Here is a 57,671-nt window from a genome sequence, read left to right as displayed (position 1 = left end):
CGGTGGGGGCCATCGAGCATCGCCGGGCGGCCAGCGGCAGCCCGGTCGCGTTGATGTCGGTGGGTGGCGTAACGGTTGATCAGCGGGTGATCGACGGTGCGAGCCCGGCGGTTTCGTGCTTGCCACACCGGCGGCCGTGCATGCCTTGGCCCAGCCGTCCGCCCCCCGTTGTTTACGGCTGAACCCCCGACCGAGTCTGGGCCACTTCGGCGGCGCTACTGGCGGGGGTTGGCGTGGTCATCGGCGGGCAGGCTCGGGCCAGCTCCCGCCGCATCCCTGACCGGTCAAATCCAGGTGTTCAGACCTGATCGCGGTACCGGTGAACCAACTGGCGTGTATCGCACCCGATGCGATTCAGGCCGCAGCGCGGATGTGACCGTGGTGCGGAAATCGGGCCCGCACCACGGTCGGTCGTCACCGCGGTAGGTCGTCGCCCTTGTAGGTGGACCGCCTTGAAGGCCACCTTCAGCGGGGACCAGCCGTTCTCGGTGGTGTAGGGGCCGCCGTCCGCCCCGTGGTGCCAGTAGCGGAGGCAGTAACCGCCCGCACCGGTCAGCCGCCGGAGGTTGCCGTGGCTGACGTTCGGGTCCGAGCAGTCCGCAACCCCGTTGTCGTTCAGATCTTCGTCGTAACCGTACTTCTGGTGCGCGAAGTAGCCCTTGTCGATGCCGGAGTAGTACGACACGGTTTCGTCTTCCAGCGAGCTGACTAGGCTCCAGTCGATCCCGGCGGCCCACGGATCGTCCAAGCCGCGGTCGTTGCGGCCGGGCGCGGACTCGTGCAGCTTGTCGATGAAACCCGACCCGCCTTCGTCCGCCGGGGTCATCTGGTTCCACTGCCGGGTGCACTTGTCGTCGGGATCCGCATCGGGATTGCGGCACCCGTTGATCAGCCCCTGGTGCGGGGTACCGAGCGTGACGATGTCGTCCACCGCCACTCTGGGTGGGAAGCCGCTCCAGCCCTCGCGGGTGCCGAGCACTGCGACGCGGGTGATCAGGCCGCCCATCGAGTGCGCGACGATGTCGACCTCTTCGCCCTTGCTGGTGTACTCCTTGTAGATGTAGTTGGCGAAGTCCTTGGCGATTTCCTGGATGGGCCGCTCGCGGTCGGCCTGACCGTCGCCAATCACGTCATCGCAGAATGCCCGGTCGCCCTCGTAGTAGCCGATCGTCCGCATCGAGGAACGATCCCGGCCGCCCGCTTCCTGGTAGTACTTGAGGGCTTCGTCCCAGGTCGACCCGTTGCAGTTGGTGGGGGGATCCGGGTTGTAGCCGTGCACCAGCAGCATCGTCTTCTGCTCCGCGGCCGGCTCGATCTCACGACCGTCCAGTTCGGACGCCTGCACCGTCGCCGGTGCGCTGAGGGCGAGCCCCGCGGCAGCGATCGTGGCGACCGCCCCGCGCCATCGTCGGTTGATCATCAAGAAAACTCCCGTCGGTCGGGTTTCGACGCGGGCCCCCTTGCAGCACCCCGCCTCCGGCCGACATCGCGAGCCGCTCGCACCGCGCAGCGCCAGAAGGCTGGTCGCCCTCGGCATCGACACCCCCGGCCAGCGGACGCCTGATGTCGGTCCCGCCGACACTAGGCAAACCGCCTCGACATTCGTGGGAGAACGCGACGGGTTCGTTCCTCTGGAGCAGCCGGTTGGTCCGCTCGGCGGACATGACGCTGGAGGAGTGGGAAGCCATTTCAGGCGCCGTGATCCGTCAGCCATGCGGCTTCTCGCGTGTGGCACAAGAGCTACTCGCTAGATGCCGGCGGCGGAAGCGGCGAGGCACTCCCGTTACGAGGTGACGAAACCGCTTGGCAGCGACGGCCTGTTTCATGGAGCCGCGAAGCGAAAAAGTAGACCCAGATCGGTGGGATGCCGGTTGTGCGGGGAACGCTGGGCTCGTTCGGTGAGAGCCGAATTCGCCTGGCGCGGGCTGACCAAGTACGGGCTGTTTAGCCGCGACGAAGTAGGCCTCGCGGCTGTTCTCGTCGAGGGCATCCGACAGGCGGTCTGCCCGCCCGCGCCATTGGCGGATCGCAGGCGGGCAGATCACCCGGTTTTCAGCGTTGCTTGGCGCGACGCTTCCGGCTTACGAACACGAATGCCGCGCCCGCACCGAGGAGCACTACGCCGAGGAAGATCAACTCTGGCAGGCCGGAAATACCGGTGTCGGCCAGCGAGTCCGTCGGCGTGTTGGATGGGGGTGGTGTGGGAGGCATCGGGGTCGTCGGAGGCGTAGAGGCAGGCGGCGTGGACGGTGGCGGTGTGGACGTCGGCGGCGGGGACGTCGGCGGTGCCTGTGGGATGTACACGCCGGCGTCGATCGTGTGATCGACTCCTCCTGGGTTGGCGGGCGCCGTGACAGGTGCGTATCCGTTGCACAGCTGCCCGGTGGTCGGCGGGATCACGTTGGAGTCATGTGCCCGGTCTCGGTTGCCGGCGGCTGGTCTGGCACCTCGCTGGTGTTCGCGGTACACACGTCGAACTGCACGGTGTACTTCGCACCCGGTGTGAGCTCGTAGGCGGCGCCGACCCCACCGAAGTAGTACTCGCCGGCGGCGTCGGTCTTGGTCGTGGCGACTTGCTTGCCGCTGGCGTCCAACAGGTTGATCGTCGCACCCGGCAGCGGCACGTCGAACCACACCACGTTGCCGATCTGGACCGGCGCATTCGCCGCCGCATAGGCGATATCGCCGAGCCCGCCACCCTTACCGAATCCATTCTGGCCCGAAGCGACGAACTGGTACCCGTTGGCGGGCGGGTTGTTACCGGGCCCCTTACCGGTCTCGACGTTGTAGTAACCGGTCCCGTCAGTGCTGTAGTTGCCGGCCGGGTCCATCTCCGTGCTGATGACCCATTGCTGCTGCGGAATGTAGGCAACCGCCCCTTGTGCGGCTTCCTGGTGCGCCCCGGGGGTCTGGCTCGGGGCACCCTTGACCGGAACGTAGTCGCCCGGGAAGTATTCGACGACGCCGCTGTTCTGGCCGCCGCCGGTGGCAAGGTCCGCGTGGTTGGGGCAGTTTCCGGTGCCTTCCCACAAGTATCCACCGGTGGGCTTGGCGCAGGCCATGTTGATGTCACCACCGGACATGCCGGTTTCCGGGGTGGTGTTGCCCGGCCGGGGGTCGATCCCACCCGAACTGATCACGTCCATGAACCGGTCGCGGAAACCCAGGATCATCGAGCCGTCACGTGTGAAGGCGAGGCTGGCCAACTCAGGCTGCGGATTGATGGAGACGTTGTCCAAGCGCAATTCGTCCCAGGTCGACAGGTTGGTGTTCCACGGGTTCCAGTGGTTGTTCTGGGCCTTGCCAGGCCTACCGTGGTAGACGTAACCGCGCTCACCAGTAAGCGGCTGGGTCAGCACCGTGGTGAATTGCCTGCCGTCGTAGGCGTAGACAACAGCATTCAGGTCTGTGCGCTTCTGCGTGCTCTCCGCATTACACACGCCACCGACGTAGAGCGTGTTGTTGTGCGTTTCAAGCCCGAACGGCCGCCAGTCGGTGGGCGCCGCGCAACCCGGGTCCGGAATCGGCACCACCGCTTTGGGTTCTGATGCGGTGGCCCCGGTCGCATTGAAGCTCACCAAGGTCCGGGTCAGCAGGTTCACCGCGTACAGGGTCGAGCCGTCCTCCGACAGGGCCAGGCTACCGATGCTCTCTTTACCCGGCGCGTTGGTGAACCCAGCGTCCTTGTTCATGTCGGCCGTGTTGTGCGGCGTCACCACGGCGCCCGGCACCTTCGCGAACAGGGTTGGCACGCCGCCACCGTCGGCCGGCACGGTGTAGATGGCGTCACCGCCATCCGGCCCGTACAGGGCGTACCGCCGGGCTCTGGAACAGTCGGTTCCGGTACTTGTCGTAGGCCAGCCCGAAAGTCGTGCCCACCTGGGATTGCGTGGTGAGTGTGGTCGGACACGCTACCTCGCTGGGACACGTACCCCGGCGGTTCGCCCCGAACGCCACCAATGACCGGGTGTCTGTCCCACCAGCGGCATTCTGGATCGGCACGAAATACCGGGAAGAAGCCGGCGCCGCCCGCAAATAATTGCTGTAGGGAGCCGGAACAGTGACATCGACGCGGTACTGGCCGCCGGTCAGCACGGTCGACGGCGACACCACGAACTTTCCGGTGGCATCCGTGATGCCGGTGACGTGATGGCCAGCCGGGTCGGTAACGTCAACCTTCATACCCTGCTGCGGCACGTCCATTGTCGTGTTGATCACGCCTGTGCCGAAGAAATCTCGCAGCACCTGAACCGTCAGTGTGCCGTCAATTGCCGAAGCGGCAGCCGCCCAAGCCGTCCCCATAATCGGGCCTGTGGCGCTGCCTACCAGTAACAGAACGCTCAAGCCCAACCGCACCAGCCGCTTCGATCCTCTACTGGCTCGGGTCATAGCTCGCTGCCCCCTTGTCATGATGAACAAGCCCTCTTCAGGCTGAACAGCCGCTTCGTAGCTCAGGTGACACGCCAACCCCGAAAGATCATCCCGAACCGCTACATATAACCAGAACGCCTTGCGGCTGCCAAGATCCCTGATTTAGGGGCACATCGCCGGACCTGTTAGCGTCGCGCCGCGTGCGGAGCATGAGAGTCCGGCAAGGTTTCCTGCGGTGCGGTGCTGGCCTGCGTCGATGGCTGCGGCCACGCTGGGTGGCGGCGGTTATTGGCATTGCGGGTGCGGCGGTGGTCGCGTTTCTGGTCATTGGTAACGGTTCAGGTCCTACCGGTCCACGTGTTGTGTCCTCGGATGAGGCGAACCGGTTGGCGGTTACGCGGTTTCGCAATTACCAGGCGGGGGGTCGCGCGGTGACGATCACTGTGCCGAGTGCCGCTGGTGGGTTGGTCGTCACAGGGTCCATCGATTACCGCGCCCGACTCGGTTATGGCGTGGTGCACGGCACCGGGCGCGATACGTCCAGCGGCGGGTTGATCGAGTGGACGGGTGCCACGGTGTTTGTCCACCCGATGGCAAACATCCCGGCGGCAGCACCGGCATCGCCGCCCGGGTCGGGTTGGTATAGCCGTTCGCTGCAAACGACCGGTAGTGCGCTGGACACGTCGTTGGCCATTGCGCTCAGTCTCGGCAGTGACCGGCCTGACAACGCCGCGCTACTGCCGCAGAACGGTGCTACCTGGACTGGGCAGGATCGGTTGGACGGCCATCAGGTGGACGTCATGACCGGGCCGGACGCTGGTGCCAAGCCTGGTACGGCGGGCAGCGTGCGCTACTGGATCGGCTCGGATGGGACCATGTATCGGGTTCAGGTCGATGTGGCGTCCGAGCCGCAGCCGGTGGTCATCGATTTCGGCACCGGGGAATATGTTCCGGTTCGGCCGGTACCCGGCGTCAGCCCGCCGCCGTAGCCCGCTGCTCAGGATGTGTGCACCAGTGCACTGCCGGCGAGCAGTGATGGTGACGGCAGAGGGATGGTTGCGGTGTCCGGTAGCGCCGGTACGGCCGGTACGGTCGTGGCGCCGGTGGTGGTGGCGTTCGGGAACTGTGGTTGCGCGTCGGGCACAGCCACATCGGTGAACGGGATACCGCCGGGTGCCTTCGGCATCGCCCACGTGCCGGACGGCGTGGGCGACTGGGCAGGAACCGGGCAGGACGCGGTCGTTGTGAGCTGAGCGGGCACTGTCGTGCGCAGATCATTGGCGTGCAGGCAGTTACCCCGTCCCTGCGTGGCGGTGGTAAACGTCCAGCCGACGTCAATGCCGTTGGCGGCGAAAGTGTTTTCCGTGATCTGGTTTCCGTCCGGTGGTAGGTCGGCGGTTGCGGTAAGAACCATCCCGGCGTTGATATTGCCGGCGATTCGGTTTCGGCTGAACTGATTCTCGCTGCCGCCGTCGATGCCGATGCCGATGCCCCACCCACCGTCGGCCTGCTCGGGGGTCGATGTCTGCTGGTTGCCCGCGACCAGGTTGCCGGCGACGACGGAACCCCGCTGCGGGAGCAGCTTCTCCTGATGGTCGGAGTTGATGGTGAGTCCCACCCGGTTGCCGACAAAACGGTTACCGACCACGTACATCTCGCCGCTGGCGTTGGTGCTTTCGTAACCGACCGCGTTGAGTTCGGCAATGTTGTACCGCACCACGATATTGCACGGCTTACACTGCCCGACATAGATCCCCGAGTCAGCCGCACCTGACGTGTACGAGTGCTCAATGACACCGTCCTGCGCGGAGAACACGTAGATGCCGTACAGCCCGTTGCGGGTCGCGGTCACATGGGAAACCAGGAACGATTTCAGGAAAGTGACGGGCTCGTTGCCGGTGTCGTAGCCGCCGCTTGTCCCCGGTAATCCGGCAACCGCTTTCGCCGAACCGGTGACCAGTACCCCGTTCTGCGTGTTGTTCTCCACGGTCAGGTTCTCCACGGCCACCCCGGGTGCGGCGACGACGATGCCGTTCGGCTGCTGCAACCGCCCGTCGATAATGACCTTGTCCCGGAACTCGCCACGAAGAGTAATTTGAGCCGTGGCGATCTTCACGGACTCATGGTATCGGCCCGGCGCGACCAACACGAGGTCACCGGGCTGAGCGAGAGACACCGCAGCCGAGATCGTCGGGGCGTCAGCCGGCACTCGGATCGTCACGTGCGCACCGGCCGGTCGTCGGCCCTGGCCCGATCCGTCATCGCCGGCGCCGCAGCCGGCCAAAAGGAGTATCAGTGTACCCAGCACCGCGACTGTCACGCGAAGACCGAAACGAGGCATGATCGCAGTTTGGCATGGACGCCGGATTCGCCTGTGGGAGGGCGGATATGGCACTCTCCTTACCGTGAGCCGAGCCGATTATCGCCCGTCACGCCGCGCGTTCCTCGGTGTCACCGGTACCGTGATGACCGCCGGCCTCGCCGCCGGGTGCGAATCGGGCTCCCCTCAGCCGGGCCAACTTGATGCCCCCGCGTCAACCACGCCGGTGTCACCGACGGGCCAGTATCAGGCGGGCATCACGCTCCCGCAGCCAGCCCAGCCCAATCTGCTGGTTGTGGTGGCCGACCTCGGCGAATCCGTGGCTGTCGGCCCATTATTGGCCGACCTCGGCCAGGCCATCCGCACGCTCACCGCGGGTACGGATGCACGACTGCTGGGCCTACCGCCGGGCGATCTCACCGTGACGATCGGAGTAGGCCCCCGACTGGTGCGCATGGTCGATCCTTCCCTGCCCGGCGCCGTGGATCTCCCACAGTTCTCCCGCGAGCAGATCGCCCCGCAGGCACGCGGCGGTGACCTGTTGATACAGATCTGCGCCAGCGACGCCTTGGTATTACCGATCCTCGCCGCCGCGCTCTTGGACCAGGCTGGTGACCGGATACACGAACGCTGGCGGCAGTCCGGGCGTCGCGGTTCGAACATTCCCGTAGATCAGGGCCTTACCGCGCCACGAAACCTGTTCGGTTTCATCGACGGCATCGTGGGTCCGCACACCACCGCCCAAGAACAACGAGACCTGTGGCTGGCCGGGCCGGCTCCAGTCGCCGGCGGCACCATTGCCGTACTGCGACGCATGGAACTCGATCTGCCACGGTTCGCCACGCTGTCCGTTGCCGACCAGGAAGCGGTCTTCGGTCGGTACCGAGCCACCGGCGTGCCTCTCTCCGGTGGCACCATCACCTCGGACCCGGACCTCGGCGCCAAAACGCCGGACGGACGCTACCTAATCCCGGCGGACGCCCACGTCCGCAGAGCGCACTCCAACGTCGTTGGCGTCGGCCTCATGCTCCGTCGTTCCTACAGCACCGATGAACCCGCCCCCGGCCTGCTTTTCATCAGCTTCCAGAACGACATACGAACATTCACCAACACCCTGACCCGGATGGATAATTCCGACGCACTGCTGGAATTTACCACCACTACCGCCAGCGCGACCTTCCTGATCCTCCCCGGTTTCGACGAGCAACACCCGCTTGGCGCCACGCTGTTCCACTGAACTGGTCGACCACAGTGGACCGTTGTGAATCAGGATCCATAGTGGACGTCAGAGCCCACCAAGCTCGTAAGCCTGCATCAGCGTGTCCTCGTGGCTGGACGCCTCTAGCTTGCGGTAGACGCTTTTCACCTGCGTGCACACGGTGTGGACGATATGACGAGTGTGCGCGTGACCTCCGCGATGGTTCTGCCGGAGTTCAGTTCGGTGGGTACCGCATGCTCGCGGTTGGTCAGCTCGACCAGGTGGACGCGTTCCGGGAACATCGGCCGGGCCAGCTCCAGGAGCCGCGCTGCCTTATCGGTCTGATGTTGCTCCACAAGGTGGTCGCCGCGCCGCGTACGAGTGACAAAGATGAGACCCCGCCAGTCAATTGAGCTGACCAGCCGTGTGCACACTCCCGATGAAGTGCTCTCGCTCGCCGCCGCCATCCCGCTCGACGCCCCGACCCGCCGCCATCGAGTCCTCGGCGGCGCGATCAACGAATACCTGCCTGAAGCAAACCACAAAACACCAGCCCACAGGCAGAGTCGTGAAAATTGGCCCGGTACAAGGCGCAGCCTGCTAGAGGGGTCACACTCGACGACCCGTCTTCGGTCGGGAGAATGCGGGCCATGCGACGAACCATGCTTGCCCTCGGGATCACCGCCGCCCTCACAACGGCCTGCTCGCAGACAAGCCAGTCCGCGCCCACCGGCACGCCGCCCACCAGCACTACGCCGACAAGCACGGCCACACCGGTCCAACTCCCGCCCGATCCGCAACCCACCGGCGCCGGGCCGTGCCCCTACCTGACCAATACCTTCGTGGCCGACGCGAACGGGCAGCGCGTGTCGAAGGTCCAGATCTCGGCGGACAAGCCACACCCGGCGTGCTTCTTCTATGCGCTCACCGGGGAGCTCCAACTCGCCGTTCGGGTGTATTCCGGCGACCCGGCCGTGGCGAAGGCACTCGTCGACAAGGCGGCGCCGGTGGACACGAGCAACCCCGCGACCGAGCAGGCAGGCTGGCAGGGCGGCTACCAGTCGACGGAAAGCGGCGCGGTATATGCCGTGGTCAAAGGCGGCGCGGCGATCATCGTGACGACCAACCAGAAGCTGACCGTGAAGGCGAGAACCGTTGCCAAGCAAGCGATTGCCGCTCTCGCACTCTAGATGATTGATTCCGTGAAGATCATGTGAAGTGGGGCCGGGATGTGGACATGGGAGGAGGGCGTCCAAGATCAATGTGTGAGCAATGACCTAGACACCCTCCTGACAGCACTGTACGTGCTGGTCGACGACCATGTGGCGCCAGCCCGTACCGGCCGTGGTCGCCGACCCGAACTGACCGACAGCGAACTCGTGTGCCTGGCGGTGGCCCAGGTACTGCTGGGTTACCACAGCGAACGCCGCTGGATTCGGCATATCCACAGCACTCCGCAGTGGCGGGCGATGTTCCGCTTCCTGCCGAAACAGTCCGGCTATCACAAACGGCTCAAATCTGCGGAACCGTTGCTGTGCAAAACCATTCTCATACTGGCCTCGTGCTGCCCGTCCTGGTTCGACGATCTGTGGATCACCGATGCCACCCCCGTGCCCTGCGGCATGTCCCGGGAAACCGTCAAACGGTCCGATCTGGCCGGGCACGCCGGCTACGGCTACTGCGCCTCCCACTCCCGGTTCTACTGGGGCCTCAAGCTCTACCTCGTCTGCACCGGCGACGGCATGCCGATCATGTGGTGCCTGGCCCACCCCAAAATCGGCGAACGCCAGGTCCTCGCCGCGCTGCTCGACCACAACCACCCACTCATCCGAGACGGCCAAGTCCTCTTGGCAGACAAGGGATTCTCCGGCAAATCCTTCAAGGAACTCACCGAGGAAAAGGCTGTGCGTCTGCTGCGCCCGGACCGCAAGGACGAGACCTATCGCAACGGCAACCTCGGTGGCGTACGCCAGTGGATCGAGTCAGTCAACCAGACCCTCAAAGGCCAACTCGGCCTCGAACATCACGGAGGCCGCACCCCAGCCGGCGTATTCACCCGCGTCGCCCAACGCCTGCTCGACATGGCAGCCGGCATCTGGCACATCGCGTGTCCTGACGGACCATCATCGCCAGCCCTGCAAGGGGTTTTCCCGAATCACATGTCAGGCATCCCCGGCTGATTGGGGAAATCCCGACACACTCGGGTGGCCATCGGTCAGGCTGCAACGAGCGAGGCACTGACCCCAGGGCGTGTGCAAGGTTGACCTATCCGGTTTAGGTAGTTTCGGGCGGGAAGGTGGGTGGCAGGTTGCCCAGGTGGGTGGCAGGTTGGCCAGGTGGTGGACCGTTTCGATACCGGCGGCTGTGCCGTTCGGTCGGCGCCAGCGCCATATCCGGTTCGCAAGTTTCCGTCCAGAACAAAGACCTTCCAGGCTGCGGGTCCTGGCACGTCCGTACCCGCCCACGATTTCCATTGAAATTGCGGAGGTTGTCCACAGGCATCGGCGTGTCGGGATGCGACACGCCGACGGTCCGCAAGTTCCATTGAAATCGAAGGTTCGATTTCAATGGAACTTGCGGCTTCTCTCCGCCGAGGCGGACTCGATGAACGTCTTCGCACCGGGAGTCACACGACCCCGCAAGGACTCGACTGTGAGGGTGGGCCGGTCAAGCACAACCCGAACCAGGGAAGCCAAGAACACAAGAGCGCGGCTCCTGGACAGACCGTCACGGCTTGAACAACCCGATTGATCTCCCACCGGAAACCGCGCCCTCGTCTCGCGTCCCACCTGGACAAAACCCGCCGCAACCCTCAGATCAACCTTGCACACGCCCTGGCTGACACCCCAAGGAAATCTACTCGACTCCAGCAGGCGCCCGGCCGTCGTGGCCGACCAGGAGAAGGTGGTTGATGAAGAGGTGGCGGACAAGGACAGCGTGTCGGGTGCCGTGATCAAGACCGGGTTCACGGCAGTCATGGGCGTCACCGACCCGCGCGCGGTGGCGAAGAGCAGCCGGAAGAGCATCAAGAAGGTGCATGAGAAGCCGCGCCTGAACGGGAAAAGAACGTCTCGGATGCGTCGGCCCGGCAGCGGGCACCTTGGCTGGCGACTCCGCGTACACCCCCTGCACCCGACACGCTAACGTAAGCGAGTTTCAGAAAGGAGCACGCGTGACGATTCTGGAAGCGCAGAAGTCATCGGGGGGACTCGGCGTGAAGATCGTGCGAAGCTTCGGCGAGTTGCTGATCACCGCTGGGCTGATCGTCCTGCTGTTCATCGTTTATGAGCTGTACGTGACCGACCTCTTCTCGGCGAAGAAACAGGCCGGCGCGACGACGACGCTCAACGGGGACTGGGCACAGGGCCGACAGCCGCATCCCGAACTGATCGACGGCAAAGCGTTCGCCAAGCTGTACATCCCGAGCTTCGGCGCCGACTACCGCTTCACCATCCAGGAAGGCACCGGAGCGGCGGCACTGGAGGTCGGGCCGGGGCACTACAAGGGCACCGCGCTGCCCGGCGAACCAGGCAACTTCGCGGTCGCCGGGCACCGGGTCGGCAAGGGTGCGCCCTTCAACGACCTGGACCTGCTGGGCTCCTGCGACGCGATCCTGGTGGAGACGCAGACCGACTTCTTCGTCTACCGCGTACTGCCGCACTCCGACGAGATCGCGAACTGGTCGACCGGGAAGGGCGCGCAACCGCAGTGCGCGCATGTCGGCACGCTGCGGACGAAGGGGGCCGACGGCGGCCCATACGGCGAGACCTATGGCCGCGAGATCGTCAGCCCGAAGGAGGGCGATGTCGTGGCACCGGTGCCACACAAACCGCCCGACATCCTGCCGCCCCCACAGCAGGCCGCACTGCTCACGCTGACCACGTGCCACCCGCAGTTCTCCAACCGGCAACGGCTGATCCTGCACGCGGTGCTGACCAATCAGTTCCCGAAGACGGCCGATGCCACGTATGCCCAGTTGTTGCAGGCGATCGGGGAGGCATAGATGTACGGCTGGATCTGGCGTCACCTCCCCGGGCCGCTGGGCGCGAAGTTGGTGCTCGCGCTGCTACTGGCCCTGGGCGTGATCGCGCTGCTGCTGTTCGTGGTCTTTCCTTGGCTGGAACCGATGCTCCCGTTCAACCAGGTCTCGGTCCCGAACTAACTTCCCGTCCCGATCCCTGATCATGTACCTGGCCCGGCCGCTAACGTCTTCGAGGTTCATGACCAAGTTCTTGGCGGCCTGCACCACCCATGAGGCGGACGGGTGTGGGGTCGCGCCGAGGATGCGAATGCGGCGGCGTGAGTGCTCAATCATCGCCAGTAAGCCCACGCCTTGTCCGGCTTCTCGACCACCCAGGCGGTCCGGGTCATCGACTCCACCCCACCCGCGATGACCAGGTCGACCTCGCCCGAGGCGATGAGCCGACGGGCGGTAGCGACCGCCGTAAGGCCAGAGGCGCACAGAAGGTTGACTGTGCGGGGCGATGCCGGCGCGCCTGACGGCCTCACGGAGAACGAGCGACAGGTACCGCACACGCCGCCCTCGCACGAATGCGAGGTCGAGCGCGCGGTCTGAGCACGACGAGGCCCCGGAATCGATCGATGTCAGGGCCTCGTCAAATCGTCAGTGGCCGGTGAAGACCGGCTTCTGCTTGTTCAGGAAAGAGCGGACGGCGTCTTGATGGTCCTGGGTCAGACAGAGCGCGGCCTGGGCCCGCGCCTCGGCCGACAGTGCTTGGTCGAACGTCAGGGTCGAGACCTCCTCCAGGGCAAGCTTGGACGCCGCGTACGCCGCCGTTGGTCCGGCGGCGAGCCGAGCGGCGAGCCGGTGCGCGGTCTCGTCGACCTCGCCGTCCGGCACGATCGTCGCGGCGATGCCCCAGCTGACCGCGTCCTGGGCGGAGAAGGGCTTGGCCAGCAGCACGAGCTCCTTGGCCCTGGCCAGACCGACGGACCTGACGAGCGTGGCTGACAGCCCTGTGTCGCAGGTGAGGCCGATGGCGCTGAAGGCCGTGCCCAGCGACGCGTCCTCGGAGAAGACGCGGAGGTCGCAGGCCAGCGCTAGGCCCAGCCCGGCGCCGACGCACGCACCGCAAACGGCAGCGATCACGGGCTTCGGCATCGATACGATCTGCTGGACGATCGGGTTGTAGTCTCGGGCCACGGTGTCACACGCTGCGCCGGCGTCGGCCTCCAGCGCCGCGGCGTGCTCGCCCAAGTCCTGGCCCGCGCAGAACGCGGGCCCCACGCCGGTGAGCACCACCGCGCGGACGGAGGGGGCATCACCGACCGCCTCCAGCGCCAGGCGCAGGGCGCCCTTCGTGGCATGGTCGAGGGCGTTGCGCTGTTTCGGGCGGTCGAGGATGACGGTGGCCACCGCACCCGCCCACTCGATGCGGACTGGCGACGCACTCACCGCTGCGCACCGCTCTTGTGGTCGTAGTGGTCCCTGATCGCGGCGGAATCCGCCCCCAGGAGCACCGCCGGCCCGGCGGGCGCCGGCGGTGTACGACCGAAGGTCACCGGCATTCCGGGCTGTCGGAGCAGTCCGAGCACCGGGTGGTCGACGGACTCGAAGACACCGCTGGCGATCGATTGCGGCGTCTTGACGACCTCATCGATGCTCATGACGGGTGCGGCCGGGATGTCCAACGAGTCGAGGATGTGCAACCAGTCCTCGGTCGTGCGGGTGGGAAGCACCTCGGCCACAAGGGCATAGAGCTCGTCGATGTTCTCGGTCCGACCGCCGATCGTCAGCAGCCGATCATCGGCCAGCAGGTCAGGTCGCTCGATCAGGGTGAAGAAGCTCGCCCACTGGCGGTCGGTGTAGACCATAACTGCGATGTAGCCGTCTGCCGTCTGGTACGGCCGCCGGTGCGGTGATTCCATGCGCGCGTACCCCTTCGGCCCCAACGGGGGATCGAACACGGTGCCGCCCTGCTGGTCCATTGCAGTGAACGCGACCATCGTCTCGTACATCGGCACCGACACCTCTTGCCCGAGACCAGAGCTGGCTCGTTCGTAAAGGGCCGTCAGGACGCCGATGACCGCAAAGACACCCACTGTCTTGTCGGCGATCGGGCTCTTGACGTACATCGGAGGAGCACCGGTCGTGCCACCCTGCATCGCGGCGATCCCTGCTGCGGCTTGGATCGTGTCGTCGTAGGCGGGCTTGTCGCGCCACGGCCCGCGCTGATCGAATCCGTGCATCGAGCAGTAGACCAGGCCTGGATTCGACGATGCGAGAGAGTCGTACGACAGGCCCAGCTTCCGCGCCGAGGCGGGGCGCAGGTTGTGGCTGAACACGTCGGCGTCGGCGATCATCTCCCTGAGGATCGCGGCGTCAGCGTCGTTGCTCACATCGAGGACGACGCTGCGCTTGCCGCGGTTGAAATTCAGGTAGAAGTCTCCGAGGCCGTGTCCGGATCGATCACTGATGTCCCTGACGATGTCGCCACCCGGACGCTCCACCTTGATGACGTCTGCACCGAGCTGGGCGAGCAGCAGGCCACAGTACGGGCCCATTAGCGTCGTGCTCATGTCGACGACGCGCAACCCGCTGAGCGGTCCACGATCGGCGGCACTCATAGCGGCTCGGGGGACTGACCGGCGATCAGCGGCCAGGTCGCGTCCGCGCCGGCCGCTAGCACGTTTTCGCCCAACCAGCGTGACCAGAAGGCCTCAGAGCCGTATTCGTCCCGCCAGCTCCAGAGCCGCAGGGTGAGGTGCCCGAGCTCGTACTCCTTGGTCATCCCGATGGCTCCGGTGGCCTGGTGGGTCGCCGCCGCGATCAGTCCCGCCGCGTGTGACGACACGATCTTGGCTGCTGCGGCCTCGGTGGAGCTGCCGTCCGGTGAGAAGGTCATCGCGAGCGCGGCACTCCTAGTCGCGACCTGTGCGGCTCGGACGTATTGCGCCGCCTGGACCAGATGTGCCTGAACGGGCTGGAACCGGATGATCGGTCGACCGAACTGCACACGATCCTTCGTGTACTGAAAGGTGAGCTCAACGGCTCGCGCCGCTGCGCCGGTCATCAGTGCCGCACGGGTGAGCGCTGCACGGGCGTGCAGTTCCTCGGCGGCGGCCGGGCGTGGCAGCTCGTGAATGAGGGCGGCGGCACCGTCGAGCACGACGGTGTCGCGTCGTTCGCCGGCAAGGTTGCGGCCTGCCACGATCGTCGCCTCATGCGGGTCGAGCGACGCCACGACGGGGCCATCGGGCAACTCGAGAAGCAGGACAATGCGGTCCACGTCCTGGGCCCAGGGCACCTTGTAGACCGTCCCCGTGAGACGGCCGCGGTCCACGCGCACCAGGGGGGCCGGAGCGTAGGTCAGTGGCTCGACAGGGACGGGAAGGTTGCTCTGGTCGAGCAGCCACCCGGCAAGAATTCCGTTCTCGGCGACCGGCCCTCGGACAGCATGCCGTCCGGCCTCCTCCACCACGGCCAGCGCTTCGACGAGGGTCCCGCCGTCGTGGCCGTCAGAGGGCACGAAAAGATACCCACCCTCGAAGAGCGCGTCCCACTCGGGGCCGAAGCCCGTGTCGGACACTTCGCCGTCGCGAGAGCCAACGTTGGCCAGGAGCGATGAGACGGTCTCGCGAACCGTGTCTGCATCGCGCTGGCACTCACTCCATGAGGTCACCACCGAACGCCCTCCAATCCCTTTGCAGCGACACTTCTCATCACTTCGGTGGTGCCCCCGCGTATCGTGAACGACGGTCCGGTCGCGACCGCCTCGGCCAACAGGTTCTCGAAGAGGTCGTCCGAGGTCGGATCCAGCTCGACGCCCGCGACTTCCCGCAGGGTCTCGACGATCTCCTGCTCCAGCGCTGTTCCGAGGTCCTTCACCAGGGCGGCCTCCGCAGACGGCATCGCACCCTCGTCGATCGACCTCGCGACCGCGAGCCCGAGCTGTCGGACGCCCCAGAGCTTCGCGGCGATTCCTCCGATGGCCTCTGCCTGGCGTGCGTTTCCTCCGCGGTCGACGGTCCTGCGGACGAATTCGATCAGCGGGGCCATCACGGTCAGGTACCGATCGGGACCCGAGCGCTCGTACGCCAGCTCCGACGTCGCCTGTTGCCACCCTGCGCCGACGTCACCCAGGACGTTCGTGTCTGCCACATGGACGTCCTCGAGGACAACCTCGTTGAAGTCGTCACTCCCATCGATGAACTCGATCGGACGCACGGTGACTCCCGGAGCCTTAAGGTCCACGATCATCTGGGAGAGACCGTGGTGCCTATCCTCGTGTGCGGAGGTCCGGCACAGGGTCAGCATGAAGTGGTTGAGGTGCGCGTGGGTCGTCCACACCTTCGTCCCGTTGACGATCCATCCCCCGGCGTCATCGCGACGGGCCGTGGTCCGCACCGAGGCGAGATCGGAGCCGGAGTCCGGTTCGCTCATCCCCACCGAGAAGTACCACTCACCCGAGGCGATCTTCGGCAGGTAGGTCCTCCGTTGGTCCTCCGTTCCGTACTTCAGGATCATCGACGCCGTCTGCCGGTCGGCTGCCCAGTGGGCACCGATCGGCGCGCCAGCGGCGAGAAGTTCCTCGGCGACGATGTAACGATCCATGTACGGGGCACCGGCGCCCCCGTATTTTTTCGGGATCGTCATGCCCACCCAGCCGCGTGCCGCTAGGGCCCGGGTGAAGTCAGGGTCATGTGCCGAGGCGAAGGCCAGTCTCGGCCGGTAGCCCGGTGGGAGGGCGGTTCTCAGGAATTCCCGAACGGCCGACCGAAGCAGGCGTTCATGGTCGGTCGGCTGGATAGGGCGAAAGGTCATCAGTGACGTCCTCGGGGGAGCGGTAGCGGGTTGTTGCGCACGACGGTGGGCTATCGGACTGGGCAAAGCCGGGACGGCGTTCGCTGAGAGACCCGCTCAGGTCCACCGCGATGACGGCGACGTGACCAGGCATCCAGTGACGGCGTTCGTCCGTGGCCCCTCCTACCGACGAAGGTTGACCCGGGCCGGTCGTGCGGGCCCCGACGCAGGTTCGGCGAGCGTAGGCGACAATCATCGTCTTACGCAATAGCGTAACGAAATCCTTGTCTACGTAGAGTGCTGGCCGCCCACCGAGCCGGCCGGCCGAGGCAAGGTACGGATATAGGCAATCGGCTCCGCTATTGCGGATTCGCCGTGCCGGTGAGTATGGTCCGTGCCACACCAGAGCGCCGTGGGATCCGCGTCGATCGAGGAGTTCGAACTCACTTCCCCTCCGGGCGCCCAGCGCCTCCTGGAGAATCCCCGAAAGGTTTGAACAATGACAGCTAGTCCCGCCAGTCACGACGACTCTGCCTCCGCAGCTGGGATCGACTACGACGTCATCATCGTTGGCGCCGGCTTCTCGGGCGTCTACCAGCTACGCAGGCTTCGTGAGCGAGGCTTCTCCGTCGTTCTCCTCGAGGCCGGTAGTGATCTCGGAGGCGTGTGGAACGCGATTCGATACCCCGGTGCACGAGTCGACAGCCACGGAGCCCTCTACCAGTTCACCGACGAAGAGCTGTGGAGTGACTGGGACTACTCGCAGATGTTCCCCGACCACACCGAGGTGCGCGCGTACTTCGACTACATCGACTCGAAGCTTGATCTTCGCAGAGACTGCCGGTTCAACACGAAGGTCACTGCATCCCGATTTGACTCTTCCACCGACTCGTGGACGGTCGAGACCGAACCCGGCGATGTCCTGACCACCCGATTCCTGGTCTTTGCGACCGGGTCGACGGTCGAGCCGTACGAGCCCAACTTCGCCAATACCGATCGCTACACCGGCACACTAGTGCACACGTCACGCTGGCGCGACGACATCGAGCTGTCCGGCAAGCGGGTCGCCGTCATCGGCACCGGAGCAAGCGGTGTTCAGATGATCCAGGAGGCTGGCTCGGTCGCGGAGAAGCTCACCGTGTTTCAGCGGACCCCCAACCTGGCCCTGCCCATGCGGCAGAAGGACCTCGACGTCGAGGGTCGCGCAAAGATCAAGCGGTCGCTCCCGGAGCGATACGACATGGTCACCAAGACGTTCGGTGCGGTCGACTACGAGTTCGATCCGCGCAACGCCGTCGACGTGACGCCCGAGGTGCGCGAGGACGTCTACAGCAAGCTCTGGGACGAGGGCGGATTCAGCTTCTGGATGGGCAACTTCGCCGACACGTTGTTCGACGCGAAGTCCAATGCCTTCGCGTACGAGTTCTGGAAGAACGAAGTCCGCCGCTACATCACAGATCCGGCCAAGATCGAACTCCTGGCACCGAGCGAGCCGCCGCACCCCTTCGGCGCGAAGCGTCCTTCGCTGCAACAGAACTACTACGAAGTCATGAGTCAGAGCAACGTGGACATCGTCGCCGTCGGGGATACGCCCATCCAGGAGTTCACGGAGCGGGGAATCCGGACTGCCGACGGAGTGGAGCGCGAGTTCGACGTGATTGTTCTGGCCACCGGCTACGACAACAACACCGGAGCAATGAACGCGATCGACATCCGCAACGCGGACGGTCAAAGCCTCAAGGACAAGTGGAGTGACGGCGTCGACAACTACCTCGGAGCCTTCACCAACGGTTTCCCGAACCTCGCCTTCGTGTACGGACCGCAGAGTACTGCCGGATTCTCCAACGGACCAACGGCCGCGGAGCTGCAGGGAGATCTCCTGATCGACTTGTTCGAGTTCCTGCGCGCGGAGTCGGTGACCCGCTTCGAGTCGACGGAGGAGGCGGACGTGGCCTGGACCGCGGAAATCGAGGAAATTCACGACCAGACTCTCTTCAAACTGGCTTCGAGCTGGTTCAATGCGGGCAACATCCCCGGCAAGCACCGACAGCTGCTGCAGTACCCGGGCGGCATGCCCACCTATCGCGAGCGCTGGACCACTGAGCGCGACTCGGGCTACAGCACTGGGCTGACGCTCAGCAGCCCGACCCGAGAGCCCCAGCCGTCAATGAACTTGTCCTAACCGAGGGCGAGAGCTCACCCCACATCGCCAGCCGTAGCCGGATCTCTCGGGTACACCGTTCCAAGGAAGCAGGATCGATCGGCCGTGACTGACAACCAACTCTGGCCCATGCGCTCAGTCGAACGAGACCGAGACGCTGTCGGGAACTCGAAGCGAAGAATGCCGCTGCTAGTGGCGATGGTGGCGCTTGTCGCGGTTGTGGCGAGTGCATGCGCGGGAAACTCCAGTAACGACACGAACGGTGCCACCGGCACGCCGGTTCAGGGTGGAACTCTGGATGTTGGACTGACCATCGACATCACCTCCCTGAATCCGTATGACGGATCGGGCGACACGACGTCCATGATCCTCGCCAACCTCAACGCCCAACTGTTCAAGGATTACGACCACAAGGTAGTCCCCGCGCTCGCGGAGAGCTTGACGCGGTCCGCCGACGGCAAGACGGCCACCGTCACGCTCCGAAAGGGTCTGAAGTTCTCGGACGGTACGCCCATCACGCCCGAGGATGTGGTGTTCTCGATCGAGCAGGCCAAGGCGGGCTCGGCGTACGGATCCCTTTACAAGGAGATCATCACCTCTGAGAAGGCAAGTGGCGAAGACAAGGTTGACCTTACGCTAGTTCGGCCTACGCCGAACCTCGAGGCGCTGTTGTCATTCCCCCGCGCTGCCATCATCCCGGCAAACTTCGGCGGGAAGAGCAAGAGCGAATACTTGCAGAAGCCCGTCGGTACGGGACCGTACATGTTCATTTCTCGCCAGCCGGGTGTTTCTATTCAGCTCAAGAAGAACCCGAACTACTGGGATAGCGGCAAACCATATATAGACACTCTCGATTTCCAGGTGTTCAACAACAACAACGCGCTGACTTCGGCGTTCCAGGCCAAGACTGTCCAGGCGATCCCGTTCGCTCCGGAGGCATCGATCCCCAGCCTTACCGGCGCGAACATCGTGAACACCGCCGCGGCCGCTACCGAGATGTTCTTCATCAACGGACGGACGGGTCCGCTCAGCGACGTGAAGGTCCGCCAGGCCATCTCGATGGCGATTGACCGTGAAGCCATCGTCAAGGGACTTAGAGGCCCGGGCGACAAGCCGACCGCGACGTTCGTCCCGGCTTCAGTTCTCGGTTCCGCACATCCCGCTCCAGTCAAAGGCGGCGACATCGAAGCGGCTAAACAACTGCTCGCAGCCTCGTCATACAAGGACGGCGCCACGATCAAGGTGATCTATCCTACCGGCGACGACACCCTGGCAAATACGGTCCAAGCCATGCAGGCAGAGGTGGCTAAGATCGGTATCAAATTCGATCTGCAGGCGCTTGATCAGGGCGCGTGGGTGAACGACGTTCTGGGTGGGAAGTACGAGTTGGCCTACCAGAACATCAGCGCGAACGGCACCACAGCAGATACCACCATGCAATTCTTCATCGCCTCGGGCGCCTACGGCGGCGGATGGTCCACGGATGTTGCCAAGTCAGCTCTCACCAAATACCAGACGGCAACGGATGCAGCCGGTCAGGCCGCGGCACTGGACGAGTTCCAGAACTGGCTCAGTGCTGAACTGCCCGTCATTCCGACCGTGTGGTTGCGCCCCAGCTTGGTGCTCAAGGGCTCCGTCGCCGGATACCAGGGACTTGACACGGTGACCCAGCAGGCACTTCCGTTCGAAGGGCTCTGGCTCAACAAGTCGTAGCACTTGGCCGGGCCGGTGGCATTGGAAACTCAGCGGAGACGTTCCCGGCGACGATCGACAGAAAAGAGGGTCGCATGGTAGCTGGCAGCTTGAAGCGCCTGGCGAGCGCGCTTCTACTCCTCCTCGGAGCCACCGCCGTGTCCTTCGTGCTGGGGCACTTGGCTCCGGGGAGTCCGGCCCGGCTGCTGCTGGGCATCGACGCTCCGCAGGCGGCTGTGGACGCGATGAACGCCCAACTTGGCCTTGATCGCCCACTTTTGGTTCAGTATGGCGACTACGTCTGGAACGTCCTGCATGGAGACTTGGGCCGCTCCTACAGCAGCTCCAGGTCCGTCGGTGATCTGATTGCCGACCGGGCTGAGGTCACAGCATGGTTACTGACGGCGGGGCTGACCTTGTCGATCCTGCTCTCGGTCACACTGGCTACTCTTGCGGCGCGCTACCGGGGCACCTGGGTGGACACCTGCATCAGGGCTTTCACCGTGGCATCGATTGCAGTTCCGACCTTCTGGAGCGGCTTGATGCTCGTACGGCTGATAGCCCTACCGACGGGCTGGCTGCCCGTTGGCGGATTCGGGGAAACTCTGCTCGAACATGTACAGAGCATCGTGCTGCCCGCGATCACCCTGGGGATCTTTTTGGCTCCCATGCAGGTGCGGGTGCTTCGCACGAACCTCGTGGAGTCGCTGGGATCGGGGTATGTAGAAGCTGCTGCCTCGCGGGGAGTTCCCCGCGGGCGTCTCTTGACCCGCCACGCGCTGCCCAACGCTGCGGCTCCGGCGATCGCGATCGTTTCCGTTCAGGCTGGCTACCTACTATTCGGTGCGGTGATGGTGGAGAATACGTTCCAACTGCCGGGCCTCGGGTCCAGTCTGGTGCTGGCCGTCAATCAGCGCGACTACCCGATGATCAACGGGATCACGCTTCTGTTCGCCGTTGTCGTGATCTCGTTCAGCCTGATCGCCGACGCGCTGTCGGCGCTCGTCGATCCCAGAGTGAGGGCCGCATGACCGATCTGAGAGCCAGCACGTCGGCCGAAGCGGGTGGGAGTCAAGCAATCGAGGAGGTCGTTGCCTCCGCCAAGATGCCGGTCGGTCGTTTTGGCTTCCGTTTTGGTCTCGCCATCGTGATCTTGGCGGCATTGATGGCCATCGTAGGCCCGTACATCGTCCCTCATGCCCCCGACGAGCAAGACCTGTTGGCTCGGCTTGCCAGTCCATCCTCGACTCATTGGCTCGGCACGGACGCACTAGGTCGAGACGTGTTCTCTCGCTTGATTGTTGCGGCACGAGTCGACCTTGGGGTGGCGTTTCTCGGGGCCCTGTTCCCGTTCATCCTCGGGACCGTGGTGGGAGGTGTCGCTGCGTATTTCGGCTCAATCTGGGACCTCGCAGTGACGCGCTTGGTCGATTTGGTGCTTTCGTTTCCTGTCTATGTTCTCATCATCTCGTTGGTTGCCATTGCCGGCGGTGGCGTCAAGACGCTTCTCATTGTCTTCACAATCGTCGGCTGGGTCGGATACGCGCGCGTCGTGCGTTCGACGGTGCTGCGACTCAAGAACGAGGACTTCATCTACGCAGCCAGACTGGGAGGCATTTCCCACCTGCGCATCTTGGTCCGTCACCTGTGTCCGAATGCGATTAGAAGTTCGTTGACTCTGTTGGTCACCGACATGATGTTCGTTCTGCTAGGCCTGGCGTCCCTGTCCTACTTGGGACTCGGCATCCCGCCGCCGACAGCTGACTGGGGCGGGATGATCGCCGATGCACAGCCGTACATGCAGCAACAGTGGTGGCTTATCGCAGCGCCGGGGTTCATGATCGCCCTCATCGGTTCGGGCCTCATGCTGATTGGAGAACGTCTCGATGACCGCTGACGCCGATGCTCCCGTGGCTGTAGACGTCTCCGGCCTCACCCTGTCGGGGCCACGAGGCCTACTCGTCACCGACGTCGCACTCGACATCAGGGTGGGCGAGTGCTTGGGCCTGGTGGGTGAGTCGGGCTCGGGCAAGACCCTGGCAGTCCGGTCTATCGCGGGCCTTCTCCCGTCGGGCATCGAACTGGCGGCGGGTCGGATCGACACGGGAGGACGCCGAGTCGGGATGATCTTCCAGGACCCGATGCGGGCGCTCAACCCGACCTTCACCATCCGGCGCACCATGCGTGAGCCGCTGATCCAGCATCACGGACTCCCTCGGAAGGTGGCCGACCGTCGTGCGCTCGAACTCATGAAGGATGTCGGGATCAAGGACGCCGAGCGCATCGCAGGGTGCTACCCCCACCAGCTCTCCGGCGGGTTGCGGCAGCGTGTCCTGATCGCTGCCGCACTGGCCTGCGAGCCGCAGATCCTGCTCTGCGACGAGCCAACCACCGCGCTGGACGTGACCACCCAGGCGATCATCCTCGATCTCCTCCACGGGCTGCGCGAAGAACGAAAGCTAGCGATGCTCTTCGTCTCACACGACCTAGCCGTCATCTCAAAGATCTCAGACCGTGTAGCCGTGATGTATGCAGGGCAGACGATCGAGGTCGGGCCCACGGACGAGGTTCTCCGCTCCCCGCACCACGCCTACACGGCGGGCCTTCTCAGGTCCAGCCCCTCCGGCGGTCGACCGGGCGAGCCCCTGTTCGCGATCGAGGGAATCCCTCCCCAGCGGCACGGGGAGCTCGTCGGCTGTCGCTTCGCAGCCCGGTGTCCGTGGGCCGTCCCTGAGTGCACGGGTGGAGCGGTGCCGTGGGTCGGTCAGGGTGATCGACACATCGCTCGTTGTGTTCGCGCTGACGACGTGGCTGCGGCATTCTCGCTCCGCGTCGAGGACGGCGGTTGGCCACGCAACCAGGAAGTGGAACATGCCGTTTCTTGAGATCGACGACGTCTCCGTGACCTATGGCCGTTCCAACAGGTTCACCCGGAGGACCGACACATCACACGTGGCCGTAGATCACGTGAGCCTGACGGCGGAGCGCCGCCAGATCGTCGGCGTGGTCGGCGAGTCCGGGTCCGGGAAGTCCAGCCTGGCAAAGGCGGCGGTCGGCCTCATCGTGCCTCAGTCCGGTGAGATCCGGCTGGGTGGGGAGGTCCTCCCGCGGAAGCGGCCGGTCGCGGTGAGACGACGCATGCAGATGGTGTTCCAGGACCCGTCATCGGCCCTGAACCCCTCGCTAACCGTCGGACAGGTGATCGTGGAACTCCTCCGGACGGGCGGGATGGACCGGACGAGGGCGCGTGCTCGTGCCGCGGAGCTGATCGACATGGTCGGTCTTTCGACGAGCGTGCTCGACGTCAAGCCGGGGTCACTCTCCGGCGGACAGCGCCAACGGGCGAGCATCGCCCGAGCCCTGGCCACCAATCCAGAGGTCATCGTCGCGGACGAGCCGACCTCCGCGCTCGACGTCTCGGTGCAGGCGACGGTCCTCAACCTGCTGCGCGGGCTCGCCGAGTCGCTCGGGCTCGCCGTCCTCTTCATCACGCACGACCTCGGTGTCGTGCGGCGCCTGTGCAACGATGTCGCGGTCATGCAGAAGGGGCGGGTGGTCGAGCACGGACCCACTGCGTCGGTCTTCGAGTCGCCGGCGGATCCCTACACCCGGCAGCTACTGGCGTCGATCCCCACCATCTCGGCGGTCACCGGCTCCTAGTAGGGCTTCGTTAGGTCTTTTTGTGTAAGGGGATTCTGCGGTGGCAGGTGGGGCAGGCGCCGGTCCAGCAGGCGAGAATTCCTTGCAGGGAACGGAGTATGGCGTAGAGGGTCAGGCCGGCGCCGGGGCTTTTGGATCCAGTCGCAGCTGGGTGCAGAAGGCTTGGGCGAGTCATGACTGCGTCGCTCGGGTATGCCGGGCATCATCGGTAACACCGGTTGCGATCGGTCCAGGGCTTGCATCCCGGATTTCTCATCCACGCACAACACCACCGCCTTCTCCGGCGGGTTGTGGTACAGGCCAACAACATCGACGACGTTCTCCACGAACAACGGGTCACTGGACAGTTTGAACCCGTCGGCGAGGTGTGGTTTGAGTTCGAACTTTCGCCAGATGCGCCCGATGGTGGACTTCGACAGTTCGCTGCGGGCGGCCATCGACGCCCGGGACAAATGCGTGGCGTTCTTCGGTGTCTCTTCCAGCGTCGCCGTGATCACCTCCTCCACTGTGTACAGCAGGACCGACGGCGGGCGCCCTGGCCGCGACTCATCGATCAGGCCCTCCAGACGGTTGGCCACGAACCGTCGGCGCCACTTGTTCATCGTGTTCGCAGATATCCGCAGATCGGCCGCGACTTGTTTGTTCGTCACACCCGGCTGAGCGCAGGCCAGCACAATCTTTGCTCGCAACGCCAACATCTGCGACGACTTCGCCCGCCGCGACCACCGCACAAGCTGCTCACGTTCCTCATCGGTGAGCACCAGATCAGCCTTGTGGCGTCCCGGCCGTTGCCGGTCGACCAGCCTATCCAACCTCGCCTCAGCAAACCGCTTACGCCACTTACCCACGGTCATCGTGGTCACATCCAGGTCGGCAGCGACCTGCTCGTACACCACCCCGGATTCCGCGCAGCGCAACACAATCCGCGCCCGCACGGCCAGCCGCGATAGAGCCAGCCCCCCGTGGTGGGAATGTAGGTGACGTCGCCGACCAGCTTGGCACGAAGCCGCGCCCGCTCGCACACGGCCAGCGGTTCCGCGTTCTCCGGGTGCTTCTTCCGGTAAGCAGCCGCCCAGTTTCCGAGCGTCCCGGCCTATTCCCTCACTTTCCGGACAATGGACCCTAGTAGATCCATTGTCCGGAAAATCAAGGGCACCTCATCACCCCACCGGCGTGATGGCCCGAGTCGCCCAACGGCTGCTCGCCCTCGCCGCAACCAGCTGGCACAACTGGCACATCAACGCCCCCGTCAACGATCACTAATCGCCTACGACCATTAGGACTCACTCATCTAGGGGTCAGGCCTCGGCGCAGCGCATCGATGACCTCCCGTTGGGCCCGCACACTGCTCGCCGCAGATGGGGCCAGCTCCATGCTGCCGTGGAAGGTGCCCGGATGGGAGTGCAGTTCCACGCTGACACCCGCGCGCAGCAGGCGGAGCGCGTACTCGATGTTCTCGTCGCGCAGCGGATCGAGCTCCATCGCGACGATGTACGTCGGCGGCAGGCCGGTCAGGTCGGTCGCGCGCCCGGGCGCTGCGTAGATCGAGACCCGTGGATCATCGGGCCCGGCGTAGTCGGCACCGAGGTAGTTCTGCCAGGCCAGGACACCGGTCCGGCGGTTCACCACAGGAGTGTCCACGAACTCGGTCATGGACGGCGTTGCGAGGCGGTCGTCGATCGCTGGACTGATCAGGTACTGGAACACGACCGGCACCTCGCCAGTGTCCCGCGCCTTCAGGATCGTGCCAGCAGCCAGTCCTCCGCCCGCACTCGATCCGCCGACGGCGATACGCGACGGGTCGAGCCCCAGCTCGTCGCTGTTCGTGTAGACGTATTTCAGCGCCGCGTAGCAGTCCTCCAAGGGACCGGGGAAGGGAGTCTCCGGCGCGAGGCGGTACTCCACGTTCGCCACCGCGATCCCTAGTTCCCGGACAACCTCCAGGCAGAAGTACTCGTACTCCTGAGCGGTCCCGAGGACGAATCCACCGCCGTGGATCGCGACCAGGACCGGAAGCGGCGCAGCTGCACCTTCCGGCGTCAGCAGCCGGATCGGAACGTCCGGAGCGTTGCCCAGCCCCGCGGCCGACACCACCCGGACGTCGACCCCGTCGTACGACAGGTTCGCTAGCGCCGGCTGGGTCGACGTGTGTTGGAGGGCGCGCGCGGTGGCGATGTCGGAGAGGTCGAGAATTGGGATCGAGGCGACGGCGTCCGCCAGCTCGGGATCCAGGTTGGGAAAGTCCGTCATGTTTAACTCCTGGGGCTCCAGATCGAGATGCTTCCGTTCACCAGCCGCGTCCGGCGGGGCGCTGCGACCCGGGGACGTCGTCGAGATTGATGCCGACCATTGCATCGCCCAGGCCACGTGAGACCTTCGTGCCGATGCCGGACGCCTCCGGATTCGCAGCGTTTTTGGCTCTCGCATGCGCCGGATCCCCCGATCGCGCCATACTTGGTGCGTGGACAGCATCGATCGCGCCATCATCAGCCAGCTCCGGCGCAACTGTCGGCAGTCCAACATCGAGCTGGCCGAAGCTGTCGGGCTGACGCCCTCTCCTTGTCTCCGGCGGGTCAAGCGACTCGAGGACGAAGGCATCATCACCGGCTACCACGCGAGCATCGCGCCCGCGGCCGTCGACCGCGGCTTCGAGGTGCTGGTGGAGATCGAGCTCAAGGACCAGTCCCCGGCGAGCACCAAGAAGTTCGAGGCGGAGCTGATCGCCCATGACGAGGTGATCGAGGCGCGGCGCATGTTCGGTTCGCCGGACTTTCGGTTGCTGGTGGCGACGAAGGACCTCGCCGCGTACGAGGCGTTCGTCACCAACAAGCTGCTGACGCTGCCGGGCCTGGGGAATCTCCAGTCGCATTTCCCAATGCTGACCATCAAGTCCGACCCGCCGCGAGCATCGGGGCGCCCGCGCTCCTGAGCCCGGGCCCCGTGCCGAGGCGGCGCTCATCGCGCACCGCGCAGCGAGTCCGGCACCCTGAAGCGCTTGCCATACCGGTCCGCGAGCTCGTCCGCCCGCTCGACGAACCCGGCAGTGCCGCCTGCGTAGCCGATGACGTACTGGTGCACGCCGCCCGTCCACGCGGGGAAGCCGATGCCCTGGATCGAGCCGATGTTGGCGTCGGCGCTGGTTTTCAGCACTCCCTCGTCGAAGCACTTCTGTGTCTCGATCGCCTCGATGAACAGCATCCGTTCCATCAGGTCCGCGAACGGCGGAGCCGGCGCGGTCCCCGTCCCGAAGGCGTCCCGCAGGCCCGGCCACAGCCCGATCCGTTTGCCGTCGGCGTAGTCGTAGAAGCCCGCACCCGCCGCCTTCGAGGGGCGGCCGAGCTCGACCATCGTGTCGATGACGACGCCTGCCCGATCGTCGGGAGGAGCGCCACCGGCCGCCCTGATGGCGTCGTGGGTCTCCTTACGGATCTTCTGCAGGAGCGTCAGGGTCAGCTCGTCCAGGAGCTGCAGCGGCCCGGCCGGGTACCCGGCCTGCAGAGCCGCTTGCTCGATGGTGGACGGCTCGACCCCCTCGCCCAGCATGCCGACGGCCTCGTAGAGGAACGTGCTGATGACGCGCGAGGTGAAGAAGCCGCGGCTGTCGTTGACGACGATCGGCGTCTTGCCGATGCACTGGACTAGGTCGAAGGCCTTCGCCAGCGCGGCGTCCGACGTCCTCTCGCCGCGGATGATCTCCACGAGCGGCATCTTCTCGGCCGGGGAGAAGAAGTGGATCCCGATGAAGTCCTCCTGGCGCTTCACACCCCGGGCGAGGCTCGTGATCGGCAGCGACGAGGTGTTCGAGCCGAGCAGCGCGGCGGGGTGCACGAGGTCCTCGATCTCCTGGAACACCCGGTGCTTGAGCTCCTCGGACTCGAAGACCGCCTCGATCACCAGGTCGGCTCCCTCGACGTCTTTCGCGTCCGCCGTCGGGTGGATGCGCGCGAGCAGGGCGTCGGACGCCGCCTGCGTGGTCGTCCCGCGCGCGAGTGCCCGCGCCTCGATTTTCGCGGAGTATTCCTTGCCCTGGTGGGCAGACTCGAGCGCGACGTCCTTGAGTACGACCTCGATCCCGGCCTTCGCGCAGACGTAGGCGATGCTGGCGCCCATCATCCCGGCGCCGAGGATGGCGACTTTGCTGAACGTGGTCCTGTCGATGCCGCCGGGACGCGACGTGCCCGCGTTGATCGCCTGCAGGTCGAAGAAGAACGCCTGAATCATGTTTGTCGAGACCGTGCCGCAGGCCAGCTCGGTGAAGTACCGCGACTCGATCGTCGAGGCATTGTCGAAGTCGACCTGCGCGCCCTCCACGGCCGCCGCGAGGATTGCGCGCGGCGCCGGCATAGGCGCGCCCCTGATCCGCCTGCGCAGGTTCGACGTGAGTTCCGGCAAGATCGCGGCGAGTTCCGGACTGGAGGGCGTTCCCCCCGGAATCCGGTAGCCGTTGACGTCCCAAGGCGCGATGCCGCCCCCAGGATTGGCGTTGATCCATGCCTTCGCGGCGGGCACGAGCGCGTCGATGCTGTCCACGAGTTCGTGCACGAGGCCGAGTTCGAGCGCCTGCGCCGGGCGGAAACGGGTGTTCTGCGCCAGGACGGTACTGAAGCCGTCCTGGATGCCGAGCAACCGCGTGATCCGGGTGACGCCGCCGGCCCCGGGCATCAGGCCGAGTGACACCTCGGGCAGGCCGAGGATCACCCCGGGTATGTTCGCGACAACGCGGTGGTGCGTCGCGAGCGCGATCTCGAGGCCGCCCCCGAGTGCGGCGCCGTTGATCGCGGAGACAACAGGCCGGCCGAGCTTCTCCAGGCGACGTAGCTGCGCCTTGATCTCCTCGACCTCGTCGAACACACGCTGCGCGTCCGCGGGTGTCGCCGAGACGACGCTGTTGAGGTCGCCGCCGGCGAAGAAGGACTTCTTCGCCGAGGTGAGGACGACGCCGGTGATGGAATCCAGCTCGTCCTCGAGACGGTCAACGGTCGCACCCATCGACTCCTTGTACCGCTGGTTCATGGTGTTGGCGGCCTGGCTGGGGTCGTCCATCGTGAGCACGACGACCCCGTCGGCGTCCTTGACCCAACTGATCATGTTTCCGCTCATGGCCGTCTCTCTCAGACTCGCTCGATAATGGTGGCGACGCCCATCCCGCCCCCGATGCACATGGTGATCAGTGCGTAGCGGCCACCGCGTCGCTCGAGCTCGTCGAGCACGGTCCCGGTGATCATGGCGCCGGTGGCACCCAGCGGGTGGCCCATCGCGATGGCACCACCGTTGACGTTGAGCTTCTCGTCCGGGATGTGCAGGTCCTTCTGGAACCGGAGGACGACGGAGGCGAACGCCTCGTTGAGCTCGAAGAGATCGATGTCGTCGACGGTCAGGCCCGCCGTCGCGAGGACCTTCTGCGACGCCGGCGTCGGGCCGGTGAGCATGATCGTCGGCTCCGCGCCAGAGGTGGCGGTCGCGACGACCCGGGCCCGCGGGACCATGTTCAGGTCGGTGCCTGCCTGCTCGCTGCCGATGAGCACAAGCGCTGCGCCGTCGACGATGCCGGAACTGTTGCCGCCGGTGTGGACGTGGTCGATCCTCTCGATCTGGTGGTACTTCTGCAGCGCCACGTCGTCAAATCCGCCTCGGCCCGCGACAGTGCTGAAGGCTGGGTTCAGCTTCGCGAGCGACTCGAGCGTGGTGCCCGGACGCATGTGTTCGTCGTGATCAAGGATCAGGAGGCCGTTCTGGTCGGTGACCGGCACGACGGACCGGGCGAAATGGCCACCCGACCAAGCCGCGGCGGCGCGCTCCTGTGATCTCACGGCATAGGCGTCGACGTCCTCGCGGCTGAATCCTCCGATCGTCGCGATGAGGTCCGCGCCGATGCCCTGCGGAGCGAAGAAGGTGTCGTAGTTCGTCGCCGGATCCATCGACCAGGCGCCGCCGTCGCTGCCCATCGGCACGCGCGACATGGACTCGACGCCGCCCGCGATGACAAGCTCGTCCCAGCCGGACCGGACCTTCTGCGCCGCCAGGTTGACCGCCTCGAGCCCTGAGGCACAAAACCGGTTCAGCTGGAACCCACCGACGGTGTCAGGCATCTTCGCCACGAGCACCGCGGTGCGAGCGATGTCGGCGCCCTGGTCGCCCACCGGCGAGACGACCCCGAGGATGACGTCGGAGATCCGATTCTCGTCCAGGTCCGGGAAACGACGGCGCAGCTCGGCGATCAGGCCGGTGACCAGTGAGATTGGCTTGACCGAGTGCAGACTGCCGTTCCTCCCCTTGCCGCGCGGGGTTCGGATGGCATCGAAGACGAACGCTTCTGTCGTCACAGCGTGCTCTTCCTTCCGGCGCCTTCCCGTTACCCGCGGTCCAAGGCGATCGTCAGCGCTTGGTCGAGGATGGCCAGTCCGGCGTCCAGGTCCTCCTCGGTGATCGTCAGCGGAGGAGCCAACCGCAGGATGCTGTTGACACCGGGGAGCTGGGCGATGTTGAGGTGCAGGCCGAGCTCGAAGCAGGCGGCTGTGACCTGGGTCCCGTAGTCGTCGGCCGGTTCCTTCGTCTCGCGGTCCATGACGAGCTCGATGCCCTGCAGCAGACCGCGGCCGCGGACGTCGCCGATGCGGTCGTGACGAGCCTGCAGGTCCAGCAGCCCCCGGCGCAGCTGCTCCCCGAGGCGGCGTGCGGTCACATCGAACTGTCCCTCCTCGAGCGTGCGGACCACGGTCAGGCCGACGGCCGCGGCCAATGGATCGGACACGTGCGTGGTCGTGAACATGAAGTGGCGGTCGCTGCAGGTGGCCTCGACCTCGTCGTTGGTGACCACCGCCGACACCGGGAGGCCGGCGCCCAGGGTCTTCGACAACGTGAGGATGTCCGGGACGATGCCGTCGCGCTGGAACGCGTACCAGTCACCGGTGCGGCAGAGTCCAGTCTGCGCCTCGTCGATGATCAGGAGCATGCCGCGCTCGTCGCACTTCTTCCTCAGCGCTGCGAAATACCCGTCCGGTGGCTCGATGATCCCTCCGGTGCTGAGGATGGGTTCGGCGATGAAGGCCGCCAGGCTCCCGACCGACTGCCGGTCGACCATCGCGAAACCGAAGTCGAGCTCGGCCTGCCAGTCGTGCTCGCCGTCCTTGCGGAACGCCGACCGGTAGGAGTTCGGTGTCGGAATGATCAGGTTCCCGGGGGCGACCGGGCCGTAGCCGGATCGCGAGAGGCAGTAGGTCGCCGCTCCGGACGCGTGCGTGGAGCCGTGGTACGACTGATCGAACGCGACGATCTCGTGCTTGCCGGTGTAGAGCTTGGCCATCTTGATGGCGGCCTCGTTCGACTCGCCGCCGGTGCTGAGGATCATGGTCCTGGTCAGCGGCGCAGGGAGCGTGCGCGCGAGGGCTGCGGCCAGGCCGACGACCGGCTGGCTGAGCATGCCGCTGAACAAATGGTCCAACGTGGCGATCGACTCACTAACGGCCTCCACGATGGCCGGGTGCGAGTGGCCCAGCAGCGAGCTCATCTGTCCCGACGTGAAGTCGATGATGCTCCGCCCGGTCTCGTCGTAGAGGTGCGCGCCGTTGGCACGTTCGATGATCGCCGGGACGAAACCCGCGCGGTTGTAACGGATCAGGTGACGCCGAGCGGTGTCCCAGAACTGCTCCGTCGTCAGCTGTGAACCCTCGGCCCGGCGCCGGCTCGCAGTGGTGGTCATGTCTCACCTCTCGCAGTTCCACGAAGTTTCGAGTTACGTTAGGCCAATCGGCCAGGCGAATGATTGCGAAATGTGCGCCACGGAGCCCTCGGACGCATCGTTATTGCGCGATTCATGTCATTGGCGCAACTATGTGCCGAATGGTTGTACGGTAAGGACTTGCCGATCAAATAACACGCCTGGTCAGCCTGGTTCTGGCTTGAGAACACCGACGTCGGTCGCGTGCTGGATGAACTCGGTTGGGGTTTTGAGGCGGATCCCGGCGAGTTGTCGCGTGTGACCGATCACGGCCGGCAGGGGGCGGTGAGACGGATGATGTTGTGGGCGCCTTGCTGGGTGACACCGAACAGGTCCGCCAGGGTTCGTGGTGGCACGGAGAAGCGCTGGTAGAGCACGGTGATCGCGGCTCGGCCGGTCAGATCGAGGATCGCTTTGCGGCCGGTGCCCGCTGCGGTGCGCGGCGGGCACCGCAGCGGCGATGGTGCAGCGCTGCTTTCCGTTGGGCGTGGCGGGCCACGCCCAATTTCGCTCGCAATAGGTCGGCCACAGTGTCCGCCGAGATCCGATGCCCGGCCCGGGTCAGCTCCTCAGCCAGTTTGCGGGTCGGCTTGGGGTCTGCCGCAACGGCGATTCCGGATCACCGCGCACGTCCGGCTCGACCAACGCCAACAACGCCGACAGCAGGCCCGGATTTACGTCGGCCAGCCGTTTTGCGCACTGCCCCCGGCCGGCGTATCCGCGTCACCGGTGCCGCACCGGATCCACCTCGTCCATCCCGGCCGCCACCGTCTGCCGGCTCATCCCCGCCGCCCTGGCCACCGCCGCGATCCCGCTATGCCCCAGCGACCGCGCCTCCGATCCCAGGTACAACCGCGGCGTCCGCTCGTCCAGATGCGGCAACAAGCCGAGAACCTCGCCGCCACCGACTGCTCGATCTCCACCGCAACGGCCATACCACAATGTGATCGACACCAGCGCGCAAGAGATCAACTTATTTCTCGGCAAATCCTAAACAAGACGGCGCTCAACCGGAGGCAGCCGGAATCAGTAGGAGTCGGGAACCCGGTTCTCCCACAGCTGCGCCCGCTCGCGGAGCAGGACGCCGAGGCGGTCGAGGTCGTCCTTCATCTCCTCCGGGGTTCCGGTCAGCGCTACCGCGGCAACGGTCTTCCCGTTCTCACGAACCGGCGCGGCGACCGCCCAATGGTCGCTCGCCACCAGGCCCTGGGTGGCCGCGTAGTCGGCCTCCAGGATCGCCGGGATCTCCTGGAGGAAGGGCTCGACCAACGGCTGGTCCTGCTCGTCCACATTGCGAAGGATCTCGAACAGGAGACGCTTGTCCAAATTGGCCAGCAGGATCCGGCCCACGGCAGTCCGCAGCAGCGGCCGCGGCGCGTGCGTCTCGGCCAGGTAGGCGAACGCCGGGTCTCCGGTGACATGGTCGAGGTAGATCGCCCTACCGGCTAGGTTGATCCCCAGGTAGGCGGTGAGTCCGGTCGCCTCGTGCAACGCTTCGAGGTCGCTGTGCCTGACGACGCGAATCGGCTCCCGCTGGGCGATGAGGTGCAGCACGTAGGGGGCCGGGCCGAGGACGTACTTGCGGCCCGACTTAGTCAGGTAGCCCGTCTCCACTAGTCCGTTCACCAGGCTCTGCACGGAGCTGACCGGCGCGGACAGCCGCTGGGCGAACTCAGTGAGGCTGACACCTTCCCTCTCGCGTGCCGCGAGTTCGAGGATCTCGGCCACCCGAGCGATCATCCGGTGTTTGAGCGGCGGGCCCTGCGCTCCTCGGGCGACGTCGCTCTCGGCTTCCGCAGCCACCCGGTCATCCAGCGTTCTTTGGACGGACGTAGATGGACTTGTACTCCAGGTAGGCATCCAGTCCTTCCGGTCCCAACTCGCGGCCAATCCCACTGCTCTTGACCCCGCCGAACGGGGCGCCAGCGTCCAGTGAAAAGTAATTTACGCCGAATGCCCCCGCCCGGATGCGTCCGGCGATCTCCAGGCCATGCGCTTCGTCCCGTGTGAAGACCATACCAGCGAGACCGAAGGGGCTGGCATTGGCCAGAGCGATGGCCTCCTCCTCGGTGTCGTAGGCGATGACTCCGATGACCGGCCCGAACACCTCCTCCTGCGCGAGCCGACTCTCGTTCGAGACGTCGGTGAACACTGTCGGCTCGACGAACCATCCCCGCGTGATGCCCTCCGGCCTACCGGCGCCACCGCACACGAGACGGGCACCCTCCGACTCGCCGAGGCGGATGTAGCCCTGCACGCGATCACGATGACGCTCGGTTGCCATCGGGCCGAGCGTCACACCGTCAGCCAGCGGATCGCCGATGACGAAGCTCTTGGCGCTGTCGACCAGCGCGTCGACCACCTCCTCGCGCCGGGACCGATGGACGAGCACCCGCGAGTGCGTGGAGCAGGTCTGGCCACCGTTCTTGAACATCGCGGTGTCGAGAGTCCGGAGCAACGCATCGACGTCGGCGTCCGGGAGGACAATGGCCGCCGACTTGCCGCCGAGCTCGAGTGTCATCCTCTTGAACAGGCGACCAGCGACCTCGCCGATGGCCTGCCCGGTCGCGGTCGAACCGGTGAACGCGATCTTGTCGACGCCTGGGTGCGCCACGAGGGCACGGCCCGCCTCGACATCACCGACCACGATGTTCAGCACGCCGGCCGGCAGCCCGGCCTCCTCGGCGGCGTCGGCGAGGATGTAGGCGTCCAGCGCCGTCTCGAGCGGCGGCTTGAGGACCACCGTGCACCCTGCGGCAAGGGCGGGCGCGACCTTCGAGATCGCCGCGAGCTGCGGATAGTTCCAGGTGGAGATCGCCCCGACGACGCCGACCGGACCCTGACGGACGATCGTCTCGCCTGCGCGGCTTTGCCGCACGCTCTCGAACTCGCGAGACGTGATGAGGTCGGCCAAGGTACGCAGCAGCGCCGTGCTCCCGATGACGTTCGACGCCAGGGAGAGATCCTTCAATGTGCCGTTCTCGCGGCTGACCAGCTCGGCTGTTTCGGCGCCTCGGCGCTCCAGCGCATCGGCGAACCGACGTAGGTGCTCTGCCCGTTCCTCGGGGCTGGTCCGGCCCCAGGGTCCGCTGTCGAGTGCCGCCCGCGCGGATGCCACGGCCCGGTCGATGTCGCTCTCCCCGCCGACCGCCACTACTCCGAGTACCTCCTCGGTGGCCGCTTCGAACTGGGTGTGCCGGGGACGGCCGCTGGCAATCGGCCACTCGCCGTCGATGTAGAAGGCCGGCCGGTCGAGCAATTCGCTACGGATCATGGTCCCTCGCTACATATATCAGTATGGCCTTCCATTATTGCGGATCCTGCCCCCGGCTGGCTAGGGTCCGCGTCACGACCGCATCGACCTGCCTCTGCAACGTTCCGCGGCAAGATCGGAGTACAAAAGGTGTCAAAGCCAGCATCCAACCGTGGTCCCGACCTCGAGGTCCCCGTCGCGACTCCGTCTGCTGCGTCAAGGTTTGACGGACGTACGGCGATCATTACCGGTGCCAGCCGGGGCATCGGCCTGGGGATCGCCAAGCAACTGGTCGCGGACGGCGCCAGGGTGGTCATCACGGGCCGGAATGTCGCGGGGCTGAACGACGCGGTCGCCGAGCTCGGTGGACCGTCGGTGGCCATCGGCGTTGCGGGTCACGCCGACGACCCGAACCATCAGTCCGAGGTCATTGCGGCCGCCATCGAGACGTTCGGAGGGGCCGACCTCCTGGTCAATAACGCCGGGATCAACCCGATGGCAGGCGGCCTACTCGAGTTGGACCTGGCTGCCGCACGGAAGACCGTCGAGGTCAACTGCCTTGCCGGGATCGCATGGACTCAGCAGATCCGCAAGGCGTGGATGGCCGAGCACGGCGGGGCGATCGTCAACGTGTCCTCGGTCGCCAGCCTTGCACCCTCGTCGTTGATCGCGTTCTACGGCGCGACCAAGGCGATGCTCAACTACATCACACAGACTCTCGCCCTCGAGCTCGGTCCGTCGGTCCGGATCAACGCCGTCCTCCCGGCCCTGGTCAAGACCAAGTTCGCCACGCTGCTCTATGAAGGCAAGGAGCAGGAGGTCGCCGAGCCGTATCCGCTCAGGCGGCTGGGCGTGCCGGACGATTCCTGCTCTCCGACGAGGCTGGGTGGGTGACCGGGCAGCTGCTGGCGGTAGACGGCGGAATCACCATCGCCACGGGGTCGATCTAATGCTCTCCCCGGGAAGTGGCGTGGTCAGAACAGGGGCTGCCCAGGGGATCAGCCGTGCGATCGCCGCGAGGCTTGCCTCGGAGAGCTGTCGCGTCGTCGTAGCCGAGATCGACGTAGCGAAGCTCGCCGGCAAGGCGCTCGGCATCCTCGAGCACGCCGGGCCGCCGACGCCCGAGCAGGTCGCCGCCTCGGAGACCACCGACGACGAACGGTTCCTCGTCCTGCCGCTCGACGATGCCTTCGACGCCGTAGTGATCTCAGGAGAGGCGGGACCGAGCAAGCCGGACGCCTCGATCTACGACTTGGCCCTGCACAGGGTCGCCGTCGCCCCGGCGGCCACAGCCTTCGTCGACGACGACATGGCGAACGTCCACGGAGCACGCGCCGTGGGAATGCAGGGTTTCCAACGCACCGACCAGGCGGACACGTGGGCCGCCCCGACGCAGCTCATCCCCGCCCGCGCCTGCGCCCGGAGCGGGCGATGAGCGCGGCCTCGCCGGGTCTGCCCGGGCTGGACCTCACCACACTGACGCCGTGGTTCAGGGAGCAGGTGCCCGGTGTCGCGGCCGACGCGGAGCTCACGGCCCGGCTCGTCTCGGGCGGCAAGTCGAACCTGACCTACGAGCTGACCGACGGCACCACGTCGTGGATCATCCGTCGCCCACCACTCGGCCAAGTACTGGCGACGGCCCACGACATGGGCCGGGAGTACACCGTCATGACGGCGCTTCGCGGCACACCGGTGCCCGTCCCGATCACCTACGCCATCTGCCCGGACGACGCCGTGCTCGGCGCGCCGTTCTACGTGATGGAGCGAGTGGAGGGCACGCCCTATCGATGGGCCAGTGAGCTGGCTCCCCTTGGAGCGGGGCGCGTGCGCGCCCTCTCGGAGCAGCTCGTGGACGTGCTGGCCGCGCTGCACGAGGTCCAGTCCGCCACCGTCGGCCTGGCCGAGTTCGGGCGGCCCGACGGCTTCCTCGCCCGGCAGGTACGCCGATGGGGCAAGCAGATGGACGCCTCCCGGACCCGTGCGCTGCCGGCGGCCGATGAGCTCCTGCTACGGCTGGCCGCCACGGTCGAGGATGTCCAGCGTGTCGGTTCGTCCCCGGGGATCGTCCACGGCGACTTCCGGCTCGACAACGCCCTGGTGCACAGCGACGCGACCGGCGACACCATCCGTGCGGTGATCGACTGGGAGATGGCCACCCTCGGCGACCCGCTGACCGACCTCGCCCTCATGCTCGTCTACGGGCGGATGGCCAGCTTCGGCACGGTGCCGGACATGCCCAATTCCGCCATCGCGCCCGGCTACCTGAGCGAGGACGAGATCATCGCTCGGTACGACGCGGCCAGCCACCGGGACCTGTCCCACATCGGCTTCTACGTCGGTCTGGCGGCGTACAAGCTCGCCGCCATCGTCGAGGGCATCCACTATCGATACCTCCACGGGCAGACCGTCGGCGACGGCTTCGCGGGCATCGGCGATGCCGTCGAGCCCCTGCTCGCGACTGGCCTCGACGCCCTCGACCTCAGCTAGAGACTCCACAGAAGGAGCACACGATGGACTTCGCTTTCGATGCCCGCACCAACGAGTTGCGCGCCAGCATGCTCGACCTCGTGTCCACCCACATCGAGCCAGCCGAGGCCACGTTCGACGCCCAGCTAGACGCTCGCGACGACCACTGGGAGTGGGACACGGTGCCGGTGCTCAACGAGCTCCGCGCGGAGGCCCGCGAGCGTGGGCTGTGGAACCTCTTCCTGCCGGGCGAGGAAGGAGCCGGACTGACCAACCTCCAGTACGCCCCGCTCGCCGAGATCAGTGGCCGGAGCCGTCTCGCGCCGGCGGTCCTCAACTGCGCGGCTCCCGACACCGGCAACATGGAGGTGCTGCACACCTTCGGCACCGACGAGCAGCGGAGCCTGTGGCTCGAGCCGCTCCTCGACGGCCGGATCCGCAGCGCGTTCGCGATGACCGAGCCCGAGGTCGCCTCCTCGGACGCGACCAACATCGCCACCCGGATCGTGCGCGACGGCGATACGTACGTCGTCAACGGCCACAAGTGGTGGATCACCGGCGCGATGAACCCGAACGCCCAGATCTTCATCGTCATGGGCAAGACCGACCCAGACGCCGACCGCCATCGCCAGCAGTCGATGATCCTCGTGCCGCGCGACACCCCGGGCGTGGAGGTCAGGCGCGGCATGAAGGTCTACGGGTACGACGACTACGACCACGGCGGCCACGCCGAGATCGTCTTGCACGACGTCCGGGTCCCGGTCCAGAACCTGATCGGCGAGGAGGGGATGGGCTTCGCCATCGCGCAGGCTCGCCTCGGCCCGGGCCGCATCCACCACTGCATGCGCTCCATCGGCGTCGCGGAGAAGGCCATCGAGCTGATGTGCCAGCGGGTGCAGACCCGCGTTGCCTTCGGCAAGCCGCTTGCCGAACAGGGCGTCATCCGCGACTGGATCGCCGAGTCCCGGGTCCGCATCGAGCAGCTGCGGCTCCTCGTGCTCAAGACCGCCTGGCTCATGGACACCGTGGGCAACAAGGGCGCTCACACCGAGATCCAGGCCATCAAGATCGCCACGCCCGCCACCGTGCAGTGGATCCTCGACAAGGCCATTCAAGCCCACGGTGCCGGCGGGCTGTCGCAAGACTTCCCGCTGGCGCGCGACTACGCCAGCATCCGCACGCTCCGGTTCGCCGACGGGCCCGACGAGGTGCACAAGAACGCGCTGGCCCGTGCCGAGCTGCGCGGCTAAGCCAAGCAGGTGGGGCCCCGTGGGTGACCGGGCCGGTCACCCGAGTGTCACGTCCTTTTTCGCCCGGGTCGGCCTTCATATGCACATATGCTGCGCGTTGAGCAGCCACACATCCATGACCCCTTCATAAGGTTGGTGTCGTCCGGGGTTGGATGTCCCGGATACCCAGGACTGCGGGGTGTGGCCGATGACTCCGTGCCGTTGGGTGGCTTCCTGGGCGTGGCCGCCTCGCCGTTCTGGACGCCCTGGCCGCTGATTGAAATCTGTGCGCGTGGTCGCTGTTTATGGAGCTGCAGGCGGGGTCGTCCACGGGGTTGAGCTGGGATGACGGGAGGACGGTTCTTGGGCGTGGCCGCCTCGCCGTTCTGGACGCCCTGGCCGCTGATTGAAATCCGTGCGCGTGGTCGCTGTTTATCGAGCTGCAGGCGGGGTCGTCCACGGGGTTGAGCTGGGATGACGGGAGGACGGGCCCGGAGAAGGTCCGCAAGATCGTCTGGGCAGGGATCGATGTCGGCAAGCACAGCCACCACGTGTGTGTGGCGGACGGACCGGCAAGATCGTGTTCGACCAGAAGTTCACCAACAGCCAGGCCGCGATCGAGGCGTTGATCGCCCGCGCCCGCAAGAAGGCAGGCGAGGTGGTGTGGGCGGCTTGGGTTGGTCCCGGACCCCGCGAGCGGGCGACGGCGGGTCCGCGCAGGGGTTGATCTTCACCGCAGCGTACTGGCGGCACATGTTCGTCTATCCGACGTTGCGGCAGACGCTTGATGAGGTGGTGGCCGGGTTCGAGGCCGCGTGTGTGTTCTTCGGTGGTGTGTTCGCGATTGTGGTGCCGGACAACATGAAAGCGATCGTGGATCACGCCGACGCGACCGATCCTCGGCTGAATGACGCGTTCCGCGAGTACGCCCAGGCCCGCGGGTTCGCGGTGGATCCGGCGCGGGTTCGGCATCCCCGCGGCAAGCCCAGGGTTTGAACGTCGTGTCCAATATGCGCGGTCGAATTTCTCTGCGGGAGACGACGTCCCGCCCGGCCGAGGTTTTCGACGCCGAGGAACAACCCTTGTGCTGCCGCCGCCGGCCGAGGCGTTCGTGATCCCGGCCTGCACCCGGCCGAAGGTGGCTCCGAATCGGCATGTCGAGGTCGCCAGGGCGCTCTACCCAGCGCCGGGTGACATTGTCGGTAACGAATTCTGGCTCACGCCGACGGCACGACGGTCAAGCTCTACTGGCGCGGCCAGCTGATCAGCCACTGGCACCTACCGGAGGTCGTATTCATCACTGTCTCATTCTCAGTGACCGTCTTTAGCAGCCCGGGGTAGGCCGGGCTCCCTGTATGTCCAGGGACGTCGGGATGTCCACGTCGAGAACTATGATCCGAGCGTGCACCGGGCCGTTGACGTAGCGAACATCCACGTCTTTGCGGGTCGTGCCGGTGATCGGCCGGGTAGATGAGGCAACAGGTTCCGCAGCGGTGGTTGTTCTGTGCGCTGGCTATCGGGTGCCTGGAGGAGTTCGGCGAGTCGTTAGCCGACGACGGAGATTCGAGGCATCGGTTGGCGGTCGAAGAAGGCTTTCTTGCGGCGGCGGATCAGCGGGTCCATCCAGACCAGTCGTGCTCGCCGCGTTGCATGCCGAGTTCGGTCCGGCGGTGCTGCCGACGGCGGATTGGGAGATCTGGACGTGCGATGCCACCGCTGCCGCGTAGCGGTGCCTGAGCCATGCCGCCGGATCAACCCTTGATCCGAAGATCGAGCTATTTCGGCAGGTCAATCCTGCTTTCCTGCGCGACGTCGAACGCACACTATACGGACTTTGAGTCGGCTACCTGGCGGCAACGATGCTCGCCGACAGCTCGCTGATCCGCGTCCCCATTCGCCGACACGGCTTAGCTTCTTGATCATCTGTCGGGCTGCCTTTTGTTTTGAATGATCATGGAGCGCTATTCTAGCGACTTGATCACCTAAAAATAGGGCAACGGCCCCAATCGAGTAAGATCGTTTTCTTCTCACAGAACACGACTTACAGGTGGAGCCGTTGCGTTACCAGTCTACTACGGGGCTTGTGGCTGGTAACTCACGTGAATAACGCTCATGGTCTTCTTTATGCGCCTAATCAGATCTGCTCGAAATTCATTTGGTCACTTCGGTTACGGCTTGAGTGTGGAATCCATGCGGGAGCGTCGGGTTTATGCACGCCACATGGTCATCTGCAATTATGGAACCGCCAGCTATCACCGATACATTGAAAGAATAGCGCCAGCGGCGCGGCGGCGACGACTTGCGCGAAACTCGGGTCGCTGGCAACGCAGGTACAGAAGAATCGATCGGATCATGGCCTCGTACGAGAATTCTCCCTCGTGGATGTCGGCCACGCTCGCATCTGGAGGCATATTCATTTGGGCCGTCCAGAATCTGTCTCCGGGTCCGCTATCGACCTCCGTTCTCTTCATTCCGTACTTGCTGATCCCTGTGATCGAGTTTGCTAAGTCGAGGCTGGAATAGGGAGGTATCCGTTACGAGCGGCCAGAGGATCGCGATCCTTTCGTCCGTGCTGAAAGATGAAAATGCAGTGATCGATCGACGGTGCGTCGCGATGTGGAAGCTGCGTCTATGGCGGGCTCACCGGGCCGCACCCCGCTTTGCCCGGTGGCCAGCGGCACTTCGACCCGGATTTGCAGGTCACCGGAGCCGGGGAGTGGTGTGATTGCTGCTGGTGCCCCCGGTGCGACTCGAACGCACACTGGACGGATTTTGAGTCCGCTGCCTCTGCCGATTGGGCTACGGGGGCTTGCCCGGTCAGCATACGCGACTGGTGATCAACCGCTTCCGTCAGGGGTGCGCGTCGCTTCATCGCGTGGTTTGTCCCGGTTCGGGACCTTGGTGGCGGTGATCTTCGCGCGTTAGGTTCACCACTCTGGGTGCCTGATCGAACACGAGGGGTCGTGATGGTCGACGAAACGAAGGTCGAGTCCGCTGCGGGCGGTGCCGACGACGCCGGGCTGCGGCGAAGCCTGAAGAACCGCCACCTCCAGATGATCGCGCTCGGCGGCATCATCGGCGCCAGCCTGTTCATCGGTAGCGGGGCGGTGATCTCCACCGTCGGGCCGGCGGCCGTGCTGTCGTACGCCGTCGGCGGGTTGATCGTCGTGCTCGTGATGCGGATGCTCGGCGAGATGGCGACCGCGGCGCCGACGCTCGGTTCGTTCATGGAGTACGCGCGGACCTCGTTGGGCAACTGGGCGGGGTTCACCATCGGCTGGTTGTACTGGTACTACTGGGTTGGCGTGGTCGCTTTCGAGGCTGTCGTCGGCGCCGAGTTGGTCAACCCGCTGGTGCCCGCCGTGCCGCAGTGGGTCATCTCGCTGGTGCTGATGTTGTTGCTCACCGCCACGAACCTCGTTTCAGTGCGATCGTTCGGCGAGACCGAGTTCTGGCTGGCGTCCATCAAGGTCATCACGATCGTGATCTTCCTGGTGTGCGGGACGGTTTTCGTGCTCGGGCTCTGGCCGGGCGCCGAGTTCTCGGTCGGCAACATCGCGCTCGATGGGTTCGTCGCCAACGGCGGCTTCGCCGTGCTGCACGGCGTGGTCATCGTGATCTTCTCCTACTTTGGTACGGAGATCGTGACCATCGTGTCCGCGGAGTCGGACGAGCCGGAGCGGGCGGTGGCCAAGGCGACCAAGGCGGTCGTGTGGCGGGTGCTGCTGTTCTATGTCGGTTCGGTGACCCTGCTGGTCATGATCACGCCGTGGCAGGAGATCCCCACCGAAGGCAGCTTGTACGCCGCGGCCTTCACGCGGTTCGGGTTGCCCGCCGCGGAGGTCGTGGTGAACGTGGTCGTGTTCACCGCCGTGATCTCGGTGCTCAACTCCGGGCTCTACACCGCCTCCCGGATGCTCTTCGCCTTGCAGCGGCGGGGTTTCGCGCCGAGCTGGGTGCGTGACATCAACCGCCGTGGCGTGCCGTGGAAGGCGATCCTGCTGTCCACACTGGTCGGTTACGTCGCTGTTGCGGCGAGTTACGTCTCGCCGGACACGATCTTCTACTTCATCATCAACTCCGCCGGGGCGGTCGCGCTGTTCATCTACGGGATGATCGCGCTCTCGCAGCTCCGGATGCGCCGGCGGTTGGAGCAGGAGGCGCCGGAGCGGCTGAAGTTGAAGATGTGGCTTTTCCCCTACTTGACCTGGGCCACGCTGGTCGTGATCGTCGTGGTGGTGGTCACTATGGGCGCCATCGAGGAGGTTCGTTCGCAGCTCACGCTGAGTTTGGTCAGCCTCGTTGGGATCCTGCTGATCTACGTGCTGTTCGTGCGGCGGCGGGTGGCTAAGGCTTGATCGATCCGATGTCGCAATGGTCACGTCCCGTGTTTACCTCGGTGTGAAGTCGTAGCCGGTAAGCTGCGGTTTCCGATGCAGACCGCATCGGCGGACCCGAGTTTTGGAGGATCCCGGTGACGACGCCGGCTGCCGAGGACACACGCGAGGCCAAGCCCGTCGAACGTCGCGTACTCGTGGCCGAGGACGAGGCGTTGATCAGGCTTGACCTGGTGGAGATGCTCCGCGAGGAGGGTTACCAGGTCGTCGGTGAGGCTGGGGACGGCCAGGAGGCCGTCCGGCTCGCCGAGGAGCTGCGTCCGGACCTGGTGATCCTGGACGTCAAGATGCCGAAGATGGACGGCATCGAGGCCGCCTCCAACATCGCCGGCGAGCGGATCGCGCCGGTCGTGATCCTGACGGCTTTCAGCCAGCGCGACCTCGTCGAGCGGGCGCGGGACGCGGGCGCGATGGCCTACCTGGTGAAGCCGTTCGCAAAGCGCGACCTGGTGCCGGCCATCGAACTGGCGGTGTCCCGGTTCGCCGAGGTGCAGGCGCTGGAGTCGGAGGTCGCCGACCTGACCGAGCGTCTGGAAGCGCGCAAGACCATCGAGCGGGCCAAGGGCTTGCTGATGAACAAGCACAACCTCTCCGAGCCTGAGTCGTTCCGCTGGCTGCAGCGGACCGCGATGGACCGCCGCACCACGATGAAAGCGGTTGCCCAGGCGGTGCTGGAGAACCTCTCCTAGTTCGGCCGCCCGGCGTCGGCTGCAGGTCAGCGGCCGACGCCGGCAAGCTCAACGATGACCGGCGGCGTCCCACATCGGTGAAAGTGCACGTCGTACCGGTCCTGGATCGCCTCCAGTGCCGACTCCGGTTCCTCCCCGCGAGTGATTCGCCGCAGCAGGCGGAAGAACTCGAACCGTTCGACGCCGGGCGTGATGTAGCTGACGATCTCTGCGGCGGAGTTCTCGGTCGCTGCGAACGCATGCGGCATGCCGGGCGGCACCACCACGAGACCGCCCTTGCTGGCGGTTTCGATGCGGTCGTCCAGCAGGATCTCCATTGCGCCTTCCAAGAAGCAGAACACCTCGGCGGACTTCTCGTGGATGTGCGGGTGGGAGTGTCTTCGCCCGTCGGCATGCTGATCAGGTTGGTGCCGGTGATGCCTCCGGTCGCGTTGCTGTTGGCCAGCAGCGGAACTGGATGCCGCCGTCGTGCGGGCCATGTCGTCGGCCGCCGGGCTGGGACTCCTCCCGTTCTGGACGGACCCGGTATGCGCGGTGGTTACCGCGTGGCACCCGTTGGCAGACGAGGACGTCCTGCGCCCGGCGCAGCTCGCCGAGTTGCCGCTGCGCCTCGCACCCTGCGACGCCAACCCGCCGTTCCGCGACCTGATCACCACGGTGCTGCGCGACGCGAGTCGAACCGCCGGTCGGGCCGCCGTTCACACACCTGCAGGGCACCTCGCCGACATCGCGACCGACCCCACCGCATCGTGGACCGCGTTCTACCGCGCCGGTGACCTGCCACCGTCCCAGCCCGTGGCGATCCGTCCGCTGGCGGGCGTCGAGATCACCACGTCGCTGGTGGTGCCGCCGGGCCCGGCGGGGCCCGCGTTAGGGCTGTTGCTGGACAGCTTCCGTGGGTGACGGAGTCACTGCCCCGGGGGCTGGTCGCGCAGGACGCAGGTCAGCCGCGCCGTGCAGGTGCGCCGATCGTTCTCGTCCGTGATCACGATGTCGAAGGTGGCCGTCGAGTGGCCCCGGTGCACGGGCGTCGCGACGCCGGTGACCACACCCTCGGTGGCCGCGCGGTGGTGGGTGCAGGTCAGCTCCAGCCCGACCGCGACCCTCTCCGCGCCCGCGTGCAGGGCGGCGGCGATGGAGCCGAGCGTCTCGGCCAGCACCGCGTTCGCGCCGCCGTGCAGCAGACCGTAGGGCTGGCGGTTGCCCGCGACCGGCATCGTGGCGACCACCCGATCGGGGTCCCATTCGACGATTTCGATGCCCATCCGCTCGGTGAGCTGCTCACCGGCGTCGCTCATCACCGAGCTCAACCGATCGTTGTCGCTGGTCATCGCCTCACCGCCGTTGAGCGAAGTCACGCCGGGCCCTCCCATCGCCTCGGGTACAAGCTGTCGGAGCTTCAGCCTAGACTCGCCGCCGTGATGCATTCCGAGGACCGACGCCTGCTGCTCATCGACGGCCACTCGATGGCCTACCGCGCCTTCTACGCCCTGCCGAAGGAGAACTTCCAGACCGGCACGGGCCAGCACACCAACGCGGTCTACGGCTTCACCTCGATGCTGATCAACCTGCTCCGCGACGAGCAGCCCACGCACCTCGCGGTTGCTTTCGACGTCTCCCGCAAGACCTTCCGCAGCGAGGCCTTCACCGGGTACAAGGCCAACCGCAGCGCCACGCCGGACGAGTTCCGCGGCCAGGTCAGCCTGATCCAGGACGTCCTCGGCGCGCTGAACATCCCGGTGCTGAGCAAGGAGAACTACGAGGCCGACGACGTCATCGCGACGCTGACCACGCAGGCCACCGCGGCGGACTTCAAGGTCTCGATCTGCACCGGTGACCGGGATGCGCTGCAGCTGGTCACCGACGATGTCACGGTGCTGTACCCGACGAAGGGCGTTTCGGAGCTCACCCGCTTCACGCCGCAGGCCGTCGAGGACAAGTACGGCCTGACGCCGCAGCAGTACCCGGACTTCGCCGCGCTGCGCGGCGACCCGTCGGACAACCTGCCGAAGATCCCGGGGGTGGGAGAGAAGACCGTCACCAAGTGGATCCAGCAGTTCGGTTCGCTGGCCGATCTGGTGGACCGGGTCGACGAGGTCAAGGGCAAGGCCGGTGAGTCCCTGCGCGAGCACCTGTCGTCGGTGCTGCTCAACCGGCAGTTGACCGAGCTGGTCCGCGACATCCCGTTGGAGTCGGCGCCGGCCGAGCTGGCGGTGCGGACCTGGGACCGCGACGCGGTGCACCGGCTGTTCGACGACCTGGAGTTCCGGGTGCTGCGCGACCGGCTGTTCGCGACGCTGTCCAGCGCCGAGCCGGAGGTCGAGGAGGGATTCGAGATCTCCGGCGGCGTCGTGCAGCCCGGTCAGCTGGCGGGGTGGCTGGACAAGCACGCCCGCAACGGCAACCGGGTGGGGCTGGCCTTCATCGGGCGGTGGGCCCGGGGGCACGGCGACCTGGCCGGTATCGCGCTGGCCACCGCCGACGGCAACGGGGCGTTCGTGGACGTCACGGTCCTGACCCCGGAGGACGAGCAGGCGCTGGCGGCCTGGCTGGCGGACCCTGCGACGACGAAGGCCGCGCATGACGTCAAGGGGCCGTTGCACGCCATCCGCGACCGCGGCTGGACGGTGGCGGGCCTGACCAGCGACACCGCACTGGCGGCCTACCTGGTGCGGCCCGGGCAGCGGTCCTTCGAGCTGCCGGACCTCGTGGTCCGCTACCTGCAGCGCGAGCTGCGCGCGGAGCAAGGCGACGACGACGGGCAGCTGTCGCTGTTGGAGGACGAGGCGGAGACCAAGGAGAAGGCCGCCTCGACCGAGCTGGTGAAGGCGCGTGCGGTGGCCGAGCTCGCCGACGCGCTGGACGTGGAGCTGGACCGCATCGACAGCCGCGGGCTGCTCACCGATCTGGAGCTGCCGCTGCTGGTGGTGCTCAGCGAGCTGGAGGGCGCGGGCATCGCGGTCGACTCGGAGCAGCTGGCCGAGCTGGGTGCGCGCTTCGCGGCCCGGGTCAAGCAGGCCGCGCAGGACGCCTACGGCGTGATCGGCAAGGAGATCAACCTCGGCTCGCCGAAGCAGCTGCAGGTGGTGCTCTTCGACGAGCTGGACATGCCGAAGACCAAGCGCACCAAGACCGGTTACACCACCGATGCCGAGGCGCTGCAGACGCTGTTCGAGAAGACCGAGCACCCGTTCCTGCAGCACCTGCTGGAGCACCGCGACGCGACCCGACTGAAGACCACTGTGGACGGTCTGGTGAAGTCCATTTCGGACGACGGGCGGATCCACACCACGCTGAACCAGACCATCGCGGCGACCGGCCGGTTGTCCTCGACGGACCCGAACCTGCAGAACATCCCGATCCGCACCGAGGAGGGCCGCCGGATCCGGGAGGTCTTCGTCGTCGGCGACGGTTACGCGGAGCTGATGACCGCCGACTACAGCCAGATCGAGATGCGCATCATGGCGCACCTCTCCGGCGACGAGGGGCTCATCGAGGCCTTCCGCACCGGCGAGGACCTGCACAACTACGTCGCCTCCCGGGCGTTCGGGGTGCCGATCGGCGAGGTCGACCAGGAGCTGCGTCGCCGGGTCAAGGCGATGTCCTACGGGCTGGCCTACGGCCTGTCGGCCTACGGGTTGGCGCAGCAGCTGCGGATCTCCGCCGAGGACGCGAAGGCGCAGATGGACGCCTACTTCGCCCGTTTCGGCCGCGTCCGCGACTACCTGCGGGAGGTCGTGGACCAGGCGCGCAAGGACGGCTACACCTCGACGATCCTGGGACGCCGCCGCTACCTGCCGGACCTGACCAGTGACAACAGGCAGCGGCGGGAGATGGCGGAGCGGATGGCGCTCAACGCGCCGATCCAGGGCAGCGCGGCCGACATCATCAAGGTCGCGATGCTGGGCGTGCACCGGGCGTTGCGGGACAACGGCATGCGGTCGCGGATGCTGCTGCAGGTGCACGACGAACTGATCATCGAGGTCGCCGCCGACGAGCGGGCCGAGGTGGAGAAGCTGGTGCGCGAGCAGATGGGTTCGGCCTACCAGCTGGACGTGCCGCTGGAGGTCTCCGTCGGCGTCGGCCGCTCCTGGGACACCGCCGCGCACTGAGGTCCGCCGAATTCAGCGGGAACCGCTGAAATCTCGTTGCGGGGCCGTCACGAAGTGGTCACTCACCGGAGTCGGGTCGGTGCAACCATTTTCAATGGTCGACATCACCGTCGGGTGACCCCACCCGAACGGGCGATGGATCGGTGCCTATAACCTGCCGTACGCGTTGCCGGGCCCGGACGCGTGCGTGCGGGCGCGACAACGGTAGGGCGCGGACACCCCCGAATCCGCCTCCGCGCCAACCCGGAGGAGGAGCATGATCAGCATCGACAGAGTGGACCACCTGGTCCTCACCGTGGCCGATGTCGATCGGGCAGTGGAGTTCTACGAGCAGATCCTCGGCATGACGCCGGTGGCGTTCCCCGGCGAGCGGCGAGCGGTGAGCTTCGGTCGGCAGACGATCAAGCTCCACGCGGCCAGCGAACTGGTGGAGCCGACCGCGACTCACCCGGTGCCCGGTTCGGCCAACCTGTGCTTCGTCACGGCCAACGCGCTCTCCGAGGTCCAGGAGCACCTGCGCGCCAACGAGGTGCGCATCGAGGAAGGCCCGGTCAGCCGGATCGGCGCGGAGGGCCCGATCACCTCGCTGTACCTGCGCGACCCGGACGGCAACCTGATCGAGATCGCCCGCTACGACGATCCCGTCGAGGGGGCTCCCGCCGATTAGCGGATTGGACTCTGCCCCTGGGGCAAGGTCCAGACTGGATCCATCCTCGGCATTGGGGATTTCGCGCAGCTGACCGGCCTGAGTGCGAGGGCGCTGCGGATCTACGACAAGCAGGGTCTGCTGAAGCCGGTCACGGTGGCGCCGTGGTCGAACTACCGGCGCTACTCGGTGAGCCAGCCGCGTTGTGGCAGGCGTTGGCGGCGGCGGACAACGCGCCGATCGGGCCGTTCTGGTCGTCGATGCGGGCGGGGTCCACTGACGACGAGGCCGAGGTGCTGTGCTGCTGGCCGGTCGCCCGGGCGGTGCCGGAGGCCTGGGCGATTCCCGGGTGGACTGTCGAGCGAGGGGAAGTTCGGGCAGGTTTGGAGCTCGTGGTGGGCTGGCGGCACGATGAAGACGTCCCGGTCATCGACTCGGCTGTGCACCCGGCCGTTCGCGTGCTGCTGGCCGAAGCGCAGCGGCGCGGGGCCGACCTGAACCTCGTGTCGATGCGCCAGATCGGGCGGCTCGACGAGACCGGCAATGCGATCGGGATGGAGGTCGCCGTCCCGCTGCAGCCGGCCGCGACGTGAGCACACCGGGGCCGTGAGTGCCCCGAACAACGCGAGGGGACGTCAGGTTCTTGTCGCTCTGTGCACCCGGGAGCTTCGCATGCGTATTCGCTCATTCGTGTTTTGCACCTGAGTACTACGGTTCCGCTCATTGGGGACTATTCCGTGCTGGTGGCATGGGGTGAGGGAACTGTGAAGGTGGATTTGGCCGCCTCGGAGTTCACGAAGGACACGGTTGAGCTCCTCCAGGGGCAGATAGTTGATGTGCTCAGGTGCCCGGTGGACCTGGGCGATGAGCGGCAGTGGTTGGCGTGGCTGACCGACGAGACGGGCCGGGCGGGGCGGGGTCGGGACAAGTTGGCCACCGCGCTGATCGCGCACTGCCGCGCGAAGGAGGTCGAGCCGCCGACGCCGAACCTGGCCCGGCAGGTGGCGAGTCGCGCGCTGCAGGACTTCGAAATGCTGCTCTGCCACAGCATCGCGGATCGAATCGGTGATTCGGCGGACCAGTTGGAAACCTTGCTCGCGGACTCGGATGAGCGCCAGGAATGGTCGCTCGCCGAACTGCGCTCCGAGGTGGGTTCGATGAACCTGAAGAAATTGCTCCTGGAGATCGAAAGCCTCATGTCGCTGCAGGCGTTGGGGTTGCCGACCGACCTGCTGGTCAAGTTGGAGGAGAGCAACGCCGAGCACATCTGGCTGGGCGCGCTCCTCAAGGAGGTCGGCAAGCAAACCGCGGTGCAGGCCTTGCACCTGCCGTCCGATCTCTTCGACGACGTTCCGGCGGAACTCGTGGAGGCGTGGTGCGCACGGGTGGCCAGCGCGGGTTCGGAGGAGCTCAGGGCGCATCCACGAGCGGTCCGCGTGACCCTGTTGAGCGCGCTGTGCTCGGTGCGGCGCAAGGAGATCACCGATCTGCTCGGCCGGGTGCTGGTCGGCCTGCTGCACCAGATCCGGGCGCGGGCGGAGCACCGGCTCGGCCAGGAGGCCGCCGACGCCGCGTGGCCGAGGCAGGCGCGGGACATGCTCTTGCTCGAACTGGCCCGGGCCGCCCTGGATCGTCCCGACGACACAGTGCGGACAGTGCTGTACCCGATCGCCAGCGAGCAGGAGCTAAGGAAGCTGACGCGCGACAGCGAAGCCCGCGACGCCGTGCGAGCCCGGCGCAAGCGAACGGTGCTCCGCGGCACGTACTCCGCTTACTACCAGCAGATCATCAAGCTCCTGCTGGCGGGCCTGGAGTTCCGCTGCCGGGACCTGGGCTGCTGGCCGGTCATGGCGGCGCTCGGTGAGCTGGTCAGCGACTACACCACGTGCTGGGGGAGTGGCCGGTTCTACGACTTCGACCAGAACATCCCGCTGGACGACGTGGTGCCGCCGGAGTGGCAGGACGCAGTCGTGGACAAGGAGGGGCGCATCGAACGCGTCGTCTACGAGCTGTGCGTGCTGCTGTCGCTGCGGGATCTGCTCTGTTCCCGGCGGATCTTCCTCGCCGGGGCCGGCCAGTGGGGAAAGCCCGGAGTGGACCGCCCGACGGGCGGTGCGACCGCGCGTGTCGAGTCTGGGGGACGACCCCACGCGCTGTCGCACCGCCGCACCGGCGAAATCCTCACCTGGCCCAGCTAGGTCAGGCCCCCGCAGCACTCGGTTCTGAACCTTCGTCCTCGCAGCAAGGGCCACCCGCACCGCCACGTGGAGTCTGGCGACAAGCGCTTAGAGGGACAGTTCGGGCCTTAGACGCGTAGGGGTCCAGACCCGCTGCCGCCAGGCCGCGATCGTGCTCAGCAGCAGCGACGCGACCAGGTAGCAGAGCAGGACCGCGGCCGCGTTCGACGCCGCCTCCAGGCCCAATCCGCCATAGAGCAGGTTGCGCAGGCCGCTGACGACGTAGCCCAGCGGCAGCACCTGGTGCAGCGGGTGCAGCGGCTCCGGGATCGTCTGCCACGGGAACGTGCCGCCCGCGGTGACCAGCTGCAGCACCAGGATGACCAGCGCGATGAACTTGCCCTTCGGCCCGAACGCGGCGTTGAGCGCGTGGACCACGGCGGTGAAGGCGAACGACGTCAGGATCAGGAACGCGAGCGTCCACCAGGTGTGCGCCGGATGCACGCCCACCCCGAAGACCACGACGAGGTACAGCAGCACGGCCTGCGCGAAGCCGACGATCGCCGCGGGCAACCAACCGCCGAGCGCGACGCGCCACGGCGCGACCCCGGCCGCGAGCGCGCGGCTGGACAGCGGGCGCATCAGCAGCATCAGCAGGAACAGCACGAACCCGCCGATCCACAGCGCCAGCCCCATGAAGAACGGCGCCAGCCCGGCCCCGTAGGTGTCGGCCTTGACCAGGGCGTTGGTATCGATGGCGACCGGGTCGCCGATGGTGTCCGCAGTGGCGTTGCGGGTCTGCTCGTCGGGGTTCGGGATGTCGTTGACGCCCTCGCCCAGCTCCGTGGCGAGGGTGTTCGACCCGTCCGCGAGCTCGCCGGAACCGTCGGAGAGCTGCCGGGTGCCGCCGGCGAGCTGGTCGGCGCCGTCGCGGAGCTGCTTGGTGCCGGCCAGCGCCTGCCGCTCGCCGTCGCGGAGCTGCTGCGCGCCGTCGTCGACCTGGCGGGAGCCGTCGGCGAGCCGGCCGATGCCGCTGGTCATGCCGGGCATCGCGTTCGCCAGCTTGCGGTTGCCGTCGGCGACCTGGCGGGAGCCGTCGGCGAGCGTCCGCAGCTGGCCGAGCTGCGACTGCACCTTGCCGTTGGCGTCGGTGATGGGCTTGTTGAGCTCGTCGATGCCGTCGACGAGCTTCTTGACCTGGGCCTCGTCGACGCCCCTCTCGCGGAGCTGGCCGGCGATCTTCTTCTTCGTCGTGGCGAGGTTGTCCACGACCTCCTGCGAGAGCCCGCCGAGGGTTTCCGCCTTGGACGCGAGCAGCTCGTTGCCGGCCGCGACCTGCTCGGCGCCGTCGGCGAGCTCCGCGGTCTGCTCCGGCAGCGGAGCGGTCTGCCGTTGCAGTTCGCCGAGCCCGCCGCGCAGCTGATCGGTGCCGTCGCTGAGCCGCGCGGCGCCGTCGGCGAGCCTGGCCTGGCCGTCGACCAGCTGGTGGGCGCCGGTGGCCAACTGGTCGGTGCCCTGCTTGGCCTGGCCGAGCCCGTCGCGCAGCCGTCCCGCACCGTCGGCGAGCTGGCCCGCGCCGTCGGCTGCTTCGAGTGTCTTGTCGTGGACGGCGCTGAACCCGAGCAGGAACTGGTTGGCCGCCTCGGCCCCGGAGCTGGCGGCCACTCCCTTGCGCACCTCGGAAGCCACCTTGTCAGCGATGGTGCCGACGAGGTAGTTGTTGGCGTCGTTGGTGATCAGCCGCAGCTTCGCCTGCCGCGGCTCGAAGTCGGCGGGGGAGAGCAACGCCGCGGAGAAGTCCTTCGGCACCACCAGTGCGAACGTGTAGCGGCCGCTGGCCACGCCGTCCTGGGCCTGCTGCTCGTCGGTGCGGGTCCAGTCGAAGGTGGCGGAATCCAGCAGCTCCTGGTAGACGTCCTGCCCGGCGTCCAGCCGGGTGCCGTCCTCGCGCTGCCCGCCCTCGTCGGCGATGACCACGGCCGCGGGCACCGAGCCGAGCTTGCCGTAGGGATCCCAGTTCGCGTAGAGGTACATCGCGCCGTACAGCAGCGGCACCAGGGTGACCGCGAGCAGCGCGAGCCTGGGCAGTTTGCCCGAAGTCAGGCGGCGCAGCTCCGTGGCCGCGAGCCGGAAACTAGTCATCACAGACCTTCAGCAGAGTCCGAAGTGGATGGTTCGGCGTTGTCCGCGCCGACCTTCGCGGGCGAAACGCCGAGCTTGTCGGCGGAGTGCGGGGCGCAGAGCGCGATCACGGCTAGGCCGCGCTCGGCGTGGCGGGTGGCGATGGAGTACCAGCCGGTGGGATCGCCACCGTGGCGGTCGGGGCAGTCCAGCACCAGGGCTTTGACTGCGCGCGCCTCGCAGGCGAGTTCGGTAAGCAGCCGGGTGCGCTCGAACCCGGCGAGGTTCTCGAAGCGCTTTTCGCTCGCCCCCTCGGGCAGCCAGTCCCGGGCCGACAGCCAGTCGCGGACGCGACGGCGGCCGGATCGACGGCCAGCCAGGGTCAGGCCTTCGGCGACGACGTCGCGCACCACCAGTGCGCCGTCGGGTTCGGTTATGTCCGGCGCGTCGACGACCGCGACGCTGCGCCGCAGCGCGGTCGCGTCGATCGTGCCGTTAAGGCGCACGCTGCCGCGAGTGGGTCGCAGCCGGCCGGAAAGCGCCAGCGCCAGCGCGGTGCGGCCGGAGTTCGGGTCGCCCGCCGCGAGCAGGACCTGGCCGGTCCGCACTCGAAGCGAAGTGGGCGTCAGCAGCGGCCCGTGCGCTCCGATCACCTCGACGCCGGTGGCGACGATTTCCACGCCGAACTCCTCGACTCTCACGGCCGTGCGCTGGCCGCGGCGAGCGTCAGCGCAGCGCGGTGGCCGGGCGCACCTCCCACATCGTCCACAGCGGCCGGTAGCCCTGACGGGGCCAGAACACCGAGGACAACGGGTTGGGCGGGTTGTAGTACAGGAAGCTGCCGACGGCTCCGGCGCGCGCGAACTCGTTGTGCGCCGTTGCCATCAGCTGTTGGCCGACGCCGGTTCCGCGGAGCTTCTCCTGCACCGACACGCAGTTGACGTACGCCCATGTGCCGGACCGGAGCCGGTAGCTGCCGGGCGACTTGGCGGTGTCCACCCAGCCGCACTCCGCTACCGCGACCGGCGTTCCGTCCTGCTCCGCCAGCCACACGGGATCGCTGGAGTGCAGGCGCACGTGCGCAGCGGTCCGCTTCAGCTGCGGAGCATCGGGTCGGTACGCGGATGTGCCGACCAGGGCGGCGTATTCGAGCTCGGAAAGCGTGAGTTCGACGACGGCGTCCAGATCGGCCGGTCCGGCGCGACGTATCTTTACGGTACCAGATGGTCTCGTATATGCAACCGGCGCCGGCGGGCGCACGGACAAGCAGGACAGCGGGACGAAGCCGTGATCCAGCAACGCCCTGGTAGCGGCGACGTCCCGGCTCGGCCACACGACCATGCAGGACGAGTTCGGACCGGGTGAGGCGTGCGCCGCCAGCCACTCGCGCCAGGTCCCCAGCAGCGCGTCCATGCCCGCCTGCGGCTGCTCGCCGACGATCGGGAAGAGCTCGAACACCTCACCGGCCTGCCAGAGGCTCTGCACCGACCCCGGCGGATTGGAGTTGCGCGCGACGAGCCCGGCCGCCGTGCCGCCGTCGGCGGTCCGGGCCACGATCGCCTTGCCGTCGGACGGCAGGTGGTGGGTGTCCGGCAGTTGCGGGTCCAGCGCGGCGAACCGCGCGAACTGAGCCCGCATCAACTCCTGTGCACTCGCCACGACTTCTCCTCGGAAGCTGCCTTGACCGTAGGTCTGGTTCTTTGTCCTGAAGTGCGCTTGGCCGACCCTGGCGGCTCGCGCCGCCGTGGGTTCCCGGAGGTTGTCTGATGAGGACGGCCCCAGTGTGGTGAATCGGCGTCTATCAGTTGTGGCAGACGAAGATCGCGGTGCCGGGGAAGAGACGTCCACGCAGCGGGCTCCACTGCCCCCACGTCTGAGTGTGCCCCTCCGGCCACTCCGGTTCGATGAGATCGACCAGGTGCAACCCGGCGGCGGCCAACTGGCGGACGTAGTCGCCGAGCGTGCGGTGGTGCTCCACGTAGGTGGCCCGGCCGTCGGCGTCGATCTCCACGTATGGGGTGTGGTCGAAGTAGGAGTGGGTCGCGGTCAGCCCGGTCGGCCCCGGATCGTCGGGGAAGACCCACCGCATCGGGTGCGTCACCGCGAAAACCCACCGGCCGCCCGGCCGCAGCACCCGCGCGACCTCCCGGAACACCGCTCCTGCATCGGCCACGAACGGCACGCCGCCGAACGCCGAGCAGGCCAGGTCGAAGGAATCGTCGGCGAACGGCAGGCAGTCCGCGCTGGCCTGCACCAGCGGCACCGCGGTCCCGCTGCGCTCACCGCCCGCGACGGCGTGGCGCAACATCCCGGCCGAGATGTCCAGTCCGACCGGATGCGCGCCCTGGTCGGCCAGCCACCGCGAACACGAGGCCGCGCCGCAGCCGACCTCCAGCACCCGCTTGCCCCGGACGTCGCCGAGCAGCCCGGTGTCCTGCTCGCGCAGCCGCTCCGGGCACCACATGAAATCGCTGTCGCCGAGGAACGCGCCGTGTTCGGCTTGGTAGTCGTCGGCGTCGGCGTCCCACCACAACCGGCTCGCGCCCCGGGATTCCGCCGCGTCGACAGTGCGTTTGCTCACACCGACCGTGCCCAACAAGTGCTCCGCGGAGATACGCTGGAGCCCGTCGTTCTCCGGTTCGTCGGCTCGTGTCAAGGATTCCCCCCGCCGATAGTGGGTATTGCTCGAACGTGATGCATTGTCGTCGCCCGGAGCCGACAGGTCGTCCAGGCGTACCGCAGTTTGCCCGGCGATCGAGAAAGCGCGTACGATACCGCCCGCGCCGTGGGTCTTCTGTCGGCGGCTCTTCCCTGCCGGGTCGCACCGGCCGCGGAGGTCTGCCGGAGAAGCGGAACTGCCTGGTCCAGCAAGTCAGCTGGCCTTGGCCGGACACCCCGGGGCGCGGCAACAAGGCAGATCCAGCGACCAAACTATCCGCACCGGAGCAACCCACCTGATGTCCACCGACACCACCACCGTCCCGACTGCAGCCGCCACCAAGCCGCAGGTCGCAGTGAACGACGTCGGGACGGAGGAGGACTTCCTCGCCGCCGTCGACCAGACCATCAAGTACTTCAACGATGGGGACATTGTTGAGGGCACCATCGTCAAGGTCGATCGCGACGAGGTGCTGCTTGACATCGGCTACAAGACCGAGGGCGTCATCCCCTCCCGCGAACTGTCGATCAAGCACGACGTCGACCCCGCCGAGGTCGTCACCGTCGGCGACTTCGTCGAGGCGCTTGTTCTCCAGAAGGAGGACAAGGAAGGCCGGCTGATCCTCTCCAAGAAGCGCGCCCAGTACGAGCGCGCCTGGGGCACCATCGAGGAGCTCAAGGAGAAGGACGAGCCCGTGCGCGGCACCGTCATCGAGGTCGTCAAGGGCGGCCTCATCCTCGACATCGGGCTGCGCGGCTTCCTGCCGGCCTCCCTGGTCGAGATGCGCCGCGTCCGTGACCTGCAGCCCTACGTGGGCCGCGAACTCGAGGCCAAGATCATCGAGCTGGACAAGAACCGCAACAACGTGGTCCTGTCCCGCCGCGCTTGGCTGGAGCAGACCCAGTCCGAGGTCCGCAGCGAGTTCCTCAACCAGCTGCAGAAGGGCCAGGTCCGCAAGGGCGTCGTTTCCTCCATCGTCAACTTCGGTGCGTTCGTCGACCTCGGTGGCGTTGACGGTCTGGTGCACGTCTCGGAGCTGTCCTGGAAGCACATCGACCACCCGAGCGAGGTCGTCGAGGTCGGCCAGGAAGTCACCGTCGAGGTCCTCGACGTGGACATGGACCGCGAGCGCGTTTCGCTGTCGCTGAAGGCCACCCAGGAAGACCCGTGGCGCCAGTTCGCCCGCACTCACGCGATCGGCCAGATCGTGCCGGGCAAGGTCACCAAGCTGGTTCCGTTCGGTGCGTTCGTCCGCGTCGATGAGGGCATCGAGGGCCTGGTGCACATCTCCGAGCTGGCCGAGCGCCACGTGGAGATCCCGGAGCAGGTCGTCCAGGTTGGCGACGAGGTGATGATCAAGGTCATCGACATCGACCTGGAGCGTCGCCGGATCTCGCTGTCGCTGAAGCAGGCCAACGAGGGCTTCAGCCCGGACTCGGAGTTCGACCCCACCCAGTACGGGATGGCCGCCGAGTACGACAACGAGGGCAACTACATCTACCCCGAGGGCTTCGACCCGGAGACCCAGGAGTGGACCGAGGGCTACGACAAGCAGCGTGAGGAGTGGGAGCGGCAGTACGCCGAGGCCCACACGCGCTTCGAGAAGCACATCACCCAGATCACCAAGGCCCGCCAGGCCGACGCGGAGGCCGCTGCGGCCGCCGCGGCCGGTGGCAGCGAGGAGCCCGCCAGCGGCGGCAACTACTCGTCGGGTTCGAGCGAGGAGCAGGACAGCGGCTCGCTGGCCAGCGACGCGCAGCTGGCGGCGCTGCGGGAGAAGCTCTCCGGCGGTGCGTGAGTCTGACGCCTAACGGCTGAGGCACCACGGCCCCGCACCTCTTCCGAGGTGCGGGGCCGTTCTCCGTTGGCGTTGGGGTGGTCCCGCTCGTGCCGCTGAAGCGCGGAGCCCCTTAACGCACCCTGCGGGGGCGGGACACCCGAACTCTCCAGGGCATAGCCCGTGCTGGGTGTGAGGTGAACGGACAGTGATGATGTGTGTAGTGACGCCGCTGGTGGGTCTGACCCTCGAACGGACTGAC

At 66.5% G+C, this 57,671-nt stretch carries 50 protein-coding genes, 1 tRNA gene and 5 pseudogenes; 31 read left to right on the top strand and 25 right to left on the bottom strand.

What is annotated here, in order from left to right:
- Positions 1-298: 298 nt before the first annotated feature.
- Positions 299-1,420, bottom strand: coding sequence for an esterase/lipase family protein (locus tag SSPN_RS0111480; protein WP_010694644.1), 1,122 nt, complete (start codon positions 1,418-1,420; stop codon positions 299-301).
- A gap of 632 nt (positions 1,421-2,052) precedes the next feature.
- Complete coding sequence (locus SSPN_RS59600) at positions 2,053-2,211, bottom strand: LPXTG cell wall anchor domain-containing protein (protein ID WP_237710519.1); 159 nt, start codon at positions 2,209-2,211, stop codon at positions 2,053-2,055.
- On the opposite strand from SSPN_RS59600, the gene SSPN_RS59595 reads away from it, so the two are divergent.
- Positions 2,159-2,323 carry a hypothetical protein gene (locus SSPN_RS59595; protein WP_010313784.1) on the top strand — a complete coding sequence of 55 codons (165 nt, stop codon included), beginning with the start codon at positions 2,159-2,161 and terminating at the stop codon, positions 2,321-2,323. The two genes, SSPN_RS59600 and SSPN_RS59595, sit on opposite strands and share 53 nt — an antisense overlap.
- A 73-nt stretch (positions 2,324-2,396) precedes the next feature.
- Here the strand turns inward: SSPN_RS59595 and SSPN_RS59590 are convergent, their stop codons facing one another.
- A complete protein-coding gene (locus SSPN_RS59590) occupies positions 2,397-3,752 on the bottom strand; it encodes a hypothetical protein (protein WP_237710518.1) in 1,356 nt (451 codons plus the stop codon).
- Between the two features lie 34 nt (positions 3,753-3,786).
- Positions 3,787-4,356: a hypothetical protein gene (locus SSPN_RS59585; protein ID WP_010694636.1), complete on the bottom strand. Its 570-nt coding sequence runs from the start codon at positions 4,354-4,356 to the stop codon at positions 3,787-3,789.
- Positions 4,357-4,802: 446 nt separating this feature from the next.
- Between SSPN_RS59585 and SSPN_RS0111470 the strand changes: the two genes are divergently transcribed.
- A complete protein-coding gene (locus SSPN_RS0111470) occupies positions 4,803-5,360 on the top strand; it encodes a hypothetical protein (RefSeq protein WP_237710517.1) in 558 nt (185 codons plus the stop codon).
- An 8-nt stretch (positions 5,361-5,368) separates the two neighbouring features.
- Here the strand turns inward: SSPN_RS0111470 and SSPN_RS0111465 are convergent, their stop codons facing one another.
- Positions 5,369-6,691 (bottom strand): right-handed parallel beta-helix repeat-containing protein, encoded by a 1,323-nt coding sequence (locus tag SSPN_RS0111465; RefSeq protein WP_237710516.1) that lies wholly within the window; start codon positions 6,689-6,691, stop codon positions 5,369-5,371.
- Between the two features lie 19 nt (positions 6,692-6,710).
- Between SSPN_RS0111465 and SSPN_RS0111460 the strand changes: the two genes are divergently transcribed.
- From SSPN_RS0111460 to SSPN_RS57630, 6 genes are all read left to right on the top strand, one after another.
- Complete coding sequence (locus tag SSPN_RS0111460) at positions 6,711-7,928, top strand: Dyp-type peroxidase (protein ID WP_237710515.1); 1,218 nt, start codon at positions 6,711-6,713, stop codon at positions 7,926-7,928.
- A gap of 611 nt (positions 7,929-8,539) precedes the next feature.
- The gene (locus SSPN_RS0111440; protein WP_029535221.1) at positions 8,540-9,079 is read left to right on the top strand and encodes a DUF2020 domain-containing protein; all 540 of its coding nucleotides are present in this window, start codon (positions 8,540-8,542) and stop codon (positions 9,077-9,079) included.
- 75 nt (positions 9,080-9,154) lie between these two features.
- Positions 9,155-10,069 (top strand): IS982 family transposase, encoded by a 915-nt coding sequence (locus SSPN_RS0111435; protein ID WP_010694622.1) that lies wholly within the window; start codon positions 9,155-9,157, stop codon positions 10,067-10,069.
- A 658-nt stretch (positions 10,070-10,727) separates the two neighbouring features.
- Entirely contained in the window at positions 10,728-11,033 is a 306-nt protein-coding gene (locus SSPN_RS43455) for a DUF6918 family protein (RefSeq protein ID WP_237710629.1), read from the top strand.
- 28 nt (positions 11,034-11,061) lie between these two features.
- Positions 11,062-11,892 carry a class E sortase gene (locus SSPN_RS0111420; protein WP_010694618.1) on the top strand — a complete coding sequence of 277 codons (831 nt, stop codon included), beginning with the start codon at positions 11,062-11,064 and terminating at the stop codon, positions 11,890-11,892.
- Positions 11,893-12,051, top strand: a complete 159-nt coding sequence (locus SSPN_RS57630) for a hypothetical protein (RefSeq protein ID WP_010694616.1) — start codon at positions 11,893-11,895, stop codon at positions 12,049-12,051. It abuts the gene before it with no gap.
- Positions 12,052-12,200: 149 nt separating this feature from the next.
- Here the strand turns inward: SSPN_RS57630 and SSPN_RS50805 are convergent, their stop codons facing one another.
- The 5 genes from SSPN_RS50805 to SSPN_RS0111395 form a co-directional block, all read right to left on the bottom strand.
- Positions 12,201-12,398, bottom strand: a complete 198-nt coding sequence (locus SSPN_RS50805; RefSeq protein WP_237710514.1) for a thiolase family protein — start codon at positions 12,396-12,398, stop codon at positions 12,201-12,203.
- Positions 12,399-12,513: 115 nt separating this feature from the next.
- Complete coding sequence (locus SSPN_RS0111410; protein WP_010694614.1) at positions 12,514-13,305, bottom strand: enoyl-CoA hydratase/isomerase family protein; 792 nt, start codon at positions 13,303-13,305, stop codon at positions 12,514-12,516.
- Positions 13,302-14,477, bottom strand: coding sequence for a CaiB/BaiF CoA transferase family protein (locus tag SSPN_RS43450; RefSeq protein WP_044572831.1), 1,176 nt, complete (start codon positions 14,475-14,477; stop codon positions 13,302-13,304). Before SSPN_RS43450 ends, SSPN_RS0111410 begins: the two co-directional genes overlap by 4 nt.
- Positions 14,474-15,535, bottom strand: coding sequence for an acyl-CoA dehydrogenase family protein (locus SSPN_RS43445; RefSeq protein ID WP_010694609.1), 1,062 nt, complete (start codon positions 15,533-15,535; stop codon positions 14,474-14,476). Before SSPN_RS43445 ends, SSPN_RS43450 begins: the two co-directional genes overlap by 4 nt.
- On the bottom strand, positions 15,529-16,674 hold the full coding sequence (locus tag SSPN_RS0111395) for an acyl-CoA dehydrogenase family protein (protein ID WP_010694607.1): 1,146 nt from the start codon (positions 16,672-16,674) through the stop codon (positions 15,529-15,531). Before SSPN_RS0111395 ends, SSPN_RS43445 begins: the two co-directional genes overlap by 7 nt.
- 478 nt (positions 16,675-17,152) lie before the next feature.
- On the opposite strand from SSPN_RS0111395, the gene SSPN_RS0111390 reads away from it, so the two are divergent.
- The 6 genes from SSPN_RS0111390 (at position 17,153) to SSPN_RS0111365 (ending at position 24,166) form a co-directional block, all read left to right on the top strand.
- Entirely contained in the window at positions 17,153-18,835 is a 1,683-nt protein-coding gene (locus SSPN_RS0111390; protein ID WP_010694606.1) for a flavin-containing monooxygenase, read from the top strand.
- 159 nt (positions 18,836-18,994) lie between these two features.
- A complete protein-coding gene (locus SSPN_RS0111385) occupies positions 18,995-20,527 on the top strand; it encodes an ABC transporter substrate-binding protein (protein WP_010694605.1) in 1,533 nt (510 codons plus the stop codon).
- A 74-nt stretch (positions 20,528-20,601) separates the two neighbouring features.
- The gene (locus SSPN_RS0111380; RefSeq protein ID WP_010694604.1) at positions 20,602-21,537 is read left to right on the top strand and encodes an ABC transporter permease; all 936 of its coding nucleotides are present in this window, start codon (positions 20,602-20,604) and stop codon (positions 21,535-21,537) included.
- Positions 21,534-22,403 (top strand): ABC transporter permease, encoded by an 870-nt coding sequence (locus tag SSPN_RS0111375; protein WP_010694603.1) that lies wholly within the window; start codon positions 21,534-21,536, stop codon positions 22,401-22,403. Before SSPN_RS0111380 ends, SSPN_RS0111375 begins: the two co-directional genes overlap by 4 nt.
- Complete coding sequence (locus SSPN_RS43440) at positions 22,393-23,391, top strand: ABC transporter ATP-binding protein (protein ID WP_010694601.1); 999 nt, start codon at positions 22,393-22,395, stop codon at positions 23,389-23,391. Before SSPN_RS0111375 ends, SSPN_RS43440 begins: the two co-directional genes overlap by 11 nt.
- Positions 23,378-24,166, top strand: coding sequence for an ABC transporter ATP-binding protein (locus SSPN_RS0111365; RefSeq protein WP_010694600.1), 789 nt, complete (start codon positions 23,378-23,380; stop codon positions 24,164-24,166). Before SSPN_RS43440 ends, SSPN_RS0111365 begins: the two co-directional genes overlap by 14 nt.
- On the opposite strand, the gene SSPN_RS50800 is transcribed toward SSPN_RS0111365, so the two are convergent.
- Positions 24,163-25,101: an IS630 family transposase gene (locus tag SSPN_RS50800; RefSeq protein WP_158309554.1), complete on the bottom strand. Its 939-nt coding sequence runs from the start codon at positions 25,099-25,101 to the stop codon at positions 24,163-24,165. The two genes, SSPN_RS0111365 and SSPN_RS50800, sit on opposite strands and share 4 nt — an antisense overlap.
- Before the next feature lie 229 nt (positions 25,102-25,330).
- Here SSPN_RS50800 and SSPN_RS59580 point away from each other — a divergent pair.
- Positions 25,331-25,446, top strand: a pseudogene (locus SSPN_RS59580) (IS982 family transposase); the annotation flags it as partial.
- 7 nt (positions 25,447-25,453) lie between these two features.
- Here SSPN_RS59580 and SSPN_RS0111350 read toward each other — a convergent pair.
- The gene (locus SSPN_RS0111350) at positions 25,454-26,416 is read right to left on the bottom strand and encodes an alpha/beta hydrolase (RefSeq protein ID WP_010694598.1); all 963 of its coding nucleotides are present in this window, start codon (positions 26,414-26,416) and stop codon (positions 25,454-25,456) included.
- A 211-nt stretch (positions 26,417-26,627) separates the two neighbouring features.
- Between SSPN_RS0111350 and SSPN_RS0111345 the strand changes: the two genes are divergently transcribed.
- On the top strand, positions 26,628-27,095 hold the full coding sequence (locus SSPN_RS0111345; protein ID WP_010694597.1) for an Lrp/AsnC family transcriptional regulator: 468 nt from the start codon (positions 26,628-26,630) through the stop codon (positions 27,093-27,095).
- Positions 27,096-27,121: 26 nt separating this feature from the next.
- Here SSPN_RS0111345 and SSPN_RS0111340 read toward each other — a convergent pair whose 3' ends face one another.
- The 6 genes and pseudogenes from SSPN_RS0111340 to SSPN_RS0111315 all read right to left on the bottom strand — a co-directional run bounded on the left by SSPN_RS0111340 (position 27,122) and on the right by SSPN_RS0111315 (position 35,157).
- The gene (locus SSPN_RS0111340) at positions 27,122-29,266 is read right to left on the bottom strand and encodes a 3-hydroxyacyl-CoA dehydrogenase NAD-binding domain-containing protein (RefSeq protein WP_029535218.1); all 2,145 of its coding nucleotides are present in this window, start codon (positions 29,264-29,266) and stop codon (positions 27,122-27,124) included.
- Between the two features lie 11 nt (positions 29,267-29,277).
- The gene (locus tag SSPN_RS0111335; protein WP_010694583.1) at positions 29,278-30,489 is read right to left on the bottom strand and encodes an acetyl-CoA C-acetyltransferase; all 1,212 of its coding nucleotides are present in this window, start codon (positions 30,487-30,489) and stop codon (positions 29,278-29,280) included.
- A gap of 29 nt (positions 30,490-30,518) precedes the next feature.
- Complete coding sequence (locus tag SSPN_RS0111330) at positions 30,519-31,865, bottom strand: aspartate aminotransferase family protein (RefSeq protein WP_010694581.1); 1,347 nt, start codon at positions 31,863-31,865, stop codon at positions 30,519-30,521.
- A 529-nt stretch (positions 31,866-32,394) separates the two neighbouring features.
- Positions 32,395-32,818, bottom strand: a pseudogene (locus tag SSPN_RS59575) (ISAzo13-like element transposase-related protein); the annotation flags it as partial.
- Positions 32,819-32,909: 91 nt separating this feature from the next.
- Positions 32,910-33,686: an IclR family transcriptional regulator gene (locus SSPN_RS0111320; protein ID WP_010694573.1), complete on the bottom strand. Its 777-nt coding sequence runs from the start codon at positions 33,684-33,686 to the stop codon at positions 32,910-32,912.
- Between the two features lie 4 nt (positions 33,687-33,690).
- Complete coding sequence (locus tag SSPN_RS0111315) at positions 33,691-35,157, bottom strand: aldehyde dehydrogenase (protein WP_010694571.1); 1,467 nt, start codon at positions 35,155-35,157, stop codon at positions 33,691-33,693.
- A gap of 219 nt (positions 35,158-35,376) precedes the next feature.
- On the opposite strand from SSPN_RS0111315, the pseudogene SSPN_RS43425 reads away from it, so the two are divergent.
- The 6 genes and pseudogenes from SSPN_RS43425 to SSPN_RS56620 all read left to right on the top strand — a co-directional run bounded on the left by SSPN_RS43425 (position 35,377) and on the right by SSPN_RS56620 (position 39,827).
- Positions 35,377-36,086, top strand: a pseudogene (locus SSPN_RS43425) (SDR family oxidoreductase).
- Positions 36,087-36,106: 20 nt separating this feature from the next.
- Positions 36,107-36,571 carry an HAD-IA family hydrolase gene (locus SSPN_RS48790; protein ID WP_143539525.1) on the top strand — a complete coding sequence of 155 codons (465 nt, stop codon included), beginning with the start codon at positions 36,107-36,109 and terminating at the stop codon, positions 36,569-36,571.
- The gene (locus tag SSPN_RS0111300; protein ID WP_010694566.1) at positions 36,568-37,623 is read left to right on the top strand and encodes a phosphotransferase family protein; all 1,056 of its coding nucleotides are present in this window, start codon (positions 36,568-36,570) and stop codon (positions 37,621-37,623) included. The genes SSPN_RS48790 and SSPN_RS0111300 overlap by 4 nt, the downstream gene beginning before the upstream one ends.
- 23 nt (positions 37,624-37,646) lie before the next feature.
- Positions 37,647-38,852, top strand: a complete 1,206-nt coding sequence (locus SSPN_RS0111295) for an acyl-CoA dehydrogenase family protein (protein ID WP_010694565.1) — start codon at positions 37,647-37,649, stop codon at positions 38,850-38,852.
- Between the two features lie 443 nt (positions 38,853-39,295).
- Positions 39,296-39,501, top strand: a pseudogene (locus tag SSPN_RS63245) (IS110 family transposase); the annotation flags it as partial.
- Between the two features lie 53 nt (positions 39,502-39,554).
- Positions 39,555-39,827, top strand: coding sequence for a DDE-type integrase/transposase/recombinase (locus SSPN_RS56620; RefSeq protein WP_010694563.1), 273 nt, complete (start codon positions 39,555-39,557; stop codon positions 39,825-39,827).
- Positions 39,828-41,563: 1,736 nt separating this feature from the next.
- On the opposite strand, the gene SSPN_RS0111275 is transcribed toward SSPN_RS56620, so the two are convergent.
- Positions 41,564-41,640, bottom strand: a tRNA-Leu gene (locus SSPN_RS0111275).
- A gap of 157 nt (positions 41,641-41,797) precedes the next feature.
- On the opposite strand from SSPN_RS0111275, the gene SSPN_RS0111270 reads away from it, so the two are divergent.
- Together SSPN_RS0111270 and SSPN_RS0111265 are read left to right on the top strand one after the other, a co-directional pair.
- Positions 41,798-43,189, top strand: coding sequence for an amino acid permease (locus tag SSPN_RS0111270; RefSeq protein ID WP_010694561.1), 1,392 nt, complete (start codon positions 41,798-41,800; stop codon positions 43,187-43,189).
- A gap of 116 nt (positions 43,190-43,305) precedes the next feature.
- Entirely contained in the window at positions 43,306-43,917 is a 612-nt protein-coding gene (locus tag SSPN_RS0111265; RefSeq protein ID WP_010694556.1) for an ANTAR domain-containing response regulator, read from the top strand.
- Between the two features lie 26 nt (positions 43,918-43,943).
- Here SSPN_RS0111265 and SSPN_RS50790 read toward each other — a convergent pair whose 3' ends face one another.
- Positions 43,944-44,396 (bottom strand): cupin domain-containing protein, encoded by a 453-nt coding sequence (locus SSPN_RS50790; RefSeq protein ID WP_083821673.1) that lies wholly within the window; start codon positions 44,394-44,396, stop codon positions 43,944-43,946.
- Here SSPN_RS50790 and SSPN_RS0111255 point away from each other — a divergent pair.
- Positions 44,371-44,820 (top strand): LysR substrate-binding domain-containing protein, encoded by a 450-nt coding sequence (locus SSPN_RS0111255; RefSeq protein ID WP_272941759.1) that lies wholly within the window; start codon positions 44,371-44,373, stop codon positions 44,818-44,820. The two genes, SSPN_RS50790 and SSPN_RS0111255, sit on opposite strands and share 26 nt — an antisense overlap.
- A gap of 5 nt (positions 44,821-44,825) precedes the next feature.
- Here SSPN_RS0111255 and SSPN_RS0111250 read toward each other — a convergent pair whose 3' ends face one another.
- Positions 44,826-45,248, bottom strand: a complete 423-nt coding sequence (locus tag SSPN_RS0111250; protein WP_044573801.1) for a PaaI family thioesterase — start codon at positions 45,246-45,248, stop codon at positions 44,826-44,828.
- 90 nt (positions 45,249-45,338) lie between these two features.
- Here SSPN_RS0111250 and polA point away from each other — a divergent pair, with 90 nt between their 5' ends.
- The 5 genes and pseudogenes from polA (at position 45,339) to SSPN_RS0111230 (ending at position 50,873) form a co-directional block, all read left to right on the top strand.
- Positions 45,339-48,029, top strand: coding sequence for a DNA polymerase I (polA, locus tag SSPN_RS0111245; RefSeq protein ID WP_029535214.1), 2,691 nt, complete (start codon positions 45,339-45,341; stop codon positions 48,027-48,029).
- A 256-nt stretch (positions 48,030-48,285) separates the two neighbouring features.
- The gene (locus tag SSPN_RS0111240; protein WP_010694547.1) at positions 48,286-48,696 is read left to right on the top strand and encodes a VOC family protein; all 411 of its coding nucleotides are present in this window, start codon (positions 48,286-48,288) and stop codon (positions 48,694-48,696) included.
- 3 nt (positions 48,697-48,699) lie between these two features.
- Positions 48,700-48,813, top strand: a pseudogene (locus SSPN_RS62115) (MerR family DNA-binding transcriptional regulator); the annotation flags it as partial.
- A 26-nt stretch (positions 48,814-48,839) separates the two neighbouring features.
- Positions 48,840-49,268, top strand: coding sequence for a hypothetical protein (locus SSPN_RS0111235; RefSeq protein WP_010694544.1), 429 nt, complete (start codon positions 48,840-48,842; stop codon positions 49,266-49,268).
- A 171-nt stretch (positions 49,269-49,439) separates the two neighbouring features.
- The gene (locus SSPN_RS0111230) at positions 49,440-50,873 is read left to right on the top strand and encodes a hypothetical protein (protein WP_010694542.1); all 1,434 of its coding nucleotides are present in this window, start codon (positions 49,440-49,442) and stop codon (positions 50,871-50,873) included.
- A gap of 87 nt (positions 50,874-50,960) precedes the next feature.
- On the opposite strand, the gene SSPN_RS0111225 is transcribed toward SSPN_RS0111230, so the two are convergent.
- The 4 genes from SSPN_RS0111225 to SSPN_RS0111210 form a co-directional block, all read right to left on the bottom strand.
- On the bottom strand, positions 50,961-52,994 hold the full coding sequence (locus SSPN_RS0111225) for a YhgE/Pip domain-containing protein (RefSeq protein ID WP_010694540.1): 2,034 nt from the start codon (positions 52,992-52,994) through the stop codon (positions 50,961-50,963).
- Complete coding sequence (locus tag SSPN_RS0111220; protein ID WP_010694538.1) at positions 52,994-53,653, bottom strand: P-loop NTPase family protein; 660 nt, start codon at positions 53,651-53,653, stop codon at positions 52,994-52,996. Before SSPN_RS0111220 ends, SSPN_RS0111225 begins: the two co-directional genes overlap by 1 nt.
- A gap of 46 nt (positions 53,654-53,699) precedes the next feature.
- The gene (locus SSPN_RS0111215; protein ID WP_010694537.1) at positions 53,700-54,632 is read right to left on the bottom strand and encodes a GNAT family N-acetyltransferase; all 933 of its coding nucleotides are present in this window, start codon (positions 54,630-54,632) and stop codon (positions 53,700-53,702) included.
- A gap of 142 nt (positions 54,633-54,774) precedes the next feature.
- Entirely contained in the window at positions 54,775-55,629 is an 855-nt protein-coding gene (locus tag SSPN_RS0111210) for a class I SAM-dependent methyltransferase (protein ID WP_010694536.1), read from the bottom strand.
- 301 nt (positions 55,630-55,930) lie between these two features.
- Here SSPN_RS0111210 and rpsA point away from each other — a divergent pair, with 301 nt between their 5' ends.
- Positions 55,931-57,430, top strand: a complete 1,500-nt coding sequence (gene rpsA, locus SSPN_RS0111205) for a 30S ribosomal protein S1 (RefSeq protein ID WP_010694529.1) — start codon at positions 55,931-55,933, stop codon at positions 57,428-57,430.
- The last annotated feature ends 241 nt before the right edge of the window (positions 57,431-57,671 follow it).

It is taken from the genome of Saccharopolyspora spinosa NRRL 18395 (assembly GCF_000194155.1).
GTDB lineage: Bacteria > Actinomycetota > Actinomycetes > Mycobacteriales > Pseudonocardiaceae > Saccharopolyspora > Saccharopolyspora spinosa.
This window is presented reverse-complemented; position numbering and strand designations above follow the sequence as displayed.

Bases quoted from the DNA above. Each gene is read 5' to 3' on its own strand.
- SSPN_RS0111340 (WP_029535218.1), bottom strand. From the start codon at position 29,266: ATGAGCGGAAACATGATCAGTTGGGTCAAGGACGCCGACGGGGTCGTC.
- SSPN_RS0111225 (WP_010694540.1), bottom strand. From the start codon at position 52,994: ATGACTAGTTTCCGGCTCGCGGCCACGGAGCTGCGCCGCCTGACTTCG.
- rpsA (WP_010694529.1), top strand. From the start codon at position 55,931: ATGTCCACCGACACCACCACCGTCCCGACTGCAGCCGCCACCAAGCCG.
- SSPN_RS0111395 (WP_010694607.1), bottom strand. From the start codon at position 16,674: ATGACCTTTCGCCCTATCCAGCCGACCGACCATGAACGCCTGCTTCGG.
- SSPN_RS0111480 (WP_010694644.1), bottom strand. From the start codon at position 1,420: ATGATCAACCGACGATGGCGCGGGGCGGTCGCCACGATCGCTGCCGCG.
- SSPN_RS43440 (WP_010694601.1), top strand. From the start codon at position 22,393: ATGACCGCTGACGCCGATGCTCCCGTGGCTGTAGACGTCTCCGGCCTC.
- SSPN_RS0111240 (WP_010694547.1), top strand. From the start codon at position 48,286: ATGATCAGCATCGACAGAGTGGACCACCTGGTCCTCACCGTGGCCGAT.
- SSPN_RS43450 (WP_044572831.1), bottom strand. From the start codon at position 14,477: ATGAGTGCCGCCGATCGTGGACCGCTCAGCGGGTTGCGCGTCGTCGAC.
- SSPN_RS0111300 (WP_010694566.1), top strand. From the start codon at position 36,568: ATGAGCGCGGCCTCGCCGGGTCTGCCCGGGCTGGACCTCACCACACTG.
- SSPN_RS57630 (WP_010694616.1), top strand. From the start codon at position 11,893: ATGTACGGCTGGATCTGGCGTCACCTCCCCGGGCCGCTGGGCGCGAAG.
- polA (WP_029535214.1), top strand. From the start codon at position 45,339: ATGCATTCCGAGGACCGACGCCTGCTGCTCATCGACGGCCACTCGATG.
- SSPN_RS0111440 (WP_029535221.1), top strand. From the start codon at position 8,540: ATGCGACGAACCATGCTTGCCCTCGGGATCACCGCCGCCCTCACAACG.
- SSPN_RS0111270 (WP_010694561.1), top strand. From the start codon at position 41,798: ATGGTCGACGAAACGAAGGTCGAGTCCGCTGCGGGCGGTGCCGACGAC.
- SSPN_RS0111315 (WP_010694571.1), bottom strand. From the start codon at position 35,157: ATGATCCGTAGCGAATTGCTCGACCGGCCGGCCTTCTACATCGACGGC.
- SSPN_RS0111330 (WP_010694581.1), bottom strand. From the start codon at position 31,865: ATGACCACCACTGCGAGCCGGCGCCGGGCCGAGGGTTCACAGCTGACG.
- SSPN_RS0111375 (WP_010694603.1), top strand. From the start codon at position 21,534: ATGACCGATCTGAGAGCCAGCACGTCGGCCGAAGCGGGTGGGAGTCAA.
- SSPN_RS0111250 (WP_044573801.1), bottom strand. From the start codon at position 45,248: ATGACCAGCGACAACGATCGGTTGAGCTCGGTGATGAGCGACGCCGGT.
- SSPN_RS0111390 (WP_010694606.1), top strand. From the start codon at position 17,153: ATGACAGCTAGTCCCGCCAGTCACGACGACTCTGCCTCCGCAGCTGGG.
- SSPN_RS0111385 (WP_010694605.1), top strand. From the start codon at position 18,995: ATGCCGCTGCTAGTGGCGATGGTGGCGCTTGTCGCGGTTGTGGCGAGT.
- SSPN_RS0111295 (WP_010694565.1), top strand. From the start codon at position 37,647: ATGGACTTCGCTTTCGATGCCCGCACCAACGAGTTGCGCGCCAGCATG.
- SSPN_RS0111460 (WP_237710515.1), top strand. From the start codon at position 6,711: ATGATCGCAGTTTGGCATGGACGCCGGATTCGCCTGTGGGAGGGCGGA.
- SSPN_RS0111380 (WP_010694604.1), top strand. From the start codon at position 20,602: ATGGTAGCTGGCAGCTTGAAGCGCCTGGCGAGCGCGCTTCTACTCCTC.
- SSPN_RS0111365 (WP_010694600.1), top strand. From the start codon at position 23,378: ATGCCGTTTCTTGAGATCGACGACGTCTCCGTGACCTATGGCCGTTCC.
- SSPN_RS50790 (WP_083821673.1), bottom strand. From the start codon at position 44,396: ATGGCCCGCACGACGGCGGCATCCAGTTCCGCTGCTGGCCAACAGCAA.
- SSPN_RS0111350 (WP_010694598.1), bottom strand. From the start codon at position 26,416: ATGACGGACTTTCCCAACCTGGATCCCGAGCTGGCGGACGCCGTCGCC.
- SSPN_RS59600 (WP_237710519.1), bottom strand. From the start codon at position 2,211: ATGCCTCCCACACCACCCCCATCCAACACGCCGACGGACTCGCTGGCC.